Consider the following 57,671-nt stretch of genomic DNA (forward strand, 5'->3'; position numbering starts at 1 on the left):
TCGAACGCAAAGCCCGCCAACAGTGAAGACGCTCGCGAGTTTCCCGAGACCCCCGCGGCAGCCGCCGCCGAGCCACCGACGCTCTTATCCGAAAAACCGTTCGCACAACGGCAGCCGCCACCAAGCCACCAACCGTCCTCTCCGAAGACCTCACAGGTCCACGCTAAACGAAGCCACCGGCTTGAACATCGCATCCTCCTCCACCGCATGCGCAATCCGAGAACGGGGCGGCGAGACGCGCTCGCCCAAGCGGGACGACGCGTCCCAGCAGATGATCAGCACCACCAGCGACAACCACGCCCAAGCCTTTTCGCGACGCTGACGATCGCGGGCCAGCGACTTGAAGCTGGGGGCGCGGTCTTGCATCCAGTGGCGCGGCTGTTCGGACGCAGGCGGCTGCGGTAACGAGCCGGCGCGGATGCGGGGGTTGGTGGGAATCGGGCGGTCGATCATGGCGGTTCTCCAACGCCGGTCAAACTCGGCGTTGGGCTATTACCGCTGCAAAGCCCGGATGCATGATCGCTGTCAGAAGGCGCGGCGCGGGCAGATTGTGATTAATTATGGCCAGGGGGCCTCGGGGCGGGCGCGGCGGTACACTGTGCGCCATGAAGAAAGTCATTGCCATCGTCGAAGACGAACCCGCGATCCGCGACAACTACGCCGCTGCCTTTCAGCGGAATGGTTATTCGGTGCGCACCTATGGCACTCGCAAGGAAGCCATCGAGGCATTCCGCGCTCGCCTGCCGGACCTGGCGGTCATTGACGTTGGCCTGAAAGAAGAGCCCGAAGGTGGCTTCGAGTTATGTCGCGAGTTGCGCTCGATGTCGGCCGAGTTGCCAATCATCTTTCTCACCGCCCGTGACAGCGAGCTCGATGCCGTTTCCGGTCTCCGTCTCGGCGCCGACGATTATCTGACCAAGGATCTCTCGCTCACTCACCTGATCGCGCGCGTGACCGCCCTGTTCCGTCGCATCGAAGCGCTCACACAGCCGTCGAATCGCGATCAAGTGATTTCGCGGGGCTCGCTGATGATCGACGCCGCGCGCTTGCATGCGACCTGGAACGACCAGCCGCTCGGCCTGACCCTGACCGAGTTCTGGATCGTGCACGCGTTGTCGAAGAATCCTGGCCACGTGAAGAACCGGCAGCAGCTGATGGATGCCGCGAACGTCGTGCTCGACGACAACACCATCACCTCGCACATCAAACGCATCCGTCGCAAGTTCCAGGCCATCGATGCCACGTTCGATAACATCGAAACCATGTACGGCATGGGTTATCGCTGGAAGGAAGCTTAGCGGCAGGCTCACCCAGCAGCGCTGATCCCGGGATGTCGCTTCGTACCAAGCTACTGCTGCTCAGTCTGCTGACGCTGATCCTGCCGTGGGCCGGCTGGAAATATGCGCAGCAGATGGAGAACACGCTGCGCAGTGGCCAGGAAGCGGCGCTGATCACCACGGCCGATGTGCTTGGCCGCGTCGTCGCGAGCGAGCCGGAGCTGCTTTATCGCACCGGCGAGCTGCGCGACACCTTCGATCCGAAGCGCGGCGATTTGTTTGCTCCGCTGCTGCTGACCCAACCGCTGATCGACGGCTTCGCCGACGAATGGCCGGAGCCGACGCGCCCCGTGCCGGGCTTCGGCGACGCTCAGCCGAATGCGCCGCTGCTTCGACTCGGCGTACATGGCCGCTCGCTGCACGTCTACGCCGAAATCAAAACAACGCGCCGGGCGTACGAAACGCCGAGCGGCAATGAAACCGTGCCGGAAAGCGGCTCCGATCGTCTGATCATTCTCACTCGCGACGAGTTCAGTCGCGAGCGCGCGTGGTCCATCAGTGCATTGGCGCCCGGCCCCATCATCGTGCGGCCGAGTGACATCGGCTCTCCGTGGCGTCCCCACTCCGATGACATGCCGTACATCACCGGCGTGTGGCGTGAGACGGCGACGGGATATGCCATCGAGCTGCGCGGACCGCAGAATTTGTTTGGTACTCAGCTGGCCGTGTACGCGCTCGATAAGAACAACGCCACGATCGCCGGCACCCGCGGCCTCGCCTGGGTTCACGCCGGATCGGAAGCCTTGAAGCAGCGTCTGGAACAGTACGCCCCCGACGGCGTTCGCGTGTCGGTCGTCGATGTGAACGGCTGGCTGCTCGCACGTGCGGGCGAGGTCACCGTGAACGCAACGTCGACGTATCCGGGACTGCAGGCCAACGAGTACGGCTTCATGCGCTCGGTGTATCGCGGCTTGTTTCCAAGCAGCTCGGTCAAACCTCAAGCCTATGGGTTGCCCTATGGAATGTGGGGCGCGCCGGTCGACGAAGCTCGTCAAGGAACGAACGCGGCGATCTGGTTCGATCAGGCCAGTGGCGAGCCTTCCTTGGTTCGCGCCGCCGTGCCGGTGCGCTACGGCGATGAGTTGTTAGGCGCGCTGGTCGTCGAGCAGCCGGGCGAGCAACTCGTGCTGGTCCGCGAGCTGGCGCTCACGCGTCTGCTGAATCTCACATTGGTCGCGACACTGTTCTCAGTGACCGTGATGTTGGTATTCGCCGCACGCCTCTCGCATCGCATTCGCCGGCTGAGCCGGGCCGCGAGAACTGCGTTGACGGCCGAAGGACGCATCGAGCACAGCATTCCGGGCACGGAGGCGAGAGACGAGCTCGGTGCACTCGCTCGCAGCTACGACACGCTGCTCGGCCGGGTGAAGGAATACACGATTTATCTGCAAACCCTCGGCACCAAGCTCTCGCATGAGCTGCGCACGCCGTTGACCATCGTCAGTTCATCGCTGGACAACCTGGTCTCCGAGGAAACATTGGCGCCGAACGCGCAAAGCTATGTGGACCGCGCCCGCAGCGGCACGAACCGCATGCACGCGATTCTCACCGCGTTGAGCGAGGCGACGCGCGTCGAGCAGAGCATCGAGCACACCGACCGGGTGCGCTTCGATCTGAGCGAGTTGGTGCGGAACATGGGGCAGGCATATCGCCAGACCTTCGCGCAGCATCGCATTGAGACTCAGGTCCCCGGCGAGTCATGCACGATCGACGGCTCGCCCGACCTGATCGCGCAGCTGCTCGACAAGCTGATGGACAACGCCAGCGACTTCACGCCTGTCGGCAAACAGATCACTTTGGCGCTCGAGATCGGGCCGCGCGAGTACCGCCTCAGCGTCAGCAACGAGGGCCCGCCGCTGCCGCCGCAGCTGAACGACCGCCTGTTCGAATCGCTGGTGAGCAGCCGCGGCAGCGCCGATGGCAAACCCCATCTCGGGCTCGGCCTCTACATCGTGCGCTTGATTGCCGACTTCCACGGCAGTCGCGTCTCCGCAACGAACCTTCCTGACGACACTGGCGTCAGTATCACCCTGGAGATTCCAAGGACTTAGCGGAAGCCGCGCCACTTCGAGCGATTCCAATGGTGCGTAGCGTCGAGAATCCTTACAGCGCACCCTGCTGCCTCGCCAAAATAGTAGTTGCGCAAGCGCGACGATTAGGACTAAGTTCCTGTTTCAGAATGCACCGCAAGCCAAACGGCACGTGGTTTGCTTTGATAGGTCCAACGGCGCCTCTTCCGGGGGCGACGCAGTGGCAGAGAAGCGGGGATGGCACCGCGAGGGGAGTGGGATCGAATCACAAGCGACAAGGATGCGCAGCCTTCCGTCCTGGTAATAACCAGGCGAGGCGGGAGCTAGAAGGGTTGAGCGACAACAGCGACGTTTCCAGATTTAGCCGGCGCCACCAAATAACTCGAAGATTCGTCGACTCGGAAACGAAAAGCCCCGCGAATGCGGGGCTTTTTTTTGCTTCAAGTTAATAACGCCGGTTACTTCTGTTTCCAGTTGCCGTCCTTGTCCTGATAGAACCAGCCGGCCGCCGCCTTGCTGGCCCAGCGCTCGGCGAAGGTGGTGCGAATATCCATTTCCCATTCGGGATGACCGTTCGCGGTCGCGATCTCGCGATACAGATTGGCGCGATCGGCATTCTCGTCGGCGACCAGCTTGCGCGTGGAATTGCGCTCCGGCAGCGGCACCAGATTCTGATCGCGGATTTCCACCAGGCCATCGCGAGTCAGCCCGACCGCGCCGGAGTCGTAGTACTTCTTGAGGCGCGTATGGCGCTCCTCCATCGATTGAGTCAGCTGCCGGATCGCCGGTGTCGAGACGTTCAGGTCCGCCTGCGCAGCCTCTGCAGCCGGCACCAGCAGGTTCAACACGGAGTGCGCAGCCGCCAGCAGCAGGTCGCCTGACTGCGCAGGCAGCGACGAGCGCTTATCGTCCTTCTTGGCCGGCTGGCCATCGGCGCCCCACACGTCGTCGATGATCTTGTCCGCCGCTTTCTCGGCCGCGGCCGCTGGAAAATAAACATTGATGGTGACGCAGGCGGCAACCAGCAGGCACGAGGCCAGGCACAACAACGCGGCGAATTTGTAAGAGGCGGAACGCATTAAAAGCTCCTTGAGACTCGAGCGCGATTACAGTCGGCCGCTCGCGAACCGTCAATCAGAGTTATCGAAGCGACAGTCATTGTAGAACGGGACCTTCGGACTGGGTCGCGGCCAGCAATTGTTCCACCAGGCGTGGCCAGTCCACACGACGCGAGCTGCCGATGACATCGATGCGCGGCATGCCCTGCCCTTTCACCAGGTAGTAATTGCCATTGGCCGCCGGCGCGGCGCCGTCCATGACACAGACTTCGTTATGCAACCGACATGAAATGCCCAGCCGATCGTAGTTGAAGTCGTCGAAGAAGCGCAGGAAGCCGCTCGACAGGGCCGCGGTCACGCCAGCACCGCCGCCGCCAATACTGCCGATGTTCTCGACCGCGCGCTGGCTGATGCGATGACGCGAGCGATCGTCGGGCGGCGTATAGAGCCGCGCGTCGAAGGCGACCGGCGTCCAGTTGAACAACTCCAGACCATTGATGGCGCCCGACAGCCGACCGGTGATGCGTCCGAAGGAGAACGCACTGGTCATCGGCTCGAGATCCAGGTTGTTGAGCGCGATGCTCGAGTAGAAGCGCGGCCACTGACCGAAGGGCTGCTCCAGCCGCAAATCGCTGATCGTGACTTCGCCGTTGAACACCTGCGCGCGCAGCGTCGTGCCGAGCGTGACGATGCCTTCACGCATGCGCAGTTTCGAAATGGCGCCGCCGATCCGCCCACCGAACTCGGGCCAGCCGAATGCCTTGCACAGCTTCTGCACGCTGACCGGCTGCAACGTCGCATCGACCAGGAACGCGACCCCAGGCAAGCCGGCATTGCGGACACGGAATGTTTCGAGATCGATCGAGCCGTCGAGCAAAGGAATTCGCGCCGGTTGCGTGAGACGAAACTGCCGGCCCTGGGTCGAGAAGTTGAGTTCGCTTGCACCCAGATCCAGACCGAGCAACGCCCCGCCCTGCCATTTCAATTGCGATGGCGCGACCTGCATCGTGCGGCTGGGGGGCGCATCGTCTTCGTCAGAGTCGTCGCCGGTCGCATCTGCAAGCCAGTGCCAGTCGCCGCTCAAAGTCGATAGATTCAGATTGCCGGCGCCGTCATCGAAGGTGACATCGTTGAAGCGCAGATCGATCCGCCGCGGCTCGCCGTCGGCCATCGACAACTTGCCGCCGATGCTGCCGGCGGTCTGCAGGGACTTGAAGTTCGTATCGATCAGCAGCGGCTGCAAGTAGCTCTCATACGCGCCAGGGAATGTCAGCGAGCTCAGCTCGACGTCGACGTCGCGCAGCGGCTGCTCCAGATCCAGCTGCAATCGCCCGCGTCCGGACACTTGCGCGACGTCCGCATGATCGAGCGTGAAACGATCCAACGTCAGCGACTTGCCATCGGTCAGCTTGCCCTGCGCTCTTAGCGACATCGCATGCGCCGACAGATCGACGAAGATGGGCTGTGCGAACGCCTGCCCCTGCGACGATTTGACCGCGACATCGAACGTCCACTGCTGCGCCGAGCCGCGCACGCTCGCATCTACATGCAACGACAACTTGTCGCTGGCCAGGCTGCCTTCCTCATTGTTCGCGGTCAGTTCCAGCAGCGCGCCGGTGACTTTCGCTTCACCGAGATTTGTTTGCTTGCCGCGCGCAACGATGTCGAGATCGGCCAGCCCGGTGGCGGTCAGTTCAGGCACCGGAGCTTTGAGATCGGCGGCCAGCTTCATCAAGCGATCGATGGGCACTCGCTGCAGACGGACTTTCGCATTCCAGCCTGCATCGCGGAGCGTTCCCTGCAAGGCGATGCGTCCGTCGCCGACGCGCAAGCCTTGCAGCGCTACGTCGAGCGAGCCATCGGCGCGTCCATAGCTCAACCTCGCATCGAGCGATTGCTTGCCCAGAGCCGGCCAGTCCGCGAGCACACGCGCCTTGGCGCAAGCAATGACATCGCCGCTCACATCCAGCGACGGACATTCGATACGAACATCGGTGAGTGTTTGCGAGAGCGCGGGCACGTTCAGCTTGCCCACTCGTGCGCGCACCAGCGCATTCTTCTCAGGCAATCCCAGGTCGACGGCCACATCGCTCGCGCTCCAGCCGTCGCCGTCGACGCGCTCGATATGTAACGTCACGTCGTCCACAGCGCGCACGGCTGTTGCGAGCACGACTCCACCGAGCACCGCGGCTATCGCAGCGAGTTTGCGAGCACGAATCCGTGCCGGTCGCTGCGATTGTTGTAAGCCGGAGACGCTCGTCATCGACGGAATCATGACGAGGCGGCTCGGGCTCGCCAAGCACGGCTCGGGCCGAAATCCTGCACAGACAAATTGACAACGTTGTCACGGCTATGGAATTCTGTCCGGCCAGAACAGCGATTCAACGGGGGCGGACAATGATCGAGGCATGCGCGCGCGCCGAACTTCGCGGCGCCATTGTGGCAGCACTGCTCGTGAGCACTCTTTATGGGTGCGCGAAGAAGGAAGAAACGACGGGCGAGACTCAGCCCAGTCGCATCACCACCGCCTCCAATGTGCATCCGGAAATCTGGCCGCAAGTTTCGCTGCCCGCATTGGATGACACCGCGATCGAACCGCGCCTGAACGAGTTGCTGAGCTCGCTGAGCGTGGAAGAAAAGGTCGGCCAGATCATTCAAGCCGACGTTGGCAGCGTCACGGCCGAGGACGTGCGCAAGTATCGGCTCGGCTCGGTATTGAATGGCGGCAACTCCGCACCGGGTGGCGACGATCTCGCACCAGCGAAGGTATGGCTCGCCGCGGCGGACGCGTTCTATGAAGCGTCGATGGATACGCGCGATGGCAGGCATGCCATTCCGATCATGTGGGGCGTCGATGCGGTCCATGGCCACAACAACATCATTGGCGCCACGTTGTTCCCTCACAATGTCGCGCTGGGCGCCACTCGCAACGCCGACTTGATGCGCAAGATCGGCGCGATCACGGCCACCGAGCTGCGTGTCACCGGCCAGGAGTGGACGTTCGCACCGACCATTGCCGTCGCTCAGGATGTGCGCTGGGGGCGGGCTTACGAGTCGTACTCGGAAAATCCCACGCTGGTTCGTGAGTACGCGCATGCCATCGTGCTCGGTCTGCAAGGCGATCCGGGCAAGCCGGATTTCCTGCGCGGCAATCACGTCATCGCGACCGCCAAACATTTCCTCGCCGATGGTGGAACGTTCGAAGGCCGCGATCAGGGCGACGCCCGCATCACCGAAGAACAGCTGCGTGACTTGCACGGCCCCGGCTATGTCGCCGCGATCGGCGCCGGCGTGCAAGTCGTGATGGCGTCTTTCTCCAGCTGGCAAGGCAAGAAGATCACCGGTCACCACGGCCTGCTGACCGACGTGCTCAAGGATCGCATGGGCTTCGACGGCTTCATCGTCGGCGACTGGAACGCGCACGGCCAGGTCGAAGGCTGCACGAACGTGAGCTGCCCCGCCGCCGTCAATGCGGGCCTCGATATGTTCATGGCGCCCGATAGCTGGAAGGGCCTCTACGACAACACGCTTGCGCAAGTCCGCTCCGGCGAGATTCCGATGGCGCGCCTCGACGATGCCGTCCGCCGCATTCTGCGCGTGAAGCTGCGCGCCGGGCTGTTCGAAGCAGGCAAGCCGTCGAGCCGCCCGCCGGGCGGCAAGTTCGAATTGCTGGGCGCGCCCGAACATCGCGCGGTGGCGAGACAAGCCGTGCGCGAATCGCTGGTGCTGCTGAAGAACACCAACAAGATATTGCCGCTCAAGCCCAACATGAAAGTGCTGGTCGCCGGCGACGGCGCGGACAACCTGCCGAAACAGAACGGCGGCTGGACGCTGACCTGGCAGGGCACCGGCATCACCAACAAACATTTCCCCAAGGCCGAGTCCATCTTCGCCGGCATCCGTTCGGCGGTGACCGCGGGCGGCGGATCGGCAGCACTGAGCGTGGATGGCAAGTACACACGCAAGCCGGATGTCGCCATCGTCGTGTTCGGCGAAGATCCCTACGCCGAATTCCAGGGCGACATCGCGACGCTGCAGTACAAGCCGGGCGATACCAAAGATCTCGAGCTGCTGAAGAAACTGCGCGCCGATCAGATTCCCGTGGTCGCGGTTTTCCTGTCGGGCCGCCCGATGTGGATGAACGCCTATTTGAACGCGTCGGATGCGTTCGTCGCGGCCTGGCTGCCGGGCTCTGAGGGTGGCGGCATCGCGGACGTGATGTTCACGAAGAAGGACGGCTCCGTGAACTACGACTTTAAAGGCAAGCTGCCGTTTGCGTGGCCGCGTTCGCCGCAGAAGTTCAACAGCGAAGGCGCACCGGAAGCACCGCTGTTCGATTACGGCTACGGCCTGACCTATCAGGACACCGCCGACGTTCCGGCGCTGTCCGAAGAAATCCCGGCCACGCCCGCGGGCCAGACATCGACGCACAACTACTTCGCCGCTGGCCGCCCGTCGGCAGGCTGGCAGCTCGCGGTCGGCAACGGCGCTGGCGCCCGCACGATCCTCGCCACGGCGAGCGGCAACTCACAAGACGATACGCTCACCGTCGCCGCCCTCGATCACTCTGCCCAGGAAGACGCCCGGCTGGTGAAGTGGTCAGGCCACGGCCCGGCCACGCTTGCCCTGCAAGGCGAGACGCCGATCGACCTGCAGCGCGAGGCCAATGGCCAGCTGTCAGTGGCTTTCGAGTACCGCGTCGACACGCCGCCGACCGGCAAAGTCACGCTTGGCATTGAATGCGGACCGGGTTGTCGTGGAGACTTGCCCATCGATGCGCAGCTGCGACAGGCGCCGGCAGGGGAGTGGCGCCAGCTGAAAATGCCGTTGCACTGTTTCCAGGGCAAGGGCGCCGACCTGCGCAATGTCACCGCGCCGTTCCTGCTGACCAGCGCCGGCAAGCTCGAGCTCGGCATTGCCAATGTGCGGCTGGAGTCGGGCTTGAACGATACGGCCGGTTGCGAGTGATTTGTTTGCGACCGATTAATTTGTTAGTTAAGTGTCCGCAATGACCAAAGCACCGCCCCGCCGGGCGAAAATCCAAGACGTGGCCGAAGCAGCCGGCGTCGCCATCAAGACCGTTTCGCGGGTATTGAACAACGAGCCCAACGTGCGCGAGGAGACTCGCCAGCGCGTGCTCGCCATTGTCAAGAAACTCAACTACCACCCGAGCCTGTCGGCGCGCAGCCTGGCGGGCCGGCGCTCGTTCCTGATCGGGTTGATCTACGAAAACCCCAGCGCCAACTACATCGTCGACGTGCAACACGGCGCGATGGCCCGCTGCCGTGAAGACCGCTTTCAGCTGCTCATGCATCAGGTCACGGGCAAAGGCGAAGAAATGGAGCGCGATGTGCTGGGCCTCGTCGATCAGACGCATCTCGATGGTTTGATCGTGACCGCGCCATTGAGCGAATCGGTGGATCTCATGCGGGCGCTCGACCGCCGGGCACTGCCTTTCGTGCGAGTGGCGCCGAACGACGCCCCGCATCCGACGCCGTACGTGGACATGGACGACGCCGGCGCGGCGCGCGAGATGACCGAATATTTGATCGGCCTCGGCCATCGCCGCATCGGCTTCATCGTCGGTCATCCGGATCACTTCGCCAGCGGTCAGCGGCTGGTCGGCTACCAGGCGGCGCTCGCGGCGCACGGCATCGAATTCCAGGAACGTTACGTGCGCCAGGGCTATTTCATATTCGAGTCCGGCATGGAAGCCGCCCGAGAATTGCTCACCCAAGCGGACCCGCCGACCGCCATCTTCGCGAGTAACGATGACATGGCCGCCGGCGTGCTGATGGCCGCGCATGAACTGGGCTTCAGTGTTCCTGAACGTCTGTCGGTGGCGGGATTCGACGACACCTACATCGCGAAAACCGTCTGGCCGCGGCTCACGACGGTGCATCAGCCCACGTACGATCTGGCATACACGGCGACCAACCTGCTTCTGCAAATGCTACAAACAGGTGCGGCCCCACAGTCGATGCGATTGGGGTATCGTCTGGTGTGCCGCGCTTCGACGGCCGTCGTTCACAAATGACCGGATGACCCGTACCGCCGCGTCTCCCGCTCGTGCACGAATACTGTTGTTGATGCTTGCGGTGACGCTCGGTGTCTCCGCATGTACCAACTTCTTCTATAACCGGCTGGACACGCTGGCGGCCTGGTACATCCAGGACCTGGTGTCGCTCGACGACACCCAGCGCAGCGATCTGCGCTCGTGGCTGGAGGGCACGCTGCAATGGCATCGCAGCTCGGAACTGGCTCTCTACGCAAAATTTCTGCGCGAACTGGCCGGCACGGCGGCGCATCCTGGCAACGCGTCGACTTACAAAGGCATCGAAGCTCAGGTGGAACAGTTCGGCGGACGCCTCGTCCAGCAGGCCGCACCCGAGGCGGCTCGCCTGCTGATGAGCCTGTCACCGGATCAACTCACCGAGTTCGAAAGCAACCTCACCGAAAAATCCCGTGAGCGCAACGAGAAAGATCTCAAAGCGCTCGCCGATGGCAAGTGGCACGAGAAGCGCGCCAAGGACATCGAGAAACAATTGAAGCGCTGGACCGGCTCGATCACCAAGCAACAGCAGCTGCTGATCGCCACGGAGAGCAAGCAGTTCGACAGCACGACCGCGGATTGGCTCGAAAGCCAGGCGCGCTGGCGCAAAGCCATGTTCGGCGCGCTCAAGGAACGTTTCACCGCAGGCCAGTCGCCGACCGCGGTCGAGGAGCGTATTCTCGCGCTGTTGCGCACGCCCGAAAGTCAGTGGACCCGCGCCTATCAGACCAAGGCCGCGCAGAATCGCGAGCAATCGCTCGTGGTGCTGGGCGCCATCGATGCATCGCTGACGCCGGAGCAACGCAGCCATCTGCAACGCGAGCTGAACCAACTGGCACAACAGCTCGAGGCGATGACACAAAGCTGATTCATCAACAGCGGATCGAACATCTCATAAGGAGCGACCATGAGCCGTGCACTGTGGCTGGCCATCTCCGTCTCGTTGCTGACTGTCGCGGGCTGCAAGAAAGCGCCGCCGCCCGAACAACCGCCCGCCGAGCAAGCCGCACCCGCTGCAACTTCGGCCGCGCCCAGCGCCGAGCTGTCGGCCGAAGACAAGGCGGCGATCTTTGCGTCCATCGACAATATCGAGCGCCTGCCGGGCGATATGGATGAAGATTCGTGGCGCAAGCCGAGCGAAGTGCTGATGTTTCTCCAAGTGCGGCCCGGCATGAAGGTGGTCGATTACCTTGCAGCCGGCGGCTACTACACCGAACTGCTGTCGCGCGTCGTCGGCCCGGATGGCCAGGTGATCGCTTATAACAATCCCGAGTACCTGAAGTTCTCGGGCGAGAAGCCCAAGCAACGCTACGGCAACGATCGCTTGCCCAACGTCGTGCAGCTCACCACGCCGCCCGAAGAGGCGCCGTTCGAGCCGAACTCGCTGGACGCTGCGTTGTTCGTGATGTCGTATCACGATCTGCATTGGAAAGCGAAAGACGGCTCGTGGCCGAACACCGATCCGGCGCAGGCGCTCGCCAAACTCGTTCCGGCGTTGAAGCCGGGCGCGACAGTGGTCGTGTTGGATCACGTCGCGGCGGCGGGGGCGGACCCGGCGGTCAGCGTCGACGCGCTGCATCGCATGGATCCGGCCATCATCAAGCGTGACTTTGAAACAGCGGGGCTGACGTTCGACGCCGAGAGCAAGGCATTCGCGAATGTCGAGGACGATCACACCAAGCCGGTGTTCGATCCGGCGGTCCGTCACAAGACGGATCAAGTGATGTATCGATTCAAGAAACCGAGTTAGTCCTCCGCGCGCTTGAACGCTTGCGCGAGCTCTTGTTGTTTACGCGGCGGCACCGGATCGTAGTGACTTAGCTCCATCGTGTACGCGCCTTCGCCGCCGGTGAGCGATTTGACCCGCGATTGATAGTCGTTGATCTCTGCTAACGGCACCAGCGCACTGATCCGAGTGCGCTGGTTCGCCAGCGACTGACTGCCGCTCACGCGACCGCGGCGGGTTGCGAGATCGCCAGTGATATCTCCAGTGGCCGCACTGGGCGATGTGACTTCGATGCGCACCAGCGGCTCGAGCACGATCGGCGCGGCCTCCTCGACCGCATTCAGAAACGCGCGCCGGCCGGCAGCGATGAAGGCCACTTCCTTCGAATCCACGGGGTGATGTTTGCCGTCGTGAACGATCACGCGGATGTCTTGTAGCGGAAAGCCAGCGACCGCGCCTTCGTTCAAAGCCTGGCGGACGCCCTTCTCGACCGCGGGAATGTATTGCGACGGAATGACGCCGCCGACCACTTCATCCACGAACTCGAATCCCTCGCCGCGCGGCAACGGCTCGACGCGCAAGTACACTTCACCGAATTGCCCGGCGCCGCCCGTTTGTTTCTTGTGACGATGATGACCTTCCGCCGGCCGCGTGATGGTCTCGCGATATGGAATGCTCGGCGACTTGGTCTTGCAGCCGACGCCGTAGCGATCCTTCATGCGATCCAGCAGCACGCGCAGATGCAGATCGCCCATCCCGTACAGCACGGTCTCATTCATGCCGGCCTGATGTTCGATGCGCACGCCCGGATCTTCGGCGACCAGCTTATGCAACGCGTCGGAAAGTCTTTGTTCCTCGCCGCGACGCTCCGGCTCGATGGCGACACCCGCCATCGCCGGCGGCAAGGTGATGGACTTGAGGTGATAGTGGTCTTCGTCGTGCGAGTCGTGGAGCACGGCATCGAAATGCATCTCCTCGACCTTCGGCACCGCGCAGATGTCGCCGGGGATGGCCTGCGGCACCTCGACATGTTCCTTGCCTTGCAGACGATATAAATGCGCGACCTTGAACGGCTTGCGCGCGTCGCCGATGAACAGCTGCCCTCCCGACCGCACCGTGCCTTGATGGACGCGAAAAATGCCGAGCCGGCCGACGAACGGGTCGATGTTCACTTTGAAGACATGCGCGACCACGTGCTGGCTCGGATCGGCGTGCACCTGCACTCGCTCGGCCTGCCCATCCTCGCCGCGCAGAAAGGGCGGCGGATTGCCCTCCAGGGGATTGGGCATGAGGCGCGCGAAGATATTCAGCAATTCTTTGATGCCGACGCCGGTCTCGGCCGACGTGAAGCAGACCGGCACGAGGTGGCCCTCGCGCAAGGCGCGCTCAAAAGGGTCGTGCAGCTGCTCCGGGGACAGCTCTTCGCCCTGTTCCAGATACAGCGCCATCAGGTCTTCGTCGACTTCGACCACCTGGTCGATGATCTCGGTATGCGCGGTCTCGACCGATGAGAAATCCGGCGGCTGGATGGCGTCGGGCCCCGGATCGAAAAAGCAGTCCACCACCGACTTGCCGCCCTGGGCGGGCAGGTTCAGCGGCAGCAGCTCGCGCCCGAACAGCTCCCGCAGCTGCGCCAGCACCGCTTCGGGTTGGGCGTCCTTGGCGTCGATCTTGTTGATGATGACGAGTCGGCACAGCTCGCGGTCGCGGGCAAAGTCCATCATCCGCTGGGTGACCGGCTCGACCCCGTTCACGGCGCTGACCACCACCGCGGCAGTCTCGACCGCCTCCAGAACCGTCAGCGCGCGTCCGGCGAAATCCGGGTAGCCCGGTGTATCGAACAGTTGGACGTGACGGTCCGATACCGGGAAATGCACCAGCGCCGCGTCCAGGGAGTGGCGCAGCTGCCTTTCCTGCGGGTCGAAGTCACAAACGGTGGTGCCGCGCTCCAGGCTGCCGCGGCTGCGGATGACGCCAGCCTCGAGCAGCAGGCTTTCGGTGAGGAGGGTTTTACCCGAACCCGCCTGGCCGACCAGCGCGATGTTGCGAATGTCCGAGGTCGAATGGGCCCCTGAGATTGACATGGGGTATCACCTCCACGACCACGGCATTGTGGCCGTCTTGTGTCGCTTAACTGGAGATCGAGGCTCAGCATACTCCTCAACCGGCCATTAAGAAGCTTCAGCCTATTGGAGCTGTCGCGCCCTACGCTTAACCTACACACCTTGAACTAACTACCCACTCCCCCTGCTTCCCCATGAGCAAGCGCGCCCTGATCGTCGACGACTCGCGTTCCGCGCGCGTCATTTTGAGCCGCATGCTGGAAGGCTATGGACTGGAAGTGGATTCCTCCGAGTCGGCCGAAGCGGCTCTGGAATTCCTGCGCCAGGCCCGTCCGGACGTGATTTTCATGGATCACTTGATGCCCGGCATGGACGGCTTCCAGGCGATCCAGGCCATCAAGGGCAATCCGGACACGGCGACCATTCCGGTCGTCATGTACACCTCGCAGGAAGGCGAGCTGTACGTCAGCCAGGCCCGCGCGCTCGGCGCTGTTGGCGTTTTGCCGAAAACGGTGAAGCACTCCGACGTGTCGCGAGTCCTGTACCAGCTGCGGTTGTTGCCGGAACGTCGCGAGCCGAAACCCGTGGCGGTAGCGGCGGTCGCCCAGCAGGAAGGGTCGGCGGCCGTGCAGGTCGAGCCGGTCCGCCCCAGCGGCGGCGATGTCGAAAGCATGATTCGCAATGCCGTCGCGCCGCTGCTCAAGGAGCAGAGCGCGGAGATGCGGCGCTTCGTGCTGGCCAGCCTGGAGGCGTTCGCCCGCCGCATCGCCCCTGAAGGCAGGCCCGCGACGGTGCCCGCGCAGACTCCAGTTGCCGCCACGCCCGAGCAGCCGCAGCCGACCGACATGCAGACGCAGACTATCGTCGTGCGTCAAAGCCGTTGGCCGCTGGTCGCGGGAGTCGGGGCAATCGCGCTGATTCCGGCGCTGGTGCTGGCGCTGGTCTATTCCAAGGAGCTCGAGACCTCGAAGGCGCTGCGCAGCGCGGTCACGACCCTGCAGTCGACCATCGACGGTCAGCAAGCGCAGCTGACGACGCTGCAAAAGAGCCTCGAGTCCGGCCAATTGGTCGCTGCTCCCGCCAAGCCTGACAATGTGACTTCCGAGACCGTTCCCTATGGCGAGGCCCCGCTGTCCGGCGCCCGGCTGGAACGGCTGCGCGACATGCTGGCTCAGCTGCGCGCGAACGGCTTCAAAGGCAAGGTGAAGATTGCCACCTTCGTCGGCGAGTTCTGCCTCACCGGCAACGGCATCGAAGGCTATTCCATGGCCACCGACGAGCTGCCGGTGAAGCGTTGCGATCTGGTCGGCAATCCGTTCGAAGACAGTCTGCCAAGCGCCCAGCGCCAGTCGCTGGCGTTCGCCAATCTGCTCTCGTCGCTGCGTCCGGATGGCGGGCTGACCGTCGAGGTCGCTCACGAGGGGCGCCGCCCGAGCGTGCCCTATCCCACCTCGGATCAGCTGGTGCGCGTCACCGCGGGCGAGTGGAACCGCATCGCCGCCCAGAACAATCGGGTGGAATTCGCAACTCAACCGGCCGGTTCATGAGTTGTAACCCTCGTCACGGACGCTATTAGAGGGTTGCATGTCGACGTCGACTCCCTGGTTGCTCTATGGAGCCAACGGCTACACGGGCGAATTGATCGCGCGTGAAGCGGTTGCGCGCGGCATGCGGCCCGTGCTGGCCGGGCGCTCCAAACAAAAAATCGCCAAGCTGGCCGCCGAGCTCAATTGCCCCAGCGCCGTGTTCGATCTCGACGATCACACCGCGCTGTGTTCGACGCTCTCGCAGGTTGCGGCGGTCCTGCATTGCGCCGGTCCGTTCTCGCATACCGCGCCGTCGATGATGCAAGCCTGTCTCGCGACGCACGTCCACTATCTGGACATCACCGGCGAGATCGATGTGTTCGAGCTCGCCGCGAGCGTGCATGGCAAAGCGCAACGGTCCGGCATCGTGCTGTGCCCCGGCGTCGGCTTCGACGTCGTGCCGACCGACTGCGTCGCCGCTCGCTTGCGAGAAGCGCTGCCGGACGCGACCCATCTCGCGCTCGGCTTCGATAGCCGCGCCGGCTTGAGCAAAGGCACCGCGAAGACCGCCATCGAATCGGCGAGCAAAGGCTCCTGTGTGCGCATCGATGGCCGATTGGTCACCGAGAAACTGGCGTCCCGCACTCGTCGCATCGACTTCGGCGCCGGCGAGAAGCTCGGTGTCAGCATTCCGTGGGGCGATGTAAGTACTGCGTATTACTCGACCGGCATTCCCAACATCGAGGTCTACACCGCGACCTCGCAAAAATCCGCCAACAGCATGCGGCGCGCCAACCTGTTCCGCCCGCTGCTACGGCAAGGCTGGTTCCGCGAGCTGGCGAAGTTCAGCGCGCAACGGCGCATCACGCCGCCCAACAAGACCGAGCGTGAAAACAATCCCACGCACGTGTGGGGAGAAGCACGAAATGCCGCGGGAGAAGTCAAAACTGCCAGACTGCGCACCGCCAATGGCTACTCGCTGACGGTGCATGCGTCGCTGGGAATTCTGGGCGAAGTGTTGAGCCGCGCTTGCAACCCGGGCTTCACGACGCCAAGCTTGCTGGTTGGCGCTGACTTCGTCAGCAGCCTGCCAGGCTCGTCCACGATCCGCATCGACCCATGATTGACTCCGCTGCCCTGACTGCCACTGACACGCTCGTCGCCAAATTCGCTCCCACCGGCTGGCTCGCCAACGCGCACTTTCAATCCATTGTGCCCAGTCTGAGCCTGCGGCGGCCGTTCGTCGCCGGGCGCGCCCGGGAAATGCTGGCGGTCGCCGACACCCAGATCGTCGATTGCGGCGAGGGCGTGCGCCTGCTCGGTCACTACTCGAGCCAGGCCGCCGCCGGCAGGCCCCCGTCACGCGATCTCGCGATCCTGTTGCACGGCTGGGAAGGCAGCTCCGATTCGGTGTACGTGCTGTCGCTCGGCAGCCATCTGTTCAATCAAGGCTGTGACATCTTCCGGCTCAACTTCCGCGATCACGGCCCGAGCCATCATCTGAACGAAGACATCTTCCATTCGTGCCGGCTCGATGAAGTGGTCGGCGCGGTGCGCAGCATTCAGCGCTCCATGCCTGACAAACGCATTACGATCGCCGGCTTCTCCCTGGGCGGGAATTTCGCGCTGCGCGTCGCGGCCAAGGCGCCGCAGGCCGGTATCGAGCTGGAACGCGCGGCAGCGGTGTGCCCGGTGCTCAGGCCGCATAGCACGATGGAAGTGCTGGAGAGCGGCTGGTTCATCTATCAGCAATATTTCATCAACAAGTGGAAGCGCTCGCTGCGCCGGAAGCAGCAGTGCTTCCCGAAGCGCTACGACTTCAGCCAGATCCTCGCGCAGCGGAGCATTCGCTCCATGACCGAGCTGCTGGTGCGCAACTTCGGCGAATTCTCCGACCTGGACGCGTATCTCAACGGCTACGCGATCACTGGCGACGCACTCGCGCACCTGGAAGTGCCCAGTCACATTCTGATTTCGCTCGACGATCCCATCATCCCGGCGCACGACCTGGAGAACCTGGCGCGCTCGCCGAACCTGCATGTGACCAGCATCCCCAACGGCGGCCACTGCGGCTTCATGGATACCTTCAACGGCGCCAGCTGGGCGGATCGTCAGATCGCGAACATCATGTTCCGCGAGACGGCGGTCGTGGAGAGACGCAACGCTGCCTAAGGCGCGTTGCTTTTGAACTCCCGCAGCACCTTTCGGTAAGCCGTGGTCGCGACCAGCCTCGCACCACGCGCCGCCAGTTGCGCCGCGGCTTCGCGAGAGCTCACATTGAGAATCGCCCATCGCCATGGCCCGCGCCAGAGCTGTGCGCTGGTGTCGGTGAGCAACTCCTGATCGCATAACAAATAATCCGGCACGAGCGCTTCGCTCTTCAATGCCGACAGGTTGGAATACTCCGACAAGATCCAGCCGACGCGATAGGACGAAATCTGTCGCACGTGATGCACGGCCGCGAGGTCCCGCGACACCAGCACGCACTGGCGCACGACCGGTTTGAGCACTTCGCAGATCTTTCTAACGACCACGTCCGCACCGAACACGCGCAGGCTCGCGCGCTTGATCTCGACGAAAGCAGTCACGGCGGGATGGGTGCCGATCAGGCTCACCGCTTGCGCCAGGGTCGGCACGCCGATATCGGTGTACTTCTGCTGAAACCGATCCGGCTCGCTCACCGAAACTTCGGCCAGCTGCGGCCAGGTCATGGCCAATGCACTGCGGTCCAGGCCGGTCATGCGCTTGAGGTTCGCGTCGTTCAGCAGCACGGGCTGTCGATCGGCGCTGAGCTGAACGTCGAAGGCAACGTGGCGTGCCCCAAGGTCCAACGCCGAGCGCAGCGCCGGCAGGGTATTTTCGGGATACTCCTCGGCGTTGCCACGTTGAGCGATCAAATCCGGCAAAGGCGACAACAGTCTGCTGGCACTCATCCGGGCACGCGGCTCCAGTGATTCGGGCGCTATCTTAACCGCAGCATGGGACATGGTAGATGCCGCGGACCCGCATTGACCCGTCAGGCGTTGAGAGTCTGGCTCGAACTGGCTATTTTCCTGGCGCATTCACACAGGTTCCTTCCTCATGACAGGTTCCTTCCTCATGAATGGACGGCTGGCACGATTAGCGCTGACCGGTTTGCTGCTCGCTGGGCTGCAGGCTTGCGGCGGCGGCTCTGGAACTCAACAGCAGCCTGCCGGCCAGGAGCCTCCTCCGACGACGCCCCCGCCCGCCAACGGCAGTTCGGGCCTCGATGCGCGCCCCGCGAATGCTACTTGTATTGCATGGCCTCGACCCGTTGCAGGCAGCGATATTTCCTTGAGTCGATTCACCAGCCTGTCGTTCAACATGCCGGTGGCTCTGCTGCAGGCTCCGAACGACAGCGCACGCTGGTTCGTCGTTCAGCAAGACGGCATCGTCATGCAGTTCAGCGGCACGACTCCGACGAGCTCGAGCACGTTCATCGATATCAGTGACCGGGTGCGCGACGGCGGCGAGATGGGCTTGCTGGGCATGGCGTTCCATCCCAACTATCCGACCGATAATCGCGTCTTCCTGTCATACACGCATGGCGATCCGCTGGTGTCGCGCATCTCGGCGTTCACCAGCAGCGATGGCGGCGCGACACTGAATCCCGCCACCGAATCCATCGTGCTCACCATCAATCAGCCCGACGAGAATCATAACGGCGGCAACATCGCCTTCGGCCCCGATGGCTATTTGTATATCGGCATGGGCGATGGCGGTGGCGGCGGCGATACGCATGGGGACCGCGGCAACGGCCAAAGACTCACGACGATGCTCGGCAAGATGTTACGTATCGACGTGACGAACGTCGCGCAGTACGCCATCCCATCGACCAATCCATACTTCGGCAATGCGCTGTGTCCGGCCGGCGGACGCACCAGCGGCGAATGCCCGGAGATCTATGCCTATGGCTTCCGCAATCCGTGGCGCTGGAGTTTCGATCGCGAGAATGGCGATCTGTGGGTGGGCGACGTCGGCCAGGGCATTTGGGAAGAAGTCGATCAGGTCACACTCGGCGGCAACTACGGTTGGCGTTGCCGCGAAGGCGCGCATGATTACAACACCGACGGCACGCCAGGTTGCACCGGCAGCACGCTGATCGATCCCGCCGCCGAATACAACCATACGCTCGGCAACTCGATCACCGGCGGCTATGTTTATCGTGGCGCGCAGAACAGCAGCCTGCTGGGACGATATCTGTTCGGCGACTTCGACTCCGGCCGCATCTGGGCCTGGCTTGCCGAGAGTGCTGCACAACCGCGCGAGCCGACGGAACTGCTCGATACCGAATTGAATATTTCTTCGTTCGCGCAGGGCAATGACGGCGAGCTGTATGTGGTCGACTACCGGGGCACTTTGCAACGGATCAACTTCGAGTCGGTCGTCGGCGCCAACACTGCGCCTCGACAGTTGAGCGAAACCGGCTGCGTCAGCTCGACCGATCCCAAGCAGCCCGCCTCGGGCCTGATTCCTTACGCAATCAATGCGCCCTTCTGGTCGGATGGCGCGGAGAAGGACCGCTGGATCGCGCTGCCCGAGGGCCAGGGCATCGGCGTGGGCACGGACGGCGATTGGAGCTTCCCGGCCGGCACGGTGCTGATGAAGAACTTCCGCATCGGTACGCAGCTGGTTGAAACGCGCTTGTTCATGCGTCATCCCGACGGTGTGTGGGGCGGCTTCAGCTACGAATGGAATGCCGAGCAAACGCAGGCCACGTTGTTGGAAGGCGGCGCGACGCGCGATCTCGGTGGCGGCCGGAGTTGGAGATTCCCAAGCGAGGGGGAATGTCTCGAGTGTCACACGCAAGCCGCGGGACGCTCGTTGGGATTGGAGACGGCGCAGCTCAATCGCTCGTTCACCTATCCGCAGACCAATCGCTCGGCGAACGAGCTCACGACACTGAACCACATCGGCCTGCTGACGCCAGCGATTGCCGACGCATCGACGCAGCCCTCGCTGCCAGACCCATACGGCACGACCGGAACGCTCAACGACCGCGCTCGGGCTTACCTGCATACGAACTGTTCGCAGTGTCACCGGCCGGGCGGTGTGACCTCGACCAATCTCGACTTTCGATACACGACTTCGTTGACCGCGACCAATGCGTGCAACACCGTGCCTCAGCGCGGCGACCTTGGATTGGGTTCGGACGCGCGCGTGATCGCGCCCGGCAGCTCGGCCAACTCGCTGGTGGTGAATCGCATGAACCGCCGGGATTCATCGGCGATGCCGCCACTGGCATCGCTCACGCCGGATACGGCCGGCGTGTCGCTGATCTCGCAGTGGATCGACAGCCTGTCGAGCTGCCAGTAGGCAGTCAGGCCTCTCCAGGGGGTGAGTCTTCCGGCGAGTTATTTCTCGCCGCGCTTCTCTTCGAAGTGCACGACCGGCGTGCCGCTGGTGACAGCCATATCGCCTTCGATGATGGCGCCCTTGGCGACCGCGATGGAGCGCGCCTTCAGCGAGCCCTTGATGCGAGCCGTCGCGCGCAGCTCCAGCTTCTCGGCAACCGAGACCGAGCCGACGACCTCGCCCGCGATGACCGCATTGCCAGCGCGAAGCTCGCCTTCCCAGCGACTGCCGTCGGACAACGTCAGCGCCCCGTGCACATCGCCGTCGCCGATCACAGTGCCGCCGACCACCAGGTCGCCGGCGCATTCGAGGTCACCCGTGAACCGTGAGCCCGAGCCGACGAACGTCGGGCTGCTGGACACACGATCGGCAAGACGGCGGCGGGGGGTATCGGCCATGAACATCTCCAAACAAGCGAGCGCGGATTATCGACCGTTGGTCGCGCAGTAGTCATGCAGGGTGCAGTCGGTGAATGGCGTCAGTCCGTGACCCAAGTCACCGAAGCGGTCCGAAGCTGACACTTCGTGTCAGCCCGAACGCCTGCCCGACCGTCATACCAGCCTTTATAAGTGACTGATTCCGCGCACCGCCTGTCCACCCTGGAATTTTTACAGGCACTGGCACAGCGGTTGCACTGAGCAGCTGGCATTTATGCGCTGAACCTCCAAGCAAGCTCGGGAGCGAGCCCTTGAGTTCGAATTCACGCCGCCACGCGTTCTTCCCCGCTGGCGGCGCTTTTTTTGCCCATGTCACGCGGCTCCCTACCCATCCCGACACCGCTATCATGCCGGCTCCTCTGCAGGAGCTTTCATGATCCGATCACTGTTGTTGGGGCTGGCGCTGGTCGCGCCGGCAGCCTTTGCGCAGGTGCCGGGCGCGAACGAAGTCCGGACCGCGACCCTGGCCAATGGCATGCAGATCATCGTCTGGCCGGACCACGACATCCCCAATGTCGCGCTCTACAACTGGGTGCACGTCGGCAGCCGCAACGAAGCGCCCGGCATCACCGGCCTGGCGCATTTCTTCGAGCACATGATGTTCAACGGCACGAGCACGCGCGCGCCCGGCGAGTTCGACCAGATACTCGAAGCCAACGGCGCGCGTAACAACGCGTTCACCAGCGACGACGTGACCGTCTATCAGGACTGGTTCCCGCGCTCGGCGCTGGAAACCGTATTCCAGCTGGAAGCGGATCGTCTGCAGAATCTCTCGTTCGATCCCAAGGTGGTCGAGAGCGAGCGCAATGTGGTGCATTCCGAGCGGCGCTTGCGAGTCGACGACAGCCATCAAGGCCGGCTGCAGGAGCAAGTGCAGGCGACCGCGTTCGTCGCGCATCCCTACGGCATCCCCACCATCGGCTGGCCCTCGGACATCCTGTCGTGGACCATCGACGATCTGAAAAAATTCTTCTCCACCTACTACGCGCCGAATAACTGCACGCTGGTGCTGGTCGGCGACGTCGAGCCGGACCAGGCAATCGCACTGGCCCGCAAATATTTCGAGCCCATTCCCAAACAGGAGCCGCCGCGACCGGTGAAGACCGAGGAGCCGGAACAGCTCGGCGAGCGACGCGTCGCGGTGAATGCCGATGCGCAGACACCGCTCGTCCAGGTCGCGTATCACGGCATTTCGGGCGCAGATCCGCGACGGCCCGCTTTGGATTTGCTCACGCGCGTACTGACTGATGGCGATGCGTCGCGTCTGCATCGCACGCTGGTGGAGGAGCAGAAGCTGGCGATCTCGGCAGACAGTTATTTCACCGCAGGCTTCGATCCCGGCCTGGTGTGGTTCTTCCTGTCGCTGCCGGCCGAAGGCGATGCCAGGCAGGCCGAGGCAGAGTTCACTCGACAGGTCGAGCGAGTGATCGAGGAAGGCGTCACCAAGGACGAGCTGGCTCGCGCTCGCAGCCAGGCACTCGCAGATTTCTGGCGCGGCCTCGCCACCATCGATGGCAAAGCGCAGGCGCTCGGCAGCTTCGAAGTTCTTCAAGGCGGTCACAAGAAGCTGTTCGATGAGCCGCGCGCTTATGAAGCAGTCACCCAGCAGGACGTTCAGAAGCTCGCCGCAGAGTTGCTGCGCTCGACCAACCGCACGGTGGGCGTATTGAAATCGCCGCCGCCCCCGGACGAAGCGCAGACGCAGTCGGGAGGTGCGAAATGAACCGCCTCCGTCGATTCGTCGTCATCGCCGCGACTGTTTGCTCACTCACCGCGCCCGCCGTGTTCGCGGCCAGCGCCGTGAAGACACCCAACTTCGAGAAAGTGAAGCTCGATAACGGCGCCACACTGCTGTTGATGGAGCGTCACGATGTGCCGCTGATCTCATTCTCGGTGGTGATTCGCGGCGGCGCGCTGAGCGACCCGACAGATCGCCTCGGCACCGCCAGTCTGCTCGCCAGCCTGCTCGAGAAGGGCGCGGGCAATCGCGATGCGAACACCTTCGCCGAAACGGTCGCGTCGGTCGGCGGCTCGATCGAGACCGGCGCGAGCACTGAGAGCATCTCGGTGGGTGGATCGTTTCTGGCGCGCGATCAGAAACTGATGGTCGAGTTGCTGGCCGATGTGTTGCAGCGTCCGCGCTTGGAGCAAGCGCAGTTCGAAACACTGCGCGACCGATCCATCGAATTCATTCGCGCCGCGAAAGACTCGGATCGCTCGGCGCTCACGCCCATCTACGGCGCGGCCAGCTTGTTTGGCGCGCATCCCTATGGCCGTTCGGTCGGGGGCAGCGAAGCGAGCCTCGCGGCGATCAAACACGCCGATATCAAGCAGTACTATGAAGACAACGTCGGCGCCGATCGCGTCATCATCGCGGTCGCCGGTGACTTCAAGACGGCGCAGCTGAAGAGTTTGTTATCGCGTGCTTTCGCCAACTGGCGCAAAGCTGGCAAGCCTCTGCCGGTTGTGGGCAAGCAAGCCGAGGTCACTGCGCGTCGCGTTCTGCTGATCGATGCGCCAGACGCCGTGCAGTCGTATTTCTGGTGCGGCGATGTCGGCGTCGCCAGAAGCGATCCGCGGCGCGCTTCGCTCGACATCGTCAACACGCTGTTCGGCGGACGCTTCACCTCGATGCTCAACACCGAGCTGCGCATTCGCAGCGGCTTGAGCTACGGCGCGAACTCCAGTTTCGATCGCATGACTCAGGGCGGCAGCTGGGAGCTCGGTTCGTTCACGCGCACCGAGAAAACCATCGAAGCCATCGATCTCGCGCTCGCCACGCTCGACAAGTTGCATAGCGGATCCATCGACGCCGCGCAGCTCGAGTCCGCGAAGAGCTACGTGCTCGGCCAATATCCGCTCGCCCTGGAAACCGCCTCGCAGTGGGCTTATCAGCTCGCGACGCTGGAGTTCTATGGGCTCGACCGCAGTTACATCGACGACTACGGCAACAAGCTCGCGGCCGTGTCGCTCGAAGACGCCAAGCGCGCCATCGACGAAGTGATCCCGACGAGCCAGCAACTGGTGCTGGTCGTGATCGGCAAAGCAGAAGCCATTCGCGATGGACTGCGTAAATACGGCCCGCTCACCGAAGTGAAGCTGTCGGATCCGGAGTTCCAGGCCAAGCCATGAGTCATGACATCCGCCTGGTGGTATTCGATTTCGACGGCGTGATGATCGACTTCGAGCCGCAGCTGCGCCTGCAGTTTTTGGAGCGTCTCACCGGCAGGCCCGGCGCGGATATTCACGCCGCGATCTGGGGATCGGATTTCGAGCGCGAGGCCGAAGCCGGCGCATATCGCACGGGTGACGCGTATCTCGCTGCGTTCAACGATCGGCTCGGTTATCGGCTGTCGCGCGAACAATGGGTCGCCGCGCGTCGCTCCGCCATGCGACTGCGGCCCGACATGGTGGACTATGCCCGGTCGCTCAGCGAGCGCGTGCGGCTGGCCTTGCTCACCAACAACGGCGCGTTGTTACACGAAGCGTTGCCGGAGCTCGTGCCCGAAGTTTGCGGCGTGTTCGCTCGTTCTCTGGTCGAAAGCGGCCGAGGCCCTTTCGACACGCCCGACAAAAGGCGCGACTTTTGCCGGTCTGTAAACCTGCACGCCAGTTATGAGTTCGGCGCTCGCAAGCCCGACCCACTGGTGTTCACGCGCTTGCTCGAACATTGCAGAGTGCCTGCCCGGCAAGCAGTATTCGTCGACGACGATGACCAATTCATACAAGGTGCGATATCCGCCGGCATGCACGGTATTCATTTCCAGAATTTGCCCACCCTGCGCGCCACGCTCGAGCCGATGCTGTCATCCCTGTCTCTATATACAGCCACATGATCGGGCGATATGATGCCTGCCCCCGAATTTCAGCTAACACGGACGTGGCGCACGGAAACAGCTTGCTTATGAGCGATTGGCCGCACTCAGTCATCCAAGCCGCAGTTCTGCAGTACATCCGCAGTCACCTGAAGCAATCGGACTGGAGCTTCACTCAGCTCGGCGTGGTGCACGATGCACTGGCGCGAGTGATTCAGTTGAATCCGGGCGAGCTGTGCGTGGTGAGTTGTTTCATCGACGGTCAGCGTTGGTACGTCATGACCACGACCCGGGTGTTCGGCATCTATCGCGGCACGCGCTTCGAGTTTTCGCCGCTGCACGTTCGCAAGTGCATCTGGGGCGACTTCAAACAGGAAGGCCGGGTGCAGATCGAAGTCGCCGAAGTGCAGCTGATCGGCGGCGACAAGGTCACGCTCGCTTACGAGGCGGGCTTCGCGTCCATCGCGCCGATCTATTACGAACGTTTCTGGCACACGCGCTATCCGACGCTGCCGCGCGACTAGCATAAGATTCTGACAGCGCAGCCGGCCGGCCGGGCCTAAGCTGACTGCTCGTTCCTCGAGGAGAGCAGTCATGGCCAGCATCCGTCGTGAAGTTCATATCCAGGCGTCGGCAGAAAAAGTGTGGGACGCGATGCGTGACGTGGGTGCACTGCATACGCGGCTGTGTCCCGGCTTCGTGAGCGACACCAAGATGGAAGCCCAAGACGTCCGTTTGGTGACATTCGCCAACGGACGCCAGGCGCGCGAGTTGATCGTGAGCGTCGATGACGCCGCGCGACGCGTCTGCTGGGCCATCGTCGACGAGCCGTTCGTTCACTACAACGGCGCCGCGCAGGTCACGCCGCTGAACGACGGCAGCTGCCAATTCACCTGGCTCTCCGACCTGCTGCCCAACGAACTGGAACCGCAGGTCACGGCGATGATCGAAGCGGGCATTGCCGATATCAAGCGCGCCCAGGAAGCGGCTTAACAAAACGGTTTGCGCATAGACGTGTTCAGGCGACTTTCTGGCTCGCGGATTTGTGTGATGCTTGTCACATAGATCACAAGTCGTGCGCGATGCTGCATCGTCCGGTGCCCGACACCGCGGCAAAAAGTCTGGCTGAATCCGCTGAAAAAGCCGCTTCGCCGCAGTTAGTGACGCCAATCCCTGACAATTTTTCCGACATGGACAAACGCCGAAAGCGGACTAGACTCGCGGCATCGTTGGTCATTTCCCCAACGAGTCTCCCCGCTAGAAATGCAGTATCGGCGCAGCGATTTCGATGTCACCAATACCGTGCAGGTGAGCTCACCCGACGCGGTCCGGCGGGCTGTGGTCGATTTGTTTCGACAGAGCTGGCCGCACTACCCGCTCGATCGGGTGGACACGGCGTTCCGGGATTTCGAGCGCCTGTTCAACGGCCAGTTTCCCGGCTACTACGGCTGCGACACCGTTTATCACGATCTGCAGCACTCGCTCGACGGCACGCTCGCCGTCGCCCGCCTGATCGTCAGTTACGATCGCACCCACCTGGCCGATGAACGTCTCGGACCGGAGCGCGCCATCCTCGGCGTGGTCACCGCGTTGTTTCATGACGCCGGTTACATCCGTCAGACCGACGACCAGACTCATCGCAACGGCGCCGAGTTCACGCTCAGCCACGTCAGCCGCAGCGCCCAGTTCATCGGCCGTTACCTGCCCACCATCGGCATGGCCGAATGGGTGCCGGTGGCGACCAAGATCGTGCACTTCACCGGTTACGAAGTGCAGTTCGACCAGATCCGCCTGGACGACCCGCGCGACCGCAAGCTCGGCCACCTGATCGGCACCGGCGACCTGATCGCCCAGATGTCGGATCGCTGCTACCTGGAAAAATGCCGCGACCGGCTCTATCCCGAATTCGTGCTGGGCGGCATCGCCATGCCCAGCGACTCGAGCGGCAAGACTCAGGTGAAGTACAGCTCCGGCCTGGATGTGCTGCGACAGACGCCCGGCTTCATCGAGGACGTGCGGCGCTCCCGCCTGGATGGCGAGTTCGGCAGCGCGTACAGCTATCTGGAAGCGCTGTTCAACGGCCGCAACCCGTATATGGAAGCGATCGAGGCCAACCTGAGCTATCTCAGCGAGGTGCTGCGCACCGGCCGCTGGCCCATGCTCCGTCGCGATCCGCCGTGCTTCACCTGGGAGCGCAACCCGGTGCAGAACATCCGCTCGCTGGTCATCGGCCACCTCAAACAGGTGTGGAAGAGCGGCTGAGCCGGGCGCCGGCTAACATGGCGGGATGCCCGACACTCCCGAACCCAGCTGGCTCAATCTCGGCGTCGCACTCGCCGTCGGCTTCCTGATCGGCATCGAGCGCGAACGCAGTAAGGGCACCGGCCCGAATCGCGCCGTCGCCGGCCTTCGCACCTTCACCCTCATCGCGCTCGCCGGCGCACTCGGTCTGTGGATCGGCGGCGTTTATGTCTTCATCGCCACCGGCGCCATCGTCGGCCTGCTGATCGCGGTCGGTTACATACGTACTCGCGATACCGATCCCGGGCTCACCACCGAGATCGCGATGGTCGTTACATTCCTGCTCGGTGGCCTGGCGGTTCGCGACCCGCGACTCGGCGCCGCGTTGGCGGTGATCGTCGCCATCCTGCTCGCCTTCCGCAGCTACGCACACAACTGGGTCAAAAACGTTCTGACCGATGACGAGGTCCGCGACGGCCTGCTGCTCGCCGCCGCGGCGCTGGTCATCCTGCCGCTCACGCCGACTGAGCCGATCGATCCGTGGGGCGTCGTTCAGCCGCGAAAGCTGTGGATGCTCGCGGTGCTGGTCATGGCGATCAACGCGCTTGGTTACGTCGCGTTGCGCGCCTTCGGCGCCAAGACCGGACTGGCGATCGCGGGATTGCTGTCGGGCTTCGTATCGAGCACCGCCACGATCGGCGCCATGGGCGCACGCACCCAGAGTCAGCCGGAATTGCACAAAGGCGCGGTCGCTGGCGCCGCTGCTTCGTCGGTTGCAACCGTGATTCAGCTCGCCATCGTCGTGGGCCTGGTGAGCATGCCGACGCTGTTGATGCTCACGCCTTCGCTGATCGCGTCAGGAATCGCGGCTGTTACTTATGCTGGCATCTTCGCGCTGCGCAGTTTCCGCGAGAAGTCGGGACCTGGGGATGCGCCGAAAGGCCGCCCTTTCGAGCCCAAGACCGCCATCGTCTTCGTGCTGGTGGTCGGACTCACGCTGCTGATCTCGGCGCTGCTGACTCAATGGCTCGGCGACCGAGGCTTGCTGATCGCAGCCGGCGTCGCCGGTTTTACCGATGCCCATGCGCCCGCGATTTCGTCAGCATCGCTGGCAGCGAGCGGACGGACGCACGCGGAGTTCGCGGCCCTCGCTGTGCTGGTCGGCTTCTCGACCAACATCCTGAGCAAGACGGCCGTCGCATTCTCGCTGGGCGATCGACGCTACGCCTATGAGCTGACCCCCGGGTTGGTTCTGATGGCGGCAGCTGCCTGGGGTGCGTGGTCGGTTCGCGCTTTCTTCGTTTAAGCCATTCATACTGCGCCGATGAGTGCACGGTTCACCCGACTGAATGCCCGGTTTCCACATAAGCGCGTGTTCATTACCGGCGCTGGCAGTGGGCTGGGCCTCGAAGTGGCCAAGGCGTTGGCCGCCGACGGCTGGACGCTCGGGCTGTTCGATCGCAATCTGGAGCGCCTCACCACCGTCGAAGCGCAATTCGCCGAAGCCGGCGTGAAGGTGGTCGCCTATCCAGGCGACGTCACGCAGGCGGACGAGCTCACGGTTGCGGTGAATTCGTTCGCCGCGACTCACGACGGCCTGGACGTGATGATCAACAACGCCGGCGTCGCGGGCGGCGGCTCGATGATGGAAGTGTCGCTGGAAGACTGGCGCTGGATCATCGACATCAACGTCATGGGCGTCGTGCACGGTTCGCGCGCCGCCATTCCTCACCTGCAACGCAATGGCAGCGGCTTGCTGATCAATGTCGCGAGCGCGGCGGCGTTTGCATCGGCGCCGGGCATGATCTCGTACAACGCCACCAAGGCCGCGGTCGTCTCGATCAGCGAAACGTTGGTAAACGAACTGCGGCCAGTCGGCACCCAGGTGTCGGTGGTGATGCCGACGTTCTTTCGTTCTTCGCTATTGGAAACATTTCGCGGCCCGGCGCACGCACGCCTGCTTGCGAACAAGGCAACGCAGAGATCGGAATATCCGGTCGAGCAGGCCGCGCAGGATTTGCTGACAGCATCCGCCGACGGCCGGACCTACATTGTGCTACCCAAAGCGGCGCGCACGATGTGGCGGATGAAACGCTGGATGCCGCTGCGTTTCCTCGATCGAGTCAGGGACTTCACGCAGCGGCAACCCCAAACCGACTGATCAGCTCGGAGTGTCCACCGCGAGCAGGAAGCGCGTGTAGATTTCGGGCAGGCGCGCCAGCACGTGCGGCTTGCCTTCGATGTTGCTGGCCTCCAGTACTCGCCGCAGGGTCGACAGGCTGAGCGACTCCAGCGCCGGTTGTGAAATCGGCGCGTAGCTCAAATGCCAGGGCTCCGGACTCACGCCACCGCGGTCGGTGCGGTACGGCCGATAAAATCCGAAACGTCGCATATTGGCGTCGAGCCATTGCGACAACCGCCCGAATATTCCCTCCGGTGCGTATTCGGCAGGCAACAACTCGACCGTGTAACCGGGCGGTACTGCGGCGGCGTCGATGACATCCACATCGCTGCCCCAGTGATGCCGGCTGCCGCCCGGAATCGCCGACCAGCACAGAATCGCGTCGACCGCCGCCGAATCCGGCAGCTGCTTGCGATCGAGCAATGCGCCCTGCCGATCGTAGATCGGCCGCTCGCCGCTCCACTTGCGATTCCAGATGCCGAGCTGGGCCTGGAAATCCCGGAAACTTGAGCGTGGCGTGAGATCGATGCCGGCGTCGCGCGCGGCGTCTCTCATCGCGAGAAAGGATGCCACTGCTTCATAGTGAAGCATGCAGCGCGGGTCACTCAATTCCACGACATGACTGCGCGCCTGTCCGGTGAGCTCGAGCTCGTTCATTACAATCTGCGTCCTAGGCCGAAAAGTGACTGAAAAAAGGCGGCTTTTGCCGCGTTTTTTAACATTCTAATCGTTTGGTATGTTAAAAAAACCGACAAGTAAACCAGGTGTCTCGCCAGCGCGAAAAACCCGAGTATCATGCCGGAACGAAGCGGTAGTGCCAGCGTGCCGAAGCCGAGGCACCTTCGGCAGCACAAGCAAGTAAGTTGCGGAGTATGGGTTGAGATCGCGGGGCCTCAAAATCAGGTTGCTCTCCGTCGCCATCGCGGCGGGCGTTGCCATTGCCGCAACCCTGTTCCTGCTGGAATACCTCGACTATCGCAAGTCGAGCGATGTGCTGGTCCGGCAGGGCGAGCGCTCGCTGCTCAATGCCGAAGCACAGCGGCTGGACCTGCTGGCGAGCGACATGGCCGCCGCGGGCGCCCAGGCCCTGGAAACAGCGCTGCTCGACCATGACCAGCGCACCCTGGAAAAAATCGTCACCTCGCTGCTGAACAATCCTTATTCGATTTCGGCGCGCGTCGTGGCGCCCGACGGCTCGGTGATCTACGAGACGATTCGGCAAGATCAGTGGACCCAGCACATCACCGATCAGGACAAGCGCACCATCCGGCGCGGCCTCGGCGGCGTCGAGTCGCTCGGCACCCTGGAGATCATCGTGGGCCGGCCCGGCCTCGCCGACACTGCGCTCGCATTGAAGTCGCAACTGGAGCGTGTTCAACAGCGCGACTTCGAACGCCGCATCTGGATCGTCGCCGGCGTGGGCGTGCTCATCACCGGCCTGCTGACGCTGGTCGCATGGATGCTGGCGCAGCGCCTGGAGCGTCCGATCGTCGAGCTGATCCGCTCGGCCGAGCGCATCGGCGAAGGCGATTACACCCGTCCGCACAAAGTCACCAGCAACGATGAGATCGCCGAGCTGGAGATGGCGCTGGACCGCATGCGCCAGAACCTGCGCCAGACGACCATCACCAAGAACTATCTGACCATCGTCCTCAACAGCATGAACGACGCCGTGCTGGTGACCTCGCCGGACGGCATGGTGCGCAAGATCAACGACGCGGCGGTTCGTCTGTTCGGCTACAACGAAGAAGAGATCGCCGGCCAGCCGTTCATCAACCTGATCGCCGAGAACGAGCGCGACAACTTCTCGCTCGAAGCGGCCGGCGTCGAGACCCGCGAGACTGTGATTGCCACGCACAGCGGCCAGACCATTCCGGTGTCGCTGTCGGGCGCGCCGATCGCCGGCGACGATCCGCAGTTCCAGGGCACGATCTTCGTCGTTCGTAACATCACCGATCGCAAGCGGGCCGAGCGTCGCATCCGCTACCTCGCCCGTTACGACGCGCTGACCAAAGTGCCGAACCGCATGCAGTTCCAGCACATGCTGCAGCAGGCGATCGCCCGCGCGCGACGCAACGATCGCGGCATCGTGCTGCTGTATCTGGACATGGATCGGTTCAAAGAGATCAACGACACGTTCGGTCACGCCGCCGGCGACCGTACGCTCGAAGTGCTCAGCGAACGTTTGATCCGCATCCTGCCGCGTGAAGCCGTGGTCGGCCGGCTGGCGGGCGATGAGTTCGGTCTGTTCATCGAAGGCTTCGCGGACACCGAGGACGAGCGCACGCAGGCCGCGAATCTCGCGCGCATGGTGCTCGCCGAAGTCTGCAAGGCGTATTACGTCGATCAGCAGGAAGTATTCCTGACCGCCAGCGTCGGCATCGCGTTCTGTCCGAAGGACGCCGAGAACGTGATCGACCTGATCCGCAACGCCGACGCGGCGATGTATCACTCCAAACAGAACGGCGGCAACAGCTTCGCGTTCTACTCGCCCGACATGAACGCCGCGGCGGTCGAACGTTTGATGCTGAAGAGCAAGCTGCGTCGTGCGCTCGAGCGTGACGAGCTGATCATGGTGTATCAGCCGAAGGTGGACCTGCGCGACGGTCGCATCATCGGCGCGGAAGCGCTGTTGCGCTGGCGCCTGCCGGGGCATGGCGATATTCCGCCATCGCAGTTCATTCCGCTGGCCGAAGAGACGAATTTGATTCTGGGCATCGGCGAGTGGGTGTTGAACCGCGTCTGCGCCGACTATCACCGCTGGCAGGACAAGATCAAAAACCCCGGCCGCGTTTCGATCAACCTGTCGCTGAAACAGCTGCGCCAGGCAAGCTTCATCACTCGCTGCAAGTCGGTGTTCCGTCGTCACGAAGTCTCGCCGACCTGCTTCGAGCTGGAAATCACCGAAACGACGTTGATGGTCGACCCGAAGCGCACCATCAAGCTGCTCGACGAGCTGTACGCCATGGGCCTGCACCTGTCCATCGACGACTTCGGCACCGGTTACTCTTCGCTGTCGGCCCTGCAACAGTTCCCGATCGGCACGCTGAAGATCGACCAATCCTTCGTCCGCGACGCCGCCATCAACAGCGACGACGCCACCATCGTCCGCACCATCATCGACATGGGCAAGGCACTGGAAGTGGACGTGGTCGCCGAAGGCATCGAGACCGAAGAACAGTTCAACTTCCTCCGCAACCGCGGCTGCCACTATGGCCAGGGCCGCCTGTTCGGCGACGCCATGACCTCGGACGAATTCCTGTCGCTGGTCCTCACGCAGGAAAGCGGCCGGACCAAAGTCAGCGAGCTGTTCGCGTCGTAGTCCCTTCGAGCGCCTGTTGCGCGTTCGCCCCGTCCGAATCGACGCTCTAACATCCGCGCGCTCAACCGCGGAATGGCGCGCGGCACGTCGCAGCGGGGGAAGTTGCATACCGCAGTGCGCTCCGGGTAGTAAGGCAAGCCATGACTAGACCTCAAGACATCGGCATGGTCGTCCCCTTGCAGCGAAAAGCCGCCACCGCGGATTTCGCTGGAGCCGTCCGGGAAGCCAAAAGAATATTGGATGAGTTCGGTTTCTCAGCGCCGCCGGTCAATCCAGTGACCATCGCACGCGAGCTCGGCGTGAAAGTCTCGTTCGTGAGCATGCCCAAACATCCCAATGTTTCAGGCTTCTATGATGCCCAGGACGATGCGATCTACATCGCGAAGGGCGAATATCCCAAGCGGCAGACGTTCACCATCGCGCATGAGCTGGGACACAGGCTGCTGCATCGAGAATGGGCAGCCAGCAATGACTACCGAGTCATGCTTCGAGATCAAAGCCTCATGGTCATTGACGAAAAAGAGCAGGAGGCGAATGCCTTCGCAGCTCACCTCCTCGTGCCCAGGGACATGCTCGACGAATACCGGCACGTTGCTTCGATCGAAGAGCTGTCGCGTTTGTTCGTGGTCTCGATGCCCGTCATCCGAAATCGGCTCAGGCGTGAGTTCGGCGCCTAGCACGTCCGCGCTCAAGGCGGACATCGGGGGGCAGGACGAGGTCGATCCCGATCTCAAATCGGACGTCTGCGCAGCTGATCGGGAGCGCATCGAGCTCGACGGCAGGAAAGCCTTCTTCAGGTTGAGGCAACAGTGGTCCTGCGCGGTGATCGCCTGGATTTCCTGCTTTCTCATCTTTCATATCGCACTCACGGTCGCCATCGGTCTCGGCGGGCTGGACTTCCTCCAGTATCAGTGGTTGATTCCACTCATCACCGTCGAGAACTTTCTGCAGATCGTGGGCATGGGCTATGTGGTGGTCCGATTCCTGTACCCGGGTAAAGCGCTCGCGTTAGCCAGAATCCGGCGGACCAGTTAGGATTCGCGCAAATCCTTCCCCGCTGACCAGACCCGCCCACAATCCCGCCGTGCTTTCCTTCTCCTCCCTCGCCCTTCGGCGCGGTACGCGCCTGTTGATTTCGGATGCGTCCTTTACCGTATATCGCGGGGAGAAGGTGGGCATCGTGGGCGCCAATGGGTGCGGCAAGTCGAGCTTGCTGGCGCTGGTGTTGGGCGAACTTCAACCTGATGCCGGTAGCGTCGAGTATCCATCGCAGCTCGTCGTCGCCCATGTGGCTCAGGAACTGGAGGCAACGGACCGACCAGCCATCGAGTTTGTGATGGATGGCGATGAAGAGCTGCGAGAGACGGAAGCGGCAATCGCGCAGGCCGAAGAGAAAAACGCAGGAGCCAAGCTCGGCGAACTGCACGCCCGCTACGCTGCACTCGGCGGCTACGACGCACGCAGCCGCGCGGGCAAGTTGATGCACGGCCTGGGCTTCTCGGCCGCCGATGAAACGCGTCCAGTGAGCGCCTTCTCCGGCGGCTGGCGAGTGAGGCTGAACGTCGCGCAGGCCCTGATGTGCCGATCCGATCTGCTGTTGCTCGACGAGCCCACCAACCACCTCGACCTCGACGCGGTCATCTGGCTGGAGCAGTGGCTGCGCAATTACCAAGGCACGCTGCTGATGATCGCGCACGATCGTGAGTTCCTCGATCGCACCGTCGACCGTATCGTGCACATCGAGAACGGCGCGGCGAAGATCTACACCGGCAACTACTCCGCCTTCGAAGAGCAGCGCGCCTCGCAGCTCTCGCAACAGCAGTCGATGTACGAGCGGCAGCAGCGCGAGATCAAGCACATGATGAGCTTCATCGAGCGCTTCAAAGCGAAGGCCAGCAAGGCCAAGCAAGCACAGAGCCGCGTCAAGGCGCTCGAGCGCATGGAGAAGATCGCGCCGGCGCACGTCGACTCGCAGTTCGAGTTCACGTTCCTGGCGCCGCAGAAGCTGCCCCGGCCGCTGCTGGCGCTGGAGAAACAATCGGTCGGCTACGGCGAACGGGTCGTGCTGGAAAACGTCAACATGACCATCGCCCCCGGCAGCCGGATCGCACTGCTCGGCCGCAACGGCGCCGGCAAATCGACGATGATGAAACTGCTCGCTGGCGAGCTCGCGGCATTCGATGGCAAGCGCACCGAAGCGCGCGATCTGAAGATCGGTTACTTCGCCCAGCATCAGCTCGAACAACTCAGCGTGGACGATTCGCCGCTCGGTCATTTGAAACGCCTGGGCGGCGAAGCCGCCGCGAGAGCGACCGAACAGGAATTGCGCGGCTTCCTGGGCAGCTTCGGATTCAGCGGCGATCGAGTCTTCGAGCCGGTGGGCCCATTTTCCGGCGGCGAGAAAGCACGCCTGGTGCTGGCGCTGACCAGTTACTTGCGGCCGAATCTGTTGCTGCTCGACGAGCCCACCAACCATCTCGACCTGGAAATGCGCCAGGCACTCGCGATGGCGCTGCAAGACTACGAAGCCGCGGTCGTGCTCGTTTCGCACGATCGTCACTTGTTACGAGCCGTCGCCGACGATCTGATCCTGGTCGACCAAGGCCGCGCGCAGCCATTCGACGGCGACCTGGACGACTACGCGAAGTGGTTCCAGACGCGCGAAGCAGCGGAAACCGGCGCCGAAGAAGAGACAACGGCCGCCGCACTGAGCGCCGAACAAAAGAAACAACGCAAGCGCGAAGAAGCCGAGCGCCGCAATCGCCTCAGCCCGATCAAGGCCGACATTGCGCGTTTGGAAAAACAGCTCGCGAAGCTGGAGCAGGAACGGGCGACCGTCGAAAGCGCGCTGGCCGAGCCCGACATCTACAACCCGAGCTCCAAGCAAAAGCTGCAGGAACTGCTGCAAAAGCAGACCCAGCTGAAGCGCGATATCGCCAACGTCGAGACCGAGTGGCTCGCCGCCAGCGAGAAACTCGAGGCCGAGATGTCCGCCGGCGACTGAGCGACGCTCGCCATCCGCACAGCAGAAGGACATTTGTAGAGATCCGTCAGGCTCGCGCCGGGCGCAAATCATTTGTGCTGTACTTGGGGACGCCCGCCGGTTAGCGGGCGACAACGGCGGGCACAACAATGGTCGCAGTCTCGGGGGAGAGCGTCGCCGTGCCGGCGACAGGGATCGATCGCGCGCACCGTCGCGTCATCGTCGCTTCATCGCTGGGCACGATGTTCGAGTGGTACGACTTCTACTTGTACGGCTCGCTCGCGGCCATCATCAGCAAACAATTCTTCTCCGGCGTCAACGAGACGACCGCATTCATTTTCGCGCTGCTCGCCTTCGCGGCGGGCTTCGCAGTCCGGCCTTTTGGGGCAGTGATCTTCGGCAGGCTCGGCGATCTGTCGGGCCGTAAGAAAACATTCCTGATCACCATCGTGCTGATGGGCCTGGCCACGGCGCTGGTGGGCGTGCTGCCCTCCTACGAAACTATCGGCATCGCCGCCCCGATCGTCCTGGTGACCTTGCGATTGTTACAAGGCCTGGCGGTGGGCGGAGAGTACGGTGGCGCGGCGACTTATATCGCCGAGCACGCGCCGCCGGGCCGACGCGCCTATTACACGAGCTGGATTCAGATCACCGCGACCGCGGGCATGATCCTGTCGCTGATCGTAATTCTCGGCTGTCGCTGGCTGATGGGCCCGGAGTTCGAAGTGTGGGGCTGGCGCATTCCCTTCCTGCTCTCGATCATCCTGTTGTGCATCTCGGTCTACATCCGCGTGCAGCTGGAAGAGTCGCCGGTGTTCAAGGAAATGCGCGACACGGGCAAGCTCTCCAAGCAGCCGCTGCGTGAATCGATCGGTCAATGGAGCAACCTGAAGCTCGTGTTGCTGGCGCTGCTCGGCGCAATGGCCGGCCAGGCGGTCATTGGCTACGTGGCGCTGGTCTACATGAATTTGTTTCTTACGCAGACCCTCAAGGTCGATCCTGCGACATCGAATCTGCTGGTAGCCGCCGCGCTGACGGCAGCGACACCGTTCTATCTGCTCAGCGGCAAGGTCGCCGACAAGATCGGCCGCAAGCCGCAGGTCATGCTCGGTTGCCTGCTCGCGGCCGTGACGATGTTTCCTATCTTCAAAGCCCTGACCGATCACGCCAATCCCGCGATCGCGACCGCTCAGGCGAGCCATCCGATCGTCGTGATGGCGGACCCAGCCGAATGCAGTCTGCAGTTCGATCCGGTCGGCGGCGCACGCTTCACCAGTTCATGCGATGTCGCGAAGACGGCGCTGGCCAACGCTCGCGTTCCTTATTCGAACGAAGCCGCGCCGGTAGGAATGGTCGCCATCGTGAAAGTGGGCGAGCAATCGCTCGTGGCATTCGATGGCTCAACGTTGCCGGCTGCAGAGTTCGCGTCGCGCAGCGCGGCCTTCAAACAACAGCTGTCTGCGCTCCTGAAGGACGGCGGCTATCCGACCAGCGCCGATCCGGACAGCATCAATTACGGCATGGTGTTTCTGCTGTTGTTCATTCTCTCGGTGCTGGGCGTGATGACGTACGGCCCGATCGCGGCATGGCTCGTCGAGCTGTTCCCTGCTCGCATCCGCTACACGTCCATGTCGCTGCCTTATCACCTCGGCAACGGCTGGTTCGGCGGATTCCTGCCGAGCATCGCGTTCGCCATGATCGCGTACACGGGAAATATTTATTCCGGGCTGTGGTACCCGGTCATCGTGTGCGTGATGACCTTGATCGTCGGCACCTTCTTTCTCAGAGAAACACACGGCAACGAAGCCGTGTGATCGCTATTTTTTGAGCTGCGCGTCGACCAGCGCGTCGGCCGTAGCCACCAGGAAGTGCTGCGGTCCGCTCTTGCCCAAGGCCTGCGCCGACGAGAAGGCGCCGTCGACGAGCAACAGCAATTGTTCGGTGAGCTCCTCCGGATTGCGCACGCCTTCGATGTTGTCGACGAGCCCACGCAAGCGCCGACGCAGTTCCTGCATCTCTACGGTCGCGAGCACCCGTGCCGGGTGTTGAGGGTCGGCGAACTCGACCGTGATATTCATGAACGGACAGCCACGGAAATGTGAGCTGCTCACGAAGCGGACAATGCCGTTGAGATGGGCACGCAGGCGGGCGCGGGGTTCCGGGTCGCTCTGCGCAGCCGTCTTGTCCCATCCGGCCCAGCGATCCTTTTGCTCCTGCTCCAGCACCGCGACGATCAGCGCGTCCTTGGAGGGGAACCAGCGGTAGAGGCTGGTCTTGGCCACACCTGAGCGCGCAACCACGGTGTCCACGCCGACCGCGCGAGCTCCTTCCTTGTAAAACAGGTCGCGGGCCGTGTTCAGAATCCGGTCCCGGACGCTTTCCGTGGGCGCGGCCGCCCCTTCGCTACCGGCGCGCGGTTTTGCAGTTGGACTCATGGGCCTCCTCATTCAGCTTGACAGCGCTACAGACCTGTACGTAGCATGCAAACAGACAGGTCTGTAGCGTCTCGTACAGTAGCCTCGGGCACCCGGCCAGTGCAATCGAAGCTCTCTATGCGACGGTTCGCCTGTCAGAACGAGCCTACTTCGCATGGCCAGCGGAGTGGGCTTCTGCGACGGCGTCCGACTACTGTTCCGGAGACGGCAATGAACATGCTCACCACTGGCCTCGCGATCCTGGCCGCGACGACTGCGATCCCCCTCACCACCGCGATCTCCGCTTCGTGCGGCATGCGAGTGGTCCACAGCGACACCGACTTTCCCGAGCGCTCGCAATTGCGCGGGCAAAAGGGAACGGTGCTGATCAATGTAACGCTCGACGCCGATGGACGCGCCACCGGCGCCGACGTGGAGCGTTCGAGCGGTCACCTGCTGCTCGACCTCGCCGCCAAGCGCAGCGTGCTCGAGAAGTGGCAATTCGATGTCTCCCATTGCTCCCACACGTTCCCGGCGACTCATCAGGTCGCAGTGGAATATCGCAACGAGGAGTATGAGTAAAGCACCCCTTGTCTGCCGTCTCGACCCCACTGAGGCGGCAGATTTTTTAATACGGCTTTAGACGATGCCGGACGCCTGCAGCTGTTCGATCTCGGCTGTGGTCAACCCAGCATCCGCCAGCACTTCCCGTGTGTGCTGCCCGAGCAACGGCGGTGCTGACTGATAGCGCAGCGGTGTCTCCGACATCTTGATCGGGTTCGCGACCATGGGCACCGTGCCGGCCTGCGGATGCGGCAGATCGATCCGCATCTCACGACTGCGCACCTGCGCGTGATCGAACACCTGCGCCAGGTTGTTGATGCCGCCCACCGGAATGCCCAGCGGCTCGAACAGCGAGATCCATTCCGACACGGTCCGCTGCTTCAACACCGCCGCCAATAATGGAATCAACACCTCGCGATTGCGCACTCGATCGTCGTTGCGCAGGAAGCGTGGATCCCGATGAAACGCCTGACCCGCGGCCTCGCAGAACTTCGCGAACTGTCCGTCATTCCCCACGGCCACGACGAACTGGCCGTCGGATGCATCGAACACCTGGTACGGCACGATATTGGCGTGCGCGTTGCCCATGCGCTTCGGCGCTTTGCCGCCGACCAGATAATTCATGTTCATGTTGGCGATCATGGCGACCTGCGAATCGAGCAACGCCATGTCGATGTACTGACCTTGCCCGGTCAGCGACCGATGCACGATGGCGGCGAGGATGGCGACGGTCGAGTACATGCCAGTCGTGATATCCGCGACCGCCACGCCGACCTTCTGCGGCCCGCCGCCCGGCTGATCGTCTTTCTCGCCCGTGATGCTCATCAGGCCGCCCATGGCCTGGATGATGAAGTCGTAGCCGGCCACCTGACGCATCGGCCCGGTCTGACCGAACCCGGTGATCGAACAATAAATGAGGCCGGGATTGAGGGCCTTCAATTGCTCATAACCGAGGTTGTAGCGCGTGAGATCGCCAGCCTTGTAGTTCTCGATCAATACGTCGGCGCGAGCGGCGAGCCGGCGGGCCACCTGCTGGCCTTCGGGCTTGGAGATGTCGAGCGTCACCGACTTCTTGCCGCGATTGGCGCCGAGAAAATACGCGGATTCGCGAGTGTCGTTGCCGTCACGATCCTTCAAGTAGGGAGGCCCCCAGCTGCGCGTGTCGTCGCCGACGCGCGGTCGCTCGATCTTGATCACTTCCGCGCCGAGGTCGGCAAGGATCTGCCCGCACCAGGGACCTGCGAGTACGCGGCTCATATCTAGCACGCGAATGTGTGATAAAGCGCCCGAGCGCACGTGCGAGGACGACGTATTGGAGCTGGAACTTTCAGGGGGCATACTGCTTCTTAACTTGCATGGTCCTTAGCTTCGGCCGCGCAAACTAATCGCAGCCAGGGCCGCGGATCAAGGGCGTTTCTATCACCAGCGCTGGTCGGTGCCGCACCATGATCACGTTCAATCGATCTGGTTCGATGGTCTCGATGATCCTCGTCGGTGCATTGCTTAGTGGCAATGGGCTCGCCGAAGAACCGGCGCCCGACTCGACCAATACAGCGGTTTTCGCTGCAAAAACAGCGCCTCCGCACAAGCCGTTGGATCTGCGAGCGCCCTTGATCACGCAGCTGTACACCTCCGAAGAGCTGAACAGAATTTTAGCGACCACCTCTATTCGAGAAGACATCGAAGAGGTGCAGGTGGAAGGGATCCGCGAGCGCCGACCGAGCGATACTCCAGACGTGTGGCCCGGCATCGCCTCCCCGGTCTGGGCCATGCTGAATCCCGCTCAGTCATGGCGCATATTTGCGCCACTGCCGCCGGATCAGACGGGCGATCCGTCACACGTGCGCGCGAACGCCACGGACGCGTATCTACTTGAACCGGCAGGTACGCCGTCGCCGTTCGCTCACTGAATCAGCTCGAATTCGCCGGGCGGAACCCTGCCTACGGGTCGAACCGTGGCCGTGTCTATGAGACACTGCGGCTCGATCCCAGGCAAGGCGTGTCCATGACTTCATCGGCTTCCGCCGTTCGCGCCGAGCGCGAACGCGTGCTCTCGTTTCAAGGCGGCTGTAACTTTCGCGACATCGGCGGCTATCGCACTCAGCAAGGCTCCCACACGCGCTGGGGCAAGGTGTTTCGCACCGGTGTGCTCACCTATTTCACTCCCGACGACCACGCGCCGCTGACCAATCTCAACGTGCGTGCGATTTGCGATCTGCGTCGAGCGGAGGAACGAGAGCGAGAGCCGACACGCTGGCCGCACGCGAACATCAATGCGCTGTCCTGGGACGACGGCATCGTGACACCGACGATTCGCGGCCTGGCCGCGGATCGGCCGAAGAATGCGGCGGGAATGTTCGATGCGATGATCGCGCTGTATCGCGCCCTTCCGGAGTGGATGGGCCCGCGCATCGGCGGCATGTTCTCCGCGATTGCGAATGGCGATGTGCCGCTGATCGTCCACTGCGCGGCAGGCAAGGATCGCACGGGCATCGCCGTGGCACTGTTGCTGCGATCCCTGGGCGTGCCGGAGGAAACGGCGATCCAGGATTATTTGCTGACCAATACATCGGGCAACTTCGAAGAGTTCATCCGCTCGCGCCACGAAGCGCAGCTCGGCGTGGCCGACACGCACAGCCCGTTGTTGTCGATGCCGGAAGACATGCGCCGCGTTCTATTCAGCGCCGACGCCGCGTTCCTGCATGCGGCGTTCGAACAGATTGGAGATGTCGAGGCCTATCTCGCGAAGACGGCGGGTGTGACGCCAGCCATGCAAGACAGGATTCGCACGGCACTGCTCGAGTGAGACGAGCTCACGGCATGACGGGCGGCTTGTAATCGAGCGTCAGCCCGAATGCCCAGAGCAGCAACAACACCACCGGGACGTGCACGATGAACTGAATCATCGTGAAGCCGATGACGTCCCGGGCGCGCAGCTTCAAGATGCCCAGCAGCGGCAACATCCAGAACGGATTGATCAGGTTCGGCAGCGCCTCGGCTGCGTTGTACACCTGCACCGCCCAGCCGAGGTGCACTTTCAACTCGTTCGCCGCCTGCATCACGTACGGCGCTTCGATGATCCACTTGCCACCGCCCGACGGTACGAAGAATCCCAGCACGGCCGAGTAAATTCCCATCACGACTGGGAACGTTTCGCGCGTCGCCGCTTGGGCAAAAAAAGTCGACAAGTGATGCGCGATGCTCTGCCCGTCGCTTCCGACAGCAGACGTGAGAATCGCCGCGATGCCGCCGTAGAACGGAAACTGGATGAGCACGCCGCTCACGCCAGACACACTCTTCGACACGGCATCGAGAAACACGCGAGGCCGCCAGCACAGCAGCAGGCCGAGCATCACAAACAGAAAGTTGTAGGTATTAAGGCTTGAGATGGCGAGCGCGGCGCCTTTGGTCGCGAACTCTTGCACGAGCCAGGCTGCACCCAGGGCGGCGATCAACACGTTGAGCAAAGGGCTGTGCTCGAGCCATTCACCGGGCCGCGTCGCCTTCACCGTCGATTCGATACTGGGCGCGTCCGCGACGATTCCCAGACGGCGCGCTGTTTGAGCGTTTTCCCCTTGCGGCGTCGTCAGCCAGGCAATCAACAAGGTCACGGCGATGAGAATGGCCGTCAGCGCGATCGACTGCCAGAGAAAGATCGTCTCGGTGAACGGAATGACGCCGGTGATCTGCACCAGCGCCGGCGGCATGCTCGCGGGATTCGCCTGCAACTGCGCCGCCGACGATGACAATCCCATCGCCCACACCGAGCCCATGCCCAAGTAAGCCGCAGCGGCGGCGGCGCGCAGATCCATATCGAGATCTTCTCGACGAGCCAACGCACGCACCAGCAGGCTGCCGAGGATCATGCTCAAGCCCCAGTGCAGCAGCGAGAACAGCATGCTGATGACCGACACCCAACACGCCGCGCCCCGCCCTGAACGAGGGACCGCAGCGAGCCTGTCGATCAATCGGGCGGCGGGTGGCGAGCTGGCCACGACGTATCCGCCGATGATGATGAAGCACATCTGCATGGTGAATGGGATCAGGCTCCAGAAGCCATCGCCAAACGCCTTGGCCGTCTGCGTCACCGGCGAGCCCAGCGCGATGGCGGCGATAGCAACGACGATCACGCCCAGCACCGCAAAGACGTAGGCATCCGGAATCCAGCGCTCGGACCAGGCGCAGCAGCGCAGGGAAATGCGTTCCAACCAGCCGACGCCGCCACCCCGGCCGACGCCACTAGTGTTATCGCCAGAGAGTGCGCTCGTCTGTTTGTTCATGGTTGATGCCGGCCCGTCGGCCGACTGATTTATTCGTGTTCGCCGCCCGGCTCGATCTAGCCTACCTTGATTTGCAGGGTGTTGTCCGGTCGATCGAGCTTGCCGACGAACAGAGCACGTTCGATGCGCGCGGCGCCCTTGCGATAGGGATTGGAATCGTTCGTCAGTGCCAGCGCTTGTCCATTGACGCTCACCGCACTCACGCCATGGCCAGCGCCGCCGATCTCATAACTCAAAGTCACCTGCTTGCCGAACAGTGACAGCCGCACTCGCAGCCCATTCAGGGCGACGGGAATCACGGGATCCAACGTGATATCGCGCGCCTCGATGCTGAGCCCCAGGAATCGCCGGACGATCAAACCCAATCCGATACCGGCGCCACTCGAGTACACGCGCCAACCGCCATCGAGCGGCACGGCGCCTCGGGCCACGCGGTCATACTCGGCGCTGGCTTGATAGCGATCTTCGAATGCCGCGTCCGAGCTCGAGTAGTAGCAATTCGCCTGCCGCAATGTCGCGCTCGGCACGAGGCTTTGAATGCCGATGGGATTGGCCTGGCACAACGCGCGGAAGAACCGATCGGTCTCACCGACTCTCGCGAGCGCCTGCGCATAGCGCAGATGCGCGTGCATATACATCAAGCCTATTTCGCGACCGAAGAACGTGGCGCTCTCGGCGCGTTGAAAGAAGCGCTGCGGACCGCCGTGATAGTTCATCGGCCGATCGAACAACCGCACGCCATCCGGCCCGCTGAGCTTCAGATCGATGAGCCGCAAATGCTGTTGTAGCTGCTCGGAATCGAACAGATCCTCCAGAATGGCATGGATCATCGCCAGCGAGCTGTACTTCACGCCGGTGATCGCATCGCGCGGATGGAGCAGATAGTTCACCTTGCCCTCTTCCTCGAAGAGCGCATAGCCCGCGAGCACACCGTCGACCAGCAGCACTTGCTGGAAATCGCGTTTGACGTTCGCAGCCCACGTGTCGAAGCGCGCCGCTTCCTGCTCACGACCTATGCTTCGTAGTGCCTGTGCCAGCGTCGTCAACACCTGATGATGGAGCGTGACTGTCCAGGCACTGCACATGCGCTCGCGCATCGCCGGATCGGCCGGCTGAAGCGCGTCGTTCCAATCGCCGTGACCGTAGGCCGCGAGTGCCGTGCCTTCGACGATCCGACGCTCGATGACTTTCAGCGCCCGCTCCACATGTTTCCACAGCGGCACCGAGGGCTTCGTGTGCCCCGAGGAGAAGAACGGCACGGGCTCGTCGAGGATCGAACTGTCGCCCGAGGCGATCAAGTACTGAGCCAGCGCCAACAAGGGCCAGAACACGATGTCGCCGTGCGAATCGCCGGCCCGGATGTCACGTTCACGCTCGAAGAACATGAACCACTGCGGCCAGTCGCCATCCGAGGTCTGTGCCTTCATGACCCGGATCAACAGATCTCGAATCGGCGACCAATGACCCAAGGCCAGCAGCATCTCAACCGGGCCTTGCGTGACATCGCGCGTTCCCCAACCGCCGCCGGAGTATTGCTCCAAACCGCGCGGCGACAGGTAATGCACGAGTGCGTTGTGCTTGAACCACGGCAGGATCTCGACGAGACGCTCGACCTGTCCGGAAAGCGCGCTGCCAGCCGGCGCTTCGATGCCAAGCAATTCGACCAGTTGCTCGCCATTCGGCGTCGGCACATCATTGCTTTCGACGACGAGATTGCCGCGAATCGTCAACCCAAAGCCTTTGCTCGCAGCGACGATCGAGCAAACAAACGGCTGCTGGCGCGATCGCCCGTCCTGAAACAACAACTCATCGCCACCGACGCGCTCCAGCTTCGTGCCGTCATGCGGCGTGATGGTGAAGCTCCCTTCGGGGAAGCGGCGAGCAAGGTCGCTACCCTCCGCCGGCTGAATCACGATTGCATCGCCGTCCTGACGCCAGCGCACTTCGCCCGACACGCTGCCATCATCGCCATTGAGTGCGATATGGCTGGAAACAAACCAACGCACGGCCGCACCGGACAACGCTTCGACACGCAGCGTCAGCTCATGCTCGGCATGTGCCTCGCTATGAACCTCAATCACTCCACCCGCATGCTTGTAGATCCAACGGCACGCCTCAGGCTGAATCTCGAACGCCGACGACATGTCGAGCAAGCGCCACCGCCCTTCCCATTCCACGAACAAGCGCAGACCGTGGGACCGGAACAAACCCAGATAACTGTGCACCGTCGACAGCAGGCGATTGAAGCTCACATGGCCTTGCGTGAGCATCGAATGAAACACGCCGTTCATCCACACCGTCGACGTGAGCGCCAGCTCATCGGGCGTGGCATGCCGCCCGGAGCGCAGCAGGTGTCCATGCGGACGCTGCACACGTCGTTCTTTGGCCTTCAACACGACGTGTCGATCCGCCTCATAGAAGAAGGAGAGCACCGCGCCTCGCTCGTCGACTTCTTCATGTCGGCGCGACGAGCCAAACAATTGACTCAGTTCCTCGGGCTGCAGATCGAGCGCTTCGAGCAACGGCGACTGACTGAACAGCGTCGCATTGTTCGAATCTTCGCCACTCGAGGCGGCCAGCTCTGACAACGCCGCTTCGGGCAAATCGAGCGCTCGATCGACTGCGTCGAGATCGTCGAGCGAGGTGGCCTCGGGATGATCTGCACTGAGGCTGCCGAAGAATCCCGTGCTGACGCGTTCGCCGGGCTCGATCTCCAGTGGCTCGTCCTGAATCGCAACCATCGAGTGCTCTTGTTGCAGCCGTCGACCGGGCAAGCCCTGCACGATGCCAACAGGCGACTCGCCACCGCGAGTCGCGAGCCCATGCACTTGCATGGCGTCGGTCGCAAAGCTCTGCGCCCGGCGCAACGAGCCGATGACACACCAGGAATTGCGGCCAGCAGCGGACAGGTTCTGCCGAGAGGCAATCACGTGCCCCTGCTTCGGGTGCTGCAACGGCGTGTGATCGACGTACTGGCTGACATAGAACTCATTCAGCCGCACGGTGCCGTAAGGCGACAGCGCGATATCTTGCGCATAGATCACATCGATCTGCTGAGTCGAGCCTGCAGAATTTTCCAAGCTCACTTGCCAGAACCATACCGGCGCGGCCGCCGCGAGCCGAAGCTGAACCGTGTAGTGAATACCGGACCATTCACCGCTACCCGACCAGCCCTCGCCCGAGCGATGGAAGCGCGTCGGGCTGCGCGGCCCGAGCAGTTCGATGTACTGCAACGCGTCGGCGTTCAGCCGTCGCAGATACAAATTCGCCACACCGCCTTCCAACTCGTTGCCGAGAAACAGATTGACGATGGTGTCGCCGTGATCCATGCGCCGCACGGCGCCGTTCTCCAACAGCTCGACCGACAATCCGGCGGGACTTTCGAGGCGGACGGGGGATAGCGGCATCTGCGACTTTCCTGGCGCGTGCGAACTGCAGTGAAATGCGGTGCTCGCAGTGTAGTGCATGCGCTTCCGGGCGCGGAACCGCAGCGGTACTGACGAGTTGGTCCTCAATAACCCGCCGCGAGGAGACCGCCATGAAAATTCGCGATGCCATGACTCGAGACGTTTGCATGGTCCGCCCGGACCAGACCCTTCGCGACGCCGCTCACATGATGGCCGAGCTCGACATCGGGGCGTTGCCGGTCCAAGAGAACGACCGACTGGTCGGCATGATCACCGATCGCGACATCGCCGTGCGCGCCGTTGCCGAAGGCTGGGGCGCGGACACTCAAATTCGCAAGGTGATGACCAACGAGATCAGGTACTGCTACGAAGATCAGGATATCGAGGAAGTCACGCGCAACATGAGCGACCAGCGCCTGCGTCGCTTGCCCGTGATGAATCGCGACAAGCGCCTGGTCGGCATCCTGTCGTTGGGCGATCTGGCCCGTGAAGGCAGCACGCAGGACGATGCCAGCGAAGCGCTGTGTGGCATTTCACGCCCGGGCGGCCAGCACTCGCAAACAGCGCAACGTCCTCACTAAGCGCTTTCGTCCGTCGCTCACCCTCTGTGCGGAGGGTGAGCGCATCTCAGTCGGCGACTTCGTCGCTCTCGACGTCGACCATGCGCTTGGACTTGCCGATCATCCAGGCGATGCCGATACCGCCCGTCAGATAGTTTTGCTGCCGGACCAGCGGGCTGTCTTCGAACGCCGCATTGTGGAGATTGTCGTAGCGCATGTATGCGCCGACCCAATAGCCGGGAAAGCGCTTGGAGATGGCGGCGATAAAGTGCGTGCCTGAATAGCCGCCGCGGGCATCGTAGGAACGACGCTCAGCCGTCGCGAAGCGCGGCGCGACCGAATAGAAATATTCGTGATACTTGTCCGCGCCGAACAGCGGCCCGGCGCCGACGCCGAAGTTCCAGCCCTCGTAACCGCCGACATTGTCGATGTCGAGGTTCAGGCGCGGCGAGAAATTCCAACCCAGCGTCCTGGGCGAGCTTTCCAATGTGATGGGCACACGCAGCGGCATCACCAGGTCGAGCTTCATGGTGGTATCGGACGAGCGCCACAGGTGCACGTCCAGTGACGGACCGAACTCCAGCGTCGGCCGCAGATTCGGCATGCCTTGCCGCGCGTCGTTGTCATCGCTGCTCACGGGAATGGTCGCGTTCATGCTGAAGCTCAGCTCCAGGTAACGCTTGTCGAACAGCTCGCCGCGCAGACCTTCGCGATCGGCCTTCAGGAACTTGCCGCGATACACGAAGTACGGCAATGGCACCGGATAGGTGTTGACCTCATCGGAGCCGCGATAGTCCGGAAACGCCATCGCTCCAACGCCCAGCCCCGCTTCCCACAGCGGCTTCTCCTCGGCCTGCGATGCGACCGGCCACGCGATCACCGCCAGCGCTGCCAACCAGCCTGGCGCGACTCTCCGTATCGAGCTCATCTACAACAGTTCCTCGACTTTGGACTTCAGGTCCTCGGGTTTGGTGGTGGGCGCGAAGCGGTCGACCACCTGCCCGTTGCGGTCGATCAGGAACTTGGTGAAGTTCCACTTGATGGCTTCGCTGCCCAGCAAACCCTTGGCGTTGCTCTTCAGCCAGCGATACAGCGGGTGGGCCGCATCGCCGTTCACGTCGATCTTCTCGAACATGGGGAAGCTCACGCCATAGTTCTTTTGGCAGAAGCTGCCGATTTCGTCGGCGCTGCCCGGCTCCTGGGCGCCGAACTGATTGCAGGGAAAGCCCAGCACCGCCAGACCCTTGTCGCGATACTGCTTGTAAAGCGCCTCGAGCCCTTCGTACTGCGGCGTGAAGCCGCACTTACTGGCGGTGTTCACCACCAGCAGCACCTTGCCGGCGAAATCGCGCAACTGTACCGGCTTGCCGTCGAGGCTGTTGGCCGAGAAATCATAGACGGTGCTCATGACAGTTCCCCTAACGTTGGATCACCGTAAAGCCGGTCGCGAAGTAAGGCGTCTCGGCAAAACAATTGGTCGGCACGCCGCGATGCTCGGAGTACTGCAGCCGCATGTCCCGGCCGACGTTCTTGGTCAGCTCCGCCGCCAGCTGCGAATCGCGCGTGCTGAAATGCCAGATCTGCGGCGCCACGCCACCGACGATATACAGCGCCAGTTCGCCCTCGTAGGTCTTGCAGATCCACCCTTTACGCGAGAACTTTTGCAGCACGCCGGCGCGCTCGCCCTCGGAGTACGACCAGTTCAAGGAGAACCAGGTCCAGGCGCTGCCCAGCACGATGGCCAGCACCAGGGTCCAGATCACCAGGCGCTTCAACCAGCGGCGCGGCGGGTGGGAATCGAAGTCGTCGACCATTTATCGTTGCTCCTGTCTCACCGGCAGCGGCACGTTGCAAACATCGATGCGACCGGCCGGAACTTTGTACCACTCATCCTGCCGGTTACGGCGCGACTCCACCAGATCCGTGAACGTCTGCGTATCCGTCCTTAGCACCTGCAGCCGGGTGCGCTCTGCTTCGGGTACGTCTGCAGCGAGCCGGATCCGGGTAATGGGTGTGCGCTCTTCCGGCTTCTGGTAGAAGCCCATCGCGCCTTTGCCGCGCGGCATGGTCGAAAGCAGATCCATGCCCTGCAACACGCGACCGACCACCGTGATGTTTCGATCGAGCTGCCGGGGCGCATTTCCCGTGATCACATACAACTCGGCGCCACTGCCGGTGTTTACGTCGTTGTCGCGACCTGCGCCAACCACGCCGTAGCAATGAACCATCCAGGCAGAGCCGGTTGCGGAATCGCGGGCCGCGGGGAAACCATTGACGAAGCCGGTTTGGGCGGCATAGGTATCGGGATCCGGCAACGCGGTGAAGTTCAGCCCCGCCGCCGGCCGCGTGAACTCCGGCGCCAATGCTTTTTTCGCTTGCCCCATGGGCTTCTTGGCATCCGCCTCGCCCCATTGCACCACGTAGTTGTCTTGCGAACGGGTGATCGCCAGGCCGTCGAAGTACTTGGCGCGAGTCAGCGCGCGCAGATTGGCGGCATGCTTGGGTGCGAAGTCGGGCTGCAGCTCGATGACCACTCGCCCGCTTTCCAGATCCATGTACAGAGTGTTGTTGGGATCGAGCGGCCGCCAGTCGGACGGCTTGGATGCCGCCAGCACGTCGGCCATGGTGCGGCCGGCGGCAAGCGACGGCATCGTCGCAATCAATAATGGCAAGGCGGCGATAGCAACGACGCGGGCGAATGGAGTCACGGCCAGTTCCTTATTAGCTGGCCGCGACTATGCATCCGCGCCGCGCCCAAATCAAACCACGGCCGAGCCTCGCGCCGAGGTCACCACCGCCTGCGAATCCGCGGCGCGGCGGCGTTTCATTCCAAAAACAAACCGGGTGAAACCGAAGCGTCGCACGACCAGCTCATACAGCAGGCAGCAGCTCACCAGTGTCGCGATCAACACCACCCAGTACTTGGTCCACGGGCTCCATGCAGCCTGGACCGCGTAATAGCCGATAGCGACGATGAGGGTCTGATGCAGGATATAAATCGGATAGCTCGCATCGCGCGCCCAACGCAGCAGTGGATTACAGAATGACAGATGGCGATAGCCGTAACCCAGGAACGCCATCAAGCACAGCCAGGTGAATACGTTGGCGACCAGCGCGTCCGCCGGGGTATCGCGATGAATGACAGCTTGCTCAAACAGCAACGTCGCAATGACGTACACAGCCACGCCACCCACGGCGAACTGGTGTCGGCGCGCGGCGAACCACTGCCAGCTGCCAGGCGTGGACGCGAGCAGATAGCCATAGACCGTCAACAACAAATAGTGATTGAAGATGTACCAATCGTTGACGAGGGTGTGCGCTTCCGGAAACAGCGGCTTTAGCACTGCTTCGTTGATAGCGAGTGGCAATGCCATAACGTACATCCATGCGCCCGCTTGCAGCTTCTCTGCGCGATTTCGCCACCAGATCATCAGCGGCAGAAGCAGCGGGACGTACACGTAGAGATAAACGATGAACCAGAGGTGATGCCAGCTGAAATCGCCCGCCGGATACGGGCGGAACTGCAGCGTGCGCTCCCAGAAGAATTGCAGGAAGCCGCCGTGCCATTGTCCTTGAAACAAACGCTCGTAGAAGATCTGCGGCGGGACGACGAGAAACATGCCGATGACCAGCGGCAACAGCAGGCGTACGGTTCGTTCTTTGAACAGCTGCGCGCCGGTCCGGCGCTGGAGCGCGAACCACATGCCGGCGCCGGCGATCACGAATAACAGCGGCATGCGCAGGCGATGCGAGATATCCATCGGGATCACGAGCGACTCGATGCGCTGCTCGTTCATGACATGCCAGCCCCAGCCGACGAAAATCATACCGGTGTGAAAGAACAGCAGCACGAAGATGGCGATGACCCGCAGCCAGTCGAGGAAATCGTAACGCTCGCTCGATTCCATGACAGTCTCCCAACGCTACAGCGATGGGACGATCGTGGCGGGCGAGAAGCAGCCGAGCAGCGGCTATGTGGCCACCGGCGACAGCCGTGTGGCGAGCGGGATTTCAGCGCCCCATGCGGGCGAACAGCGCGTCCTTGTAGCGGCGGCTCAGCCGCAGTACCGCGCCATTGCGGAGCGATACCTCGTAATCCCCTTTGAACAAGGGCGTGAGCGAAGCCACCACCGCTATATTTACCGCCGCCGATTTGTGAATGCGCGCGAAGCGCTGCTCGCCCAGCTGCACCAGCAGATCCTGCAGCGTCCGACGCAACAGATACTTGCGGCTCGCCGTGTGAACGTGAACGTAGTTGTCGTCGGCTTCCAGCCAGTCGATGGAGCTACTATCGATCAGCCGCAGCCGTTCACCTTCTGGCACGAGCAATCGCTCGCTCGATCCCGTCTGAGCGCGCGCCGTGGCCACTGCGGGAGAACGTGACTGCCGATCACCCAAGCGATCACGCACTCGGGCGACAGCCTTGAGCAACCGCTCCTTATCGTACGGCTTGAGCAAGTAATCGACGGCATTCAGATCGAACGCTTTTACTGCATGCTCATCGTACGCAGTGACGAATACGATGAGCGGCGCCGTCTCTTGCTCCAGCTGCGCCGCCACTTCGAGCCCGTTGAGGCCGGGCATCTGAATATCCAGAAACACCACATCCGGCCGCAGGCTATCGATCTCAGCCGCGGCTTTCAGACCATCCTCCGCGCGCGCCACGACTTCGATGTCACTCAGTTCACTGAGCCATCGCTGAAGCTTGTCCCGCGCGGGTGATTCATCGTCCGAGATGAGGATGCGAATCACGCCCGTCGCTCCGGCAATGTGACTTTCGCAAGCACGGCATCGGCGTCGGTCATCAGCTGCAACGTCGCCTCGTTGCCATAAATGACTTTCAGCCGCTCACGGCAGTTGCGCAGTCCGACGCCTTCGCGATGCTCGGCCGGCAATGCCGACCCGGTGTTGCGGATCTCCAGCACGATGCGATCCTCCTCGCGACGCGCGGCGACCTGGATGCTCACCGTTCCAACACTCCGCTCAACGCCATGTTTAAACGCGTTCTCCAGCAGTGGCTGCAATAGCAGCATCGGCACCTGCGCCTCGAGCAGGCCTGGATCGATATTCCAACCGAGACCGACGCGATCCGCGAACCGCTCCTGCATGATCTGCGCAAACAGCTCCAGCGTGCGCATCTCCTCGCGCAGCGTCGTCATCTCCCGGTCGTTGATCTGCAAACTGATGCGAAGCAGATCGCCGAGCCGGGCGAGCATCCGATCGGCACGCTCCACATCGACGTGCATGAGCGCCGAGATGGTGTTCAACGCGTTGAAAAAGAAATGCGGCCGCAACTGCGCCTTGAGCTGAGACAGCTGCGCCTCGGCGAGCGATTTCTGCAGCTCGAGCAGATGACGGCGTTGCGCCTGCCATTGCTCGAAGGAGTCGAAGCCGAAAATGATCCCCAGCCACAGCCCGGCGAACAGCACCAGCTTCAGCGACTCGTAGCCGATGACGAACAGCCACGGTTCATGCGTGTATACGCCGCCAAGCAGCGCGTACACCGCATGGCGCACGCCATAGATGAAGCCGATGAATGTCACGATCAGCAGCGGCAACCAGATCAGATGCCGCCCGAACCATTGCAGCGGCTGATCCAGATAAGGCGCAAAGTGCTGCTTGTGACGGCGCTGCAAGAGCAGCCACAGGGTGGCGGCGACGCACGACGACCCTTCCCACAGCAGCGGCTCCCACCAGGCGATGGTTGGGTTATGACGCTGATCCTGGATGGCGACCACGATCATGATCAGGCAAAACGCCGCCCACAGCCAAAGCAGCAAACCCGTGGGCGAGATCGCCCCCATCGGACGGACTCTGGCGACGGGCGATGCGGGGGAAGCGACAGCCATGCGACGAGTGTAGTCGCCACATGGCTGCCCGGCGTTGTTTTTGGGGTGAGCGGGACGCGCCGCTCAAGAGGCTCGAGCGTGCATTGCCTTGAGGCTGCCGGCCTTGTAGCTGCCCGCGGGCGCGTTGAATGCGATGTTGAAGCGATTCCAGCCGTTAATGGCGACCACCGCCAATGTCAGCTGCGCCAGCTCCTTATCGCTGAACTGCGCGCGGGCCTGGTCATAAACCGCGTCGGGCACATGCTGGTTTTCCAGCTTGGTCACCGCCTCGGTCCAGGCCAGCGCCGCCTGTTCCCGCTCCGTGTACAACCCGGGCGCTTCCCGCCACACACTCGTCAGATACAGGCGCTGCTCGGTCTCGCCTTCCAGACGCGCGTCCTTGGTATGCATATCCACGCAAAATCCGCAGCCGTTGATCTGCGACGCCCGCAGCTTCACCAGCTCGAGCAAAGCGTATTCCAGCGTGGAATTCTCGTAACCGGCGCTCAAGCCCAGCAAGGCCTTGAAGATCTCGGGTTGCTGCATGAAATTGAACGATCGCTGCTGACTCATCGTGCTTCCTCACCATTCATGGGTGTTACAGCCCATTGACGGGCGAGCTCGCCGGGCTGTGACAGTCCCGAGCAGAGAATTTTCAGCCGGGCGGGAGGAACTCGCTCAGCTTGTCGGGATTGGCGACCGTGTAGTACGCGTAGATGCGCTCGCCATCGGTATCGATGGTCGTGACCGAGTGCAGCTTGCCCCTGAACCATGTGGCAAAGCCCAGCTCGCCATTGATGCGCACCAGGCGCCTTTCGACGCCCCGGGCGTTGCGACGGAAGATCATCTGGAACAGCAAAGCGATGCGCTCGGCGCCATGCAGAATGCGACGCGCGGCAACCGCCTTGCCGCCACTATCCGAAACCAGGTGCGCGTCGGTGGCGAACAGCGCTTTCATCGCCGGCAAATCGCCGGCATTGGCCACCTCGATGAAGCGTTCGAGCAGGCGCTGGCGCGTCTGCTCGTCGACACGGAACCGCTGGCGCTCGGCCATCACTCGCTCGCGCGCCCGATGCACGAGCTGCCGGCATGCGGCCGGACTCTTGTTGAGCACTTCGGCGATATCGTCATAGTCGCAATCGAACGCATCATGCAATACGAAGGCAGCGCGCTCGTCCGGACCGAGCCGTTCCAGCAGACTCAGGAACGCCAGCGACAGCTCGCTCGCCAGCTCGGCTTTCGATTCGGGCGTCACGGCGTCGATATCGGCCAGCGGTTCGGGCAACCACGGCCCGATGTATACCTCGCGCCGCGCTTTCGCGGACCGCAACCGGTCGATCGACAACCTCGTGACGATGGTGGTCAGCCAGGCCTGCGTCGAGCGCACATCCGCACTCTCCGATTCATTCCAGCGCAGCCATGCATCCTGCAACACATCCTCCGCATCGGCCCGCGAACCGAGCATGCGATAGGCGATGCCGAGCAGACGGGTACGCTCGGCGGCGAAAGCATTGGCAGTAGCAGTTGGATCGGCACTCATGATTCGAGAAGGCGCAGCGAAACTCATCTAGACGAGGCTCGGCCTGCCGCTGTGACAAGGCCAGCTCATTATGGCATCGTGACCGCCGATTTTTAGGGTCAGCCGTTGCGCGATCAGCGTCGGCAACGACCTAACCTGAAGGGGAAAAAAATGCACAGAACCAAGCTGCTGCTCGTCGTTGCATACACATTGCTGCTGCCGTGCCTGGCGTTGGCCCAGGCCAATCAGGCCAGCCGTTCCACCGTCGACGCATTCTTCGACCGCTTCACCGATGAATGGGTGCGCAGCGATCCCGATCTCGCCACCAGTTCCCGCTATTTCTCCGGCGATGAACAGAACCGGCTCGAACAGCAGCTCACGCCGCGAACCCGCGCTTATACGCTCGAGCGGATCAAACGCGCCAAGAAAGGTCTGGCCGACCTGGCGAAATTCGATCGCAACAAGATGAACGAGTCGCAGCGCGTGTCCGCCGACCTGATGCAATGGCAGCTCGAGCAGGTCGCGGCCCGCGAAGCCTTCCTCGATTTCGATTTTCCGCTCGAGCAGTTCAACGGCGCCAATGTCGGACTGGTCGAAGCGCTCACGTTGCGTCATCCATTGGTGAAGCCGGCGGACGCATCCAACTATGTGACGCGCATGAAGCAGATCGGCCCGCGCATGGATGAGTCGGTCGCCGAAGCCCGCTCTCTGATCTCCAGGAAGATGCTGCCGCCGCGGTTCATCGTGCAGTCGACGCTCACGTCGATGCGCGCCTTCAGCGATGTGGCGCCGGCCCAGAACCCGCTGGTCACCGCGTTCGCTCAGCGCATTCAAACCATCGAAGGGCTCAGCTCTGCGCAACGCACGGAGCTGCAACAGCAGGCGACGAAGATCGTGACCGAGCAGGTGTATCCGTCCTGGCGCCGGGCCATCGCGATGCTCGAAGGCATGCTGCCCCAATCGACCAACGACGCCGGCTTGTGGCGGTTCGAGGGCGGCGATCAGGCCTACGCGTACGCGCTCGGCCGCTTCACGACCACCAAGCTCACCGCCGAAGAGATCCATCAGATCGGCTTGCAGCAGGTGGCGCGCATCGAGGGCGAGATGGACAAGATCTTCCGCAAGCTCGGCCGCACCGAAGGCACGATAGCCGCGCGTGCCGCGAAACTGCGCCAGGACCTGTCTTATCCGGATCCGACTTCGGATTCGAGCCGTGCCGCCATCATGAAAGACATCGACGGTTTCATGGCCGACGCGCTCAAGCGCAGCCCCGCACTGTTCGATCTGCAGCCGAAGTCGCCGGTCATCGCGCAACCGTTTCCTCGTTTCCGTGAAGCGAGCGCCGCCGCCAACTACAACCGCGCGCCGCTCGATGGCTCGCGCTCGGCGATCTTCCAGATGCCGCTGCGCCCGCAACGCATGACCAAGTTCGGTCTGCGCACGCTGGTGTATCACGAGACCGTGCCGGGTCATCACTTCCAGATCGCGCTCGAACAGGAAAACACCGAGCTGCCGAAGTTCCGGCAGGCGCGCGTGCTCGGCGGCATCTCCGCCTTCTCGGAGGGCTGGGCGCTCTATGCGGAACAGCTGGTCGCCGACAATGGCTGGTACCAAGGCGATCCGGAGGGTCTGCTCGGCATGCTGGATGCGCAGCTGTTCCGCGCTCGCCGGCTGGTCGTGGACACGGGCCTGCACGCCAAGAAATGGACGCGTCAGCAGGCCATCGATTACGGCGTGGAGGCCAGCGAAGTGGAGCGCTACGTCGTGAATCCCGGGCAGGCGTGCTCGTACATGATCGGCCAGCTCCAGATCCTGGAGCTGCGGGATCGTGCGCGTACGGCGCTCGGCGACAAGTTCTCGCCTCAGCAATTCCACAATGTCGTGCTGCGCACCGGCAGTGTGCCGCTGGAACTGCTCGGTCGTGAAGTCGACCGTTACGTGGCTGGCGCCACGGCGAATTAGATCCTCAGAAAAGAAAACGGGCTGGCGTCGATCGAGACGCCAGCCCGCAACTCATCGGCAGACGATGCTTAGCCGATCACGCGAGAGACGACGTTCGAGATCTCGCTCTCATCGCCATCAGCCGTAACCGCACGCACCGCGAAGTAGTAAGTCGTGCCCGCCTTCAGGTTCTGCACCGTGTAGGTGTTCGAGCCCGCGCTCGGCACTTCGATGGAATTCACCATCGCGTTCTGATTCGTGCCGTAGTGGATGCGATAACCCGAGAGGTTCTGCAACGTCTCGCCATCGACCGTTTCAGTCGGCACGTTCCAGGACAACGCCACGTTCGGGCCGGAAGCCACTGGCGTCGGCGCTTCGCTCGAGCCGGTGCCGGTGCCCGAGCCGGAACCGCCGGAACTGGAGCCCGCAGCGGCGACCGTGATCGAGAAGGCCGGCAGCGAGGCGCTGGTCTTGCCGTCGCTCACGGTGATCACGATGTTGGCGAACGTGGCTTCCGCGCTCGGCGTGCCGGTCAGCGTGCCAGTGGCAGTGTTGAATTCCGCCCAGGTCGGCTTGTTCTGGATCGAGAACGCGAGCGTATCGCCGTCGTCGTCCTTGGCCTGCGGAGTCACGGAGTAGTTGGCGCCGACAGCCGCCTGAGTCGCGGGCGTACCGGAAATCGTGGGCGCGGCGTTGCCGCTGGCGTCAGTAGAGCTCGCGGACGCGCTGCTGCCGCCACCGCCGCCACCACCACCGCAACCCGCGGTCACGAGGCCCGTCATCACCAGCGCAAACAGACCGCCACGCTGCACCCACTTGCCGACAATCGCCTTCTGCATCTGATAACCCTTGTTACTTCTGCCGCGCGCTTACGCGCACGACGTGAATTTCCAAGGGCGACGCGGTCGGTATGAGCGACCAGACAAATCATCGGTGTACTCGCGTACACATAGAACATCCGTGCCTCGCAGGCTCGGATTGCTCTCGCTAATTTGGCAGCCCCGCTGTCA

General features: G+C 62.7%; 49 protein-coding genes and 1 riboswitch (1 of these 50 running past the window's edge). Of the genes, 28 read left to right on the top strand and 21 right to left on the bottom strand.

Going from position 1 to position 57,671, the window contains the following annotated elements; genetic code table 11:
- Positions 1-150: 150 nt before the first annotated feature.
- Positions 151-453: a hypothetical protein gene (locus GYH35_RS29995; protein WP_161809943.1), complete on the bottom strand. Its 303-nt coding sequence runs from the start codon at positions 451-453 to the stop codon at positions 151-153.
- A 152-nt stretch (positions 454-605) separates the two neighbouring features.
- On the opposite strand from GYH35_RS29995, the gene pdsR reads away from it, so the two are divergent.
- Together pdsR and GYH35_RS30005 are read left to right on the top strand one after the other, a co-directional pair.
- The gene (pdsR, locus tag GYH35_RS30000) at positions 606-1,298 is read left to right on the top strand and encodes a proteobacterial dedicated sortase system response regulator (RefSeq protein ID WP_161809944.1); all 693 of its coding nucleotides are present in this window, start codon (positions 606-608) and stop codon (positions 1,296-1,298) included.
- Positions 1,299-1,330: 32 nt separating this feature from the next.
- Entirely contained in the window at positions 1,331-3,388 is a 2,058-nt protein-coding gene (locus GYH35_RS30005) for an ATP-binding protein (RefSeq protein ID WP_161830344.1), read from the top strand.
- A gap of 437 nt (positions 3,389-3,825) precedes the next feature.
- Here GYH35_RS30005 and GYH35_RS30010 read toward each other — a convergent pair whose 3' ends face one another.
- Complete coding sequence (locus GYH35_RS30010; protein ID WP_161830345.1) at positions 3,826-4,446, bottom strand: YdbL family protein; 621 nt, start codon at positions 4,444-4,446, stop codon at positions 3,826-3,828.
- A gap of 76 nt (positions 4,447-4,522) precedes the next feature.
- Positions 4,523-6,688 (bottom strand): translocation/assembly module TamB domain-containing protein, encoded by a 2,166-nt coding sequence (locus tag GYH35_RS30015; RefSeq protein WP_161830346.1) that lies wholly within the window; start codon positions 6,686-6,688, stop codon positions 4,523-4,525.
- A gap of 134 nt (positions 6,689-6,822) precedes the next feature.
- Here GYH35_RS30015 and GYH35_RS30020 point away from each other — a divergent pair, with 134 nt between their 5' ends.
- The 4 genes from GYH35_RS30020 to GYH35_RS30035 are packed head-to-tail and all read left to right on the top strand — an operon-like array spanning position 6,823 to position 12,227.
- Positions 6,823-9,393 (top strand): glycoside hydrolase family 3 protein, encoded by a 2,571-nt coding sequence (locus GYH35_RS30020; RefSeq protein WP_235936886.1) that lies wholly within the window; start codon positions 6,823-6,825, stop codon positions 9,391-9,393.
- Between the two features lie 40 nt (positions 9,394-9,433).
- Positions 9,434-10,462: a LacI family DNA-binding transcriptional regulator gene (locus GYH35_RS30025; RefSeq protein ID WP_161809949.1), complete on the top strand. Its 1,029-nt coding sequence runs from the start codon at positions 9,434-9,436 to the stop codon at positions 10,460-10,462.
- Between the two features lie 4 nt (positions 10,463-10,466).
- On the top strand, positions 10,467-11,345 hold the full coding sequence (locus GYH35_RS30030) for a DUF6279 family lipoprotein (RefSeq protein WP_161809950.1): 879 nt from the start codon (positions 10,467-10,469) through the stop codon (positions 11,343-11,345).
- Positions 11,346-11,384: 39 nt separating this feature from the next.
- Positions 11,385-12,227 carry a class I SAM-dependent methyltransferase gene (locus GYH35_RS30035; RefSeq protein ID WP_161809951.1) on the top strand — a complete coding sequence of 281 codons (843 nt, stop codon included), beginning with the start codon at positions 11,385-11,387 and terminating at the stop codon, positions 12,225-12,227.
- On the opposite strand, the gene fusA is transcribed toward GYH35_RS30035, so the two are convergent.
- Positions 12,224-14,287, bottom strand: a complete 2,064-nt coding sequence (fusA, locus tag GYH35_RS30040) for an elongation factor G (RefSeq protein ID WP_161809952.1) — start codon at positions 14,285-14,287, stop codon at positions 12,224-12,226. The genes GYH35_RS30035 and fusA overlap by 4 nt on opposite strands.
- Positions 14,288-14,460: 173 nt before the next feature.
- Between fusA and GYH35_RS30045 the strand changes: the two genes are divergently transcribed.
- Genes GYH35_RS30045 through GYH35_RS30055 form a run of 3 tightly spaced genes read left to right on the top strand, consistent with a single transcriptional unit; the run spans position 14,461 to position 17,964 of the window.
- Positions 14,461-15,813, top strand: a complete 1,353-nt coding sequence (locus tag GYH35_RS30045) for a response regulator (protein WP_161809953.1) — start codon at positions 14,461-14,463, stop codon at positions 15,811-15,813.
- A gap of 37 nt (positions 15,814-15,850) precedes the next feature.
- Entirely contained in the window at positions 15,851-16,915 is a 1,065-nt protein-coding gene (locus tag GYH35_RS30050) for a saccharopine dehydrogenase family protein (protein WP_161809954.1), read from the top strand.
- The gene (locus GYH35_RS30055; protein WP_161809955.1) at positions 16,912-17,964 is read left to right on the top strand and encodes a YheT family hydrolase; all 1,053 of its coding nucleotides are present in this window, start codon (positions 16,912-16,914) and stop codon (positions 17,962-17,964) included. Before GYH35_RS30050 ends, GYH35_RS30055 begins: the two co-directional genes overlap by 4 nt.
- On the opposite strand, the gene GYH35_RS30060 is transcribed toward GYH35_RS30055, so the two are convergent.
- The gene (locus tag GYH35_RS30060) at positions 17,961-18,725 is read right to left on the bottom strand and encodes a glycerophosphodiester phosphodiesterase family protein (protein WP_161809956.1); all 765 of its coding nucleotides are present in this window, start codon (positions 18,723-18,725) and stop codon (positions 17,961-17,963) included. The genes GYH35_RS30055 and GYH35_RS30060 overlap by 4 nt on opposite strands.
- Before the next feature lie 382 nt (positions 18,726-19,107).
- On the opposite strand from GYH35_RS30060, the gene GYH35_RS30065 reads away from it, so the two are divergent.
- Positions 19,108-21,129 carry a PQQ-dependent sugar dehydrogenase gene (locus tag GYH35_RS30065; protein WP_161830348.1) on the top strand — a complete coding sequence of 674 codons (2,022 nt, stop codon included), beginning with the start codon at positions 19,108-19,110 and terminating at the stop codon, positions 21,127-21,129.
- A gap of 38 nt (positions 21,130-21,167) precedes the next feature.
- Here GYH35_RS30065 and GYH35_RS30070 read toward each other — a convergent pair whose 3' ends face one another.
- Entirely contained in the window at positions 21,168-21,566 is a 399-nt protein-coding gene (locus GYH35_RS30070; RefSeq protein WP_161809958.1) for a bactofilin family protein, read from the bottom strand.
- A gap of 412 nt (positions 21,567-21,978) precedes the next feature.
- Between GYH35_RS30070 and GYH35_RS30075 the strand changes: the two genes are divergently transcribed.
- The 8 genes from GYH35_RS30075 (at position 21,979) to GYH35_RS30110 (ending at position 29,822) form a co-directional block, all read left to right on the top strand.
- Positions 21,979-23,328: a M16 family metallopeptidase gene (locus GYH35_RS30075; RefSeq protein ID WP_161830349.1), complete on the top strand. Its 1,350-nt coding sequence runs from the start codon at positions 21,979-21,981 to the stop codon at positions 23,326-23,328.
- Positions 23,325-24,737 (top strand): M16 family metallopeptidase, encoded by a 1,413-nt coding sequence (locus tag GYH35_RS30080; RefSeq protein WP_161830350.1) that lies wholly within the window; start codon positions 23,325-23,327, stop codon positions 24,735-24,737. Before GYH35_RS30075 ends, GYH35_RS30080 begins: the two co-directional genes overlap by 4 nt.
- Positions 24,734-25,441 (top strand): HAD family hydrolase, encoded by a 708-nt coding sequence (locus tag GYH35_RS30085; RefSeq protein WP_161830351.1) that lies wholly within the window; start codon positions 24,734-24,736, stop codon positions 25,439-25,441. The genes GYH35_RS30080 and GYH35_RS30085 overlap by 4 nt, the downstream gene beginning before the upstream one ends.
- 68 nt (positions 25,442-25,509) lie before the next feature.
- On the top strand, positions 25,510-25,944 hold the full coding sequence (locus tag GYH35_RS30090) for a hypothetical protein (RefSeq protein ID WP_161809962.1): 435 nt from the start codon (positions 25,510-25,512) through the stop codon (positions 25,942-25,944).
- Positions 25,945-26,014: 70 nt separating this feature from the next.
- Positions 26,015-26,413, top strand: a complete 399-nt coding sequence (locus tag GYH35_RS30095; protein ID WP_161809963.1) for an SRPBCC family protein — start codon at positions 26,015-26,017, stop codon at positions 26,411-26,413.
- Positions 26,414-26,683: 270 nt separating this feature from the next.
- Positions 26,684-27,682 carry a hypothetical protein gene (locus GYH35_RS30100; RefSeq protein WP_161809964.1) on the top strand — a complete coding sequence of 333 codons (999 nt, stop codon included), beginning with the start codon at positions 26,684-26,686 and terminating at the stop codon, positions 27,680-27,682.
- A 25-nt stretch (positions 27,683-27,707) separates the two neighbouring features.
- A complete protein-coding gene (locus GYH35_RS30105; protein WP_161830352.1) occupies positions 27,708-28,967 on the top strand; it encodes an MgtC/SapB family protein in 1,260 nt (419 codons plus the stop codon).
- An 18-nt stretch (positions 28,968-28,985) separates the two neighbouring features.
- Positions 28,986-29,822, top strand: a complete 837-nt coding sequence (locus GYH35_RS30110) for an SDR family NAD(P)-dependent oxidoreductase (protein ID WP_161809966.1) — start codon at positions 28,986-28,988, stop codon at positions 29,820-29,822.
- Here GYH35_RS30110 and GYH35_RS30115 read toward each other — a convergent pair whose 3' ends face one another.
- Positions 29,823-30,500 carry a M15 family metallopeptidase gene (locus GYH35_RS30115; protein ID WP_161809967.1) on the bottom strand — a complete coding sequence of 226 codons (678 nt, stop codon included), beginning with the start codon at positions 30,498-30,500 and terminating at the stop codon, positions 29,823-29,825.
- Between the two features lie 220 nt (positions 30,501-30,720).
- Here GYH35_RS30115 and GYH35_RS30120 point away from each other — a divergent pair, with 220 nt between their 5' ends.
- The 5 genes from GYH35_RS30120 to GYH35_RS30140 all read left to right on the top strand — a co-directional run bounded on the left by GYH35_RS30120 (position 30,721) and on the right by GYH35_RS30140 (position 37,962).
- A complete protein-coding gene (locus GYH35_RS30120; RefSeq protein ID WP_161830353.1) occupies positions 30,721-33,165 on the top strand; it encodes a putative bifunctional diguanylate cyclase/phosphodiesterase in 2,445 nt (814 codons plus the stop codon).
- A 140-nt stretch (positions 33,166-33,305) separates the two neighbouring features.
- Positions 33,306-33,842, top strand: a complete 537-nt coding sequence (locus GYH35_RS30125) for an ImmA/IrrE family metallo-endopeptidase (RefSeq protein WP_202624860.1) — start codon at positions 33,306-33,308, stop codon at positions 33,840-33,842.
- Positions 33,826-34,200: a hypothetical protein gene (locus GYH35_RS30130; protein ID WP_161830354.1), complete on the top strand. Its 375-nt coding sequence runs from the start codon at positions 33,826-33,828 to the stop codon at positions 34,198-34,200. Before GYH35_RS30125 ends, GYH35_RS30130 begins: the two co-directional genes overlap by 17 nt.
- A 49-nt stretch (positions 34,201-34,249) precedes the next feature.
- The gene (locus tag GYH35_RS30135; protein WP_161830355.1) at positions 34,250-36,169 is read left to right on the top strand and encodes an ATP-binding cassette domain-containing protein; all 1,920 of its coding nucleotides are present in this window, start codon (positions 34,250-34,252) and stop codon (positions 36,167-36,169) included.
- A 128-nt stretch (positions 36,170-36,297) separates the two neighbouring features.
- Positions 36,298-37,962, top strand: coding sequence for an MFS transporter (locus GYH35_RS30140; RefSeq protein WP_161830356.1), 1,665 nt, complete (start codon positions 36,298-36,300; stop codon positions 37,960-37,962).
- A 3-nt stretch (positions 37,963-37,965) separates the two neighbouring features.
- Here the strand turns inward: GYH35_RS30140 and GYH35_RS30145 are convergent, their stop codons facing one another.
- Positions 37,966-38,583 (bottom strand): TetR/AcrR family transcriptional regulator, encoded by a 618-nt coding sequence (locus tag GYH35_RS30145; protein WP_161830357.1) that lies wholly within the window; start codon positions 38,581-38,583, stop codon positions 37,966-37,968.
- Positions 38,584-38,793: 210 nt separating this feature from the next.
- Between GYH35_RS30145 and GYH35_RS30150 the strand changes: the two genes are divergently transcribed.
- Positions 38,794-39,144, top strand: a complete 351-nt coding sequence (locus GYH35_RS30150) for an energy transducer TonB (RefSeq protein WP_161809973.1) — start codon at positions 38,794-38,796, stop codon at positions 39,142-39,144.
- Between the two features lie 57 nt (positions 39,145-39,201).
- On the opposite strand, the gene GYH35_RS30155 is transcribed toward GYH35_RS30150, so the two are convergent.
- Positions 39,202-40,464 (bottom strand): CaiB/BaiF CoA transferase family protein, encoded by a 1,263-nt coding sequence (locus tag GYH35_RS30155; RefSeq protein WP_161809974.1) that lies wholly within the window; start codon positions 40,462-40,464, stop codon positions 39,202-39,204.
- Between the two features lie 107 nt (positions 40,465-40,571).
- Here GYH35_RS30155 and GYH35_RS30160 point away from each other — a divergent pair, with 107 nt between their 5' ends.
- Together GYH35_RS30160 and GYH35_RS30165 are read left to right on the top strand one after the other, a co-directional pair.
- Entirely contained in the window at positions 40,572-41,036 is a 465-nt protein-coding gene (locus GYH35_RS30160; RefSeq protein WP_161809975.1) for a hypothetical protein, read from the top strand.
- Between the two features lie 95 nt (positions 41,037-41,131).
- Positions 41,132-41,932 (top strand): tyrosine-protein phosphatase, encoded by an 801-nt coding sequence (locus GYH35_RS30165; protein ID WP_161809976.1) that lies wholly within the window; start codon positions 41,132-41,134, stop codon positions 41,930-41,932.
- A 7-nt stretch (positions 41,933-41,939) separates the two neighbouring features.
- On the opposite strand, the gene GYH35_RS30170 is transcribed toward GYH35_RS30165, so the two are convergent.
- Both GYH35_RS30170 and GYH35_RS30175 read right to left on the bottom strand, forming a co-directional pair.
- Positions 41,940-43,334: a short-chain fatty acid transporter gene (locus tag GYH35_RS30170; RefSeq protein WP_407700235.1), complete on the bottom strand. Its 1,395-nt coding sequence runs from the start codon at positions 43,332-43,334 to the stop codon at positions 41,940-41,942.
- A 128-nt stretch (positions 43,335-43,462) separates the two neighbouring features.
- Entirely contained in the window at positions 43,463-46,813 is a 3,351-nt protein-coding gene (locus GYH35_RS30175) for a GH36-type glycosyl hydrolase domain-containing protein (RefSeq protein WP_161830359.1), read from the bottom strand.
- Between the two features lie 131 nt (positions 46,814-46,944).
- Here GYH35_RS30175 and GYH35_RS30180 point away from each other — a divergent pair, with 131 nt between their 5' ends.
- Positions 46,945-47,394: a CBS domain-containing protein gene (locus GYH35_RS30180; protein ID WP_161809979.1), complete on the top strand. Its 450-nt coding sequence runs from the start codon at positions 46,945-46,947 to the stop codon at positions 47,392-47,394.
- Between the two features lie 46 nt (positions 47,395-47,440).
- Here GYH35_RS30180 and GYH35_RS30185 read toward each other — a convergent pair whose 3' ends face one another.
- The 9 genes from GYH35_RS30185 to sigJ form a co-directional block, all read right to left on the bottom strand.
- Positions 47,441-48,301: a MipA/OmpV family protein gene (locus tag GYH35_RS30185; protein ID WP_161830360.1), complete on the bottom strand. Its 861-nt coding sequence runs from the start codon at positions 48,299-48,301 to the stop codon at positions 47,441-47,443.
- On the bottom strand, positions 48,302-48,781 hold the full coding sequence (locus tag GYH35_RS30190; RefSeq protein ID WP_161809981.1) for a glutathione peroxidase: 480 nt from the start codon (positions 48,779-48,781) through the stop codon (positions 48,302-48,304). It lies immediately after the preceding gene.
- Positions 48,782-48,791: 10 nt separating this feature from the next.
- Positions 48,792-49,187, bottom strand: coding sequence for a hypothetical protein (locus GYH35_RS30195; protein WP_161809982.1), 396 nt, complete (start codon positions 49,185-49,187; stop codon positions 48,792-48,794).
- Positions 49,188-50,024: a peptidylprolyl isomerase gene (locus tag GYH35_RS30200; RefSeq protein WP_161811301.1), complete on the bottom strand. Its 837-nt coding sequence runs from the start codon at positions 50,022-50,024 to the stop codon at positions 49,188-49,190.
- A gap of 108 nt (positions 50,025-50,132) precedes the next feature.
- Positions 50,133-51,281, bottom strand: coding sequence for an acyltransferase family protein (locus tag GYH35_RS30205; RefSeq protein WP_161809983.1), 1,149 nt, complete (start codon positions 51,279-51,281; stop codon positions 50,133-50,135).
- 103 nt (positions 51,282-51,384) lie between these two features.
- Positions 51,385-52,125 (bottom strand): LytR/AlgR family response regulator transcription factor, encoded by a 741-nt coding sequence (locus tag GYH35_RS30210; RefSeq protein ID WP_161809984.1) that lies wholly within the window; start codon positions 52,123-52,125, stop codon positions 51,385-51,387.
- Positions 52,122-53,222: a sensor histidine kinase gene (locus GYH35_RS30215; RefSeq protein WP_161809985.1), complete on the bottom strand. Its 1,101-nt coding sequence runs from the start codon at positions 53,220-53,222 to the stop codon at positions 52,122-52,124. Before GYH35_RS30215 ends, GYH35_RS30210 begins: the two co-directional genes overlap by 4 nt.
- A gap of 63 nt (positions 53,223-53,285) precedes the next feature.
- Positions 53,286-53,774, bottom strand: a complete 489-nt coding sequence (locus tag GYH35_RS30220) for a carboxymuconolactone decarboxylase family protein (RefSeq protein WP_202624864.1) — start codon at positions 53,772-53,774, stop codon at positions 53,286-53,288.
- Between the two features lie 82 nt (positions 53,775-53,856).
- On the bottom strand, positions 53,857-54,741 hold the full coding sequence (gene sigJ / locus GYH35_RS30225) for an RNA polymerase sigma factor SigJ (protein ID WP_161809986.1): 885 nt from the start codon (positions 54,739-54,741) through the stop codon (positions 53,857-53,859).
- Between the two features lie 150 nt (positions 54,742-54,891).
- On the opposite strand from sigJ, the gene GYH35_RS30230 reads away from it, so the two are divergent.
- The gene (locus GYH35_RS30230) at positions 54,892-56,682 is read left to right on the top strand and encodes a DUF885 domain-containing protein (RefSeq protein WP_161830361.1); all 1,791 of its coding nucleotides are present in this window, start codon (positions 54,892-54,894) and stop codon (positions 56,680-56,682) included.
- A gap of 68 nt (positions 56,683-56,750) precedes the next feature.
- Here the strand turns inward: GYH35_RS30230 and GYH35_RS30235 are convergent, their stop codons facing one another.
- Positions 56,751-57,500 carry a fibronectin type III domain-containing protein gene (locus GYH35_RS30235; protein WP_161809988.1) on the bottom strand — a complete coding sequence of 250 codons (750 nt, stop codon included), beginning with the start codon at positions 57,498-57,500 and terminating at the stop codon, positions 56,751-56,753.
- 152 nt (positions 57,501-57,652) lie between these two features.
- Positions 57,653-57,671: riboswitch (cyclic di-GMP riboswitch) on the bottom strand (it continues 69 nt past the right edge of the window).

It is taken from the genome of Steroidobacter agaridevorans, assembly GCF_009932555.1.
GTDB lineage: Bacteria > Pseudomonadota > Gammaproteobacteria > Steroidobacterales > Steroidobacteraceae > Steroidobacter > Steroidobacter agaridevorans.

Coding starts and splice junctions, on each gene's coding strand:
- GYH35_RS30235 (WP_161809988.1), bottom strand. CDS start 57,500: ATGCAGAAGGCGATTGTCGGCAAGTGGGTGCAGCGTGGCGGTCTGTTT.
- GYH35_RS30105 (WP_161830352.1), top strand. CDS start 27,708: ATGCCCGACACTCCCGAACCCAGCTGGCTCAATCTCGGCGTCGCACTC.
- GYH35_RS30150 (WP_161809973.1), top strand. CDS start 38,794: ATGAACATGCTCACCACTGGCCTCGCGATCCTGGCCGCGACGACTGCG.
- GYH35_RS29995 (WP_161809943.1), bottom strand. CDS start 453: ATGATCGACCGCCCGATTCCCACCAACCCCCGCATCCGCGCCGGCTCG.
- GYH35_RS30175 (WP_161830359.1), bottom strand. CDS start 46,813: ATGCCGCTATCCCCCGTCCGCCTCGAAAGTCCCGCCGGATTGTCGGTC.
- GYH35_RS30100 (WP_161809964.1), top strand. CDS start 26,684: ATGCAGTATCGGCGCAGCGATTTCGATGTCACCAATACCGTGCAGGTG.
- GYH35_RS30165 (WP_161809976.1), top strand. CDS start 41,132: ATGACTTCATCGGCTTCCGCCGTTCGCGCCGAGCGCGAACGCGTGCTC.
- GYH35_RS30145 (WP_161830357.1), bottom strand. CDS start 38,583: ATGAGTCCAACTGCAAAACCGCGCGCCGGTAGCGAAGGGGCGGCCGCG.
- GYH35_RS30035 (WP_161809951.1), top strand. CDS start 11,385: ATGAGCCGTGCACTGTGGCTGGCCATCTCCGTCTCGTTGCTGACTGTC.
- GYH35_RS30005 (WP_161830344.1), top strand. CDS start 1,331: ATGTCGCTTCGTACCAAGCTACTGCTGCTCAGTCTGCTGACGCTGATC.
- sigJ (WP_161809986.1), bottom strand. CDS start 54,741: ATGAGTGCCGATCCAACTGCTACTGCCAATGCTTTCGCCGCCGAGCGT.
- GYH35_RS30020 (WP_235936886.1), top strand. CDS start 6,823: ATGATCGAGGCATGCGCGCGCGCCGAACTTCGCGGCGCCATTGTGGCA.
- GYH35_RS30080 (WP_161830350.1), top strand. CDS start 23,325: ATGAACCGCCTCCGTCGATTCGTCGTCATCGCCGCGACTGTTTGCTCA.
- GYH35_RS30095 (WP_161809963.1), top strand. CDS start 26,015: ATGGCCAGCATCCGTCGTGAAGTTCATATCCAGGCGTCGGCAGAAAAA.
- GYH35_RS30045 (WP_161809953.1), top strand. CDS start 14,461: ATGAGCAAGCGCGCCCTGATCGTCGACGACTCGCGTTCCGCGCGCGTC.
- GYH35_RS30085 (WP_161830351.1), top strand. CDS start 24,734: ATGAGTCATGACATCCGCCTGGTGGTATTCGATTTCGACGGCGTGATG.
- GYH35_RS30230 (WP_161830361.1), top strand. CDS start 54,892: ATGCACAGAACCAAGCTGCTGCTCGTCGTTGCATACACATTGCTGCTG.
- GYH35_RS30070 (WP_161809958.1), bottom strand. CDS start 21,566: ATGGCCGATACCCCCCGCCGCCGTCTTGCCGATCGTGTGTCCAGCAGC.
- GYH35_RS30025 (WP_161809949.1), top strand. CDS start 9,434: ATGACCAAAGCACCGCCCCGCCGGGCGAAAATCCAAGACGTGGCCGAA.
- GYH35_RS30090 (WP_161809962.1), top strand. CDS start 25,510: ATGAGCGATTGGCCGCACTCAGTCATCCAAGCCGCAGTTCTGCAGTAC.
- GYH35_RS30195 (WP_161809982.1), bottom strand. CDS start 49,187: ATGGTCGACGACTTCGATTCCCACCCGCCGCGCCGCTGGTTGAAGCGC.
- GYH35_RS30015 (WP_161830346.1), bottom strand. CDS start 6,688: ATGACGAGCGTCTCCGGCTTACAACAATCGCAGCGACCGGCACGGATT.
- GYH35_RS30110 (WP_161809966.1), top strand. CDS start 28,986: ATGAGTGCACGGTTCACCCGACTGAATGCCCGGTTTCCACATAAGCGC.
- GYH35_RS30205 (WP_161809983.1), bottom strand. CDS start 51,281: ATGGAATCGAGCGAGCGTTACGATTTCCTCGACTGGCTGCGGGTCATC.
- GYH35_RS30215 (WP_161809985.1), bottom strand. CDS start 53,222: ATGGCTGTCGCTTCCCCCGCATCGCCCGTCGCCAGAGTCCGTCCGATG.
- GYH35_RS30185 (WP_161830360.1), bottom strand. CDS start 48,301: ATGAGCTCGATACGGAGAGTCGCGCCAGGCTGGTTGGCAGCGCTGGCG.
- GYH35_RS30125 (WP_202624860.1), top strand. CDS start 33,306: ATGACTAGACCTCAAGACATCGGCATGGTCGTCCCCTTGCAGCGAAAA.
- GYH35_RS30050 (WP_161809954.1), top strand. CDS start 15,851: ATGTCGACGTCGACTCCCTGGTTGCTCTATGGAGCCAACGGCTACACG.
- GYH35_RS30140 (WP_161830356.1), top strand. CDS start 36,298: ATGGTCGCAGTCTCGGGGGAGAGCGTCGCCGTGCCGGCGACAGGGATC.
- GYH35_RS30220 (WP_202624864.1), bottom strand. CDS start 53,774: ATGAGTCAGCAGCGATCGTTCAATTTCATGCAGCAACCCGAGATCTTC.
- pdsR (WP_161809944.1), top strand. CDS start 606: ATGAAGAAAGTCATTGCCATCGTCGAAGACGAACCCGCGATCCGCGAC.
- GYH35_RS30055 (WP_161809955.1), top strand. CDS start 16,912: ATGATTGACTCCGCTGCCCTGACTGCCACTGACACGCTCGTCGCCAAA.
- GYH35_RS30155 (WP_161809974.1), bottom strand. CDS start 40,464: ATGCCCCCTGAAAGTTCCAGCTCCAATACGTCGTCCTCGCACGTGCGC.
- GYH35_RS30200 (WP_161811301.1), bottom strand. CDS start 50,024: ATGCCGTCGCTTGCCGCCGGCCGCACCATGGCCGACGTGCTGGCGGCA.
- GYH35_RS30030 (WP_161809950.1), top strand. CDS start 10,467: ATGACCCGTACCGCCGCGTCTCCCGCTCGTGCACGAATACTGTTGTTG.
- GYH35_RS30115 (WP_161809967.1), bottom strand. CDS start 30,500: ATGAACGAGCTCGAGCTCACCGGACAGGCGCGCAGTCATGTCGTGGAA.
- GYH35_RS30075 (WP_161830349.1), top strand. CDS start 21,979: ATGATCCGATCACTGTTGTTGGGGCTGGCGCTGGTCGCGCCGGCAGCC.
- GYH35_RS30180 (WP_161809979.1), top strand. CDS start 46,945: ATGAAAATTCGCGATGCCATGACTCGAGACGTTTGCATGGTCCGCCCG.
- GYH35_RS30190 (WP_161809981.1), bottom strand. CDS start 48,781: ATGAGCACCGTCTATGATTTCTCGGCCAACAGCCTCGACGGCAAGCCG.
- fusA (WP_161809952.1), bottom strand. CDS start 14,287: ATGTCAATCTCAGGGGCCCATTCGACCTCGGACATTCGCAACATCGCG.
- GYH35_RS30060 (WP_161809956.1), bottom strand. CDS start 18,725: ATGAGTGCCAGCAGACTGTTGTCGCCTTTGCCGGATTTGATCGCTCAA.
- GYH35_RS30010 (WP_161830345.1), bottom strand. CDS start 4,446: ATGCGTTCCGCCTCTTACAAATTCGCCGCGTTGTTGTGCCTGGCCTCG.
- GYH35_RS30160 (WP_161809975.1), top strand. CDS start 40,572: ATGATCACGTTCAATCGATCTGGTTCGATGGTCTCGATGATCCTCGTC.